This window comes from Ectopseudomonas chengduensis (genome assembly GCF_900102635.1).
GTDB lineage: Bacteria > Pseudomonadota > Gammaproteobacteria > Pseudomonadales > Pseudomonadaceae > Aquipseudomonas > Aquipseudomonas chengduensis.
Window position 1 is genome coordinate 1 of sequence record NZ_FMZQ01000007.1, and the last position, 57,671, is coordinate 57,671.

The window sequence follows — 57,671 nt, forward strand, 5'->3', positions numbered from 1 at the left end:
CCGGATTGGCAAGAAAGTGGCAAACCAGTGCTCGTGATGGCAGCAGTGCCTACTCCAGTGCAGGTCTGACCTTCGACAGCGATCCGTGGTGAAACCGATGGCGCAGTGCCTACGGCCACTGAATCGCCTGCTATGGCTGAAAACGATAGTGAGATTGTTACGAGGAGGGTAAGAAGGATTTTCATGTTGGCCTCACTTGCACATGGTCTGGACTTGAACGATCCCGCACGGATTGTTGTTGATCTGCCGCCAATTCAACCCCTGGACCCAGACGGCAAGCCTCGGGATAAAGTCGGTGCCGTTATCTTCTGCCCAGGTGTGGTAGCCACCGATGTTCGAGCCCACACCAGAGTCGCAGACCGTACTGGCTGTAACATAGATTTTTGGTGTCTCCGGAGCTGTGCACGTTGGCTTAGGGACTGCGGTTCCGGCGCGCACGAGATCAATAGTGATGTCCTTCCCTCCGGCCACGACCACCATAGGAGGCTGCACGCTAGTCATGCCGAATAGCTGGGGATTCATTCCGCTGCTGTAGCGCTGATAGTTGAGTGCACTGCCCTGATCATCACGAAGGTTGACCTGGCCGCTATAGCTTCCAGTACCGAAGGCTTCCCAGTGCCATTCCTCTGCGTATGCCATTGCAGCCTGCGAAAGAAGCGAGAGCACAGCTCCAATCAAAACCAGTTGTTTATTCATCCATCACCTCAAATCACCTCAAATCACCTCAAACGCCATTGAGCCATTTCAGAAATGGCCCTCTGGTCTTCTCGATTGCTCGGTACACCTTCACCGCGTATGTGCGCTGTCGTGCCAGCTGCTCAGGTTTCTTCGGGTTTTCTCCGGTGTGGTAGCAACCCACGGCATGCCAGAAAGAGTTACTGAACTTGTTTAGGCACCTGCGCATGATCCAGCCCGCAGCCCAAAGGTTTGCGCATGTGTCGTGCTGCAGGGCACTAGCCCCGATCCCAACCTCCTCCGTTTTCGAAAGCCAGGCCGAGTTCACTTGTGCCGGTCCATAGTCGAAGGAGCCGTTAGTGTTCTTGTTCGCCATGCCTTTTCGTCCGCCTTCGACATACAGCAAGCCACCGATAAGCTCAGGAGGTAACTGGTATGAACGAGCGACGGTCATCACGCAGGCGCGAGGAACCTCGTTGTGTTGTATTGCCGGTGGAAGATCAAACATACAATATCAGAATACCGTGTAGTCCGAACAAAATTTAGACAACTCAACTGCCTCTTGCAAGGTTCCAGTAGTACTGGCTGAACACCTGGTTTACAACGGCTGTAGGCGGGTTCTTCTCGGGGTATCCTAATGACCGCTCCACCAACTCAACATTGACTGGTGTCTTCCTGTACCAGATCACGGCCGCCCAGACTTTGTGTCCCTTGATCTCCTCCAGAGGGATGTAGAAGTCAAACGTGACGCCTTTCAGTAGGTACTGCTTGGCCCACAACTCGAACCCTTTCTTGTCAGTCATGATGACGTTTGCAGGTTTAACCAAGCGACGATACTGCTTGCCTGCCTCGTAGTAGGAGACGACAAGAACCCCATCAATGACCTGTTCAATTGTTCCAGGGAAGCGCTGAGGAGCCATCTGCGCTACAAGAGCTGCGTCCACATCTCCACGGGTCGACCACAGAATTGCGTAATAGACGTTTGTGGCTTTCGTCCGCAGTGACTGGAGTCCCGTCGCCTCACCAACTCCAGTGCCGGCCACCCACCAGAGTGTAAGTAGCAGTGCGGCGCAAGATGCCCCACCACTAATGAGCCTGATGACAAGGGACTTGACGGGGTTTTCATAGCGCCACTGGCTATAGGCCTCCACGAGCGCCATAAATCTGCCGTATTCCCGGACCCTTTCCTCTCCCCGGCCGCCAGCGCGGACGGGCTGTTGTTTGTCCAGCAGAATGCTCAAGCGCTCGCTAAGGTCACGCAGGCGATCATCATCCATCTGCGCTACTCAGTACTGTTCGAAAGGCAAAGCGATTTGTTCATCGCCGATGGCTAGCTGCACACTGTTGCTGGCTATACCAGCCAATCTTGGGAGTACGACGCTACCCGATGCATCCCTAACAGGCATGGAAGAAATATCGTCGCCAACACGCCAAAATCCGCCGCCGATGAATGCCCCCCCCTCTGCTAGCCCTCCAACCTGTGGGCGATATGTCGCAAGCAGTAGAGCTGACAGCTGAACTTTTGGCTCTTCTTTCTTCGTCTCGACTTCTTCTACAGGCATTGGCGCACTGAAGGCCGCCTCAATGAGGTCATCACTCACAACGACCTGCCCATCATCTAGGGTTTTATCATTCGATGCCTGAACAATCGGAAGTGAGTATGAGACTTGGGTGTTGGCCATCTCTGTGACAGGTGCTTGCTCACCGTACACAGCCTGATACTTCATCTTCTGATTCATGTCGCTCAGGGTCACCCAAAGACCGTAGACAAGAAGCATCCCGCCGACAAACAGAAGCCCTTTCACGAGATCAGGTGAGAGGTTTGTCTCGATCTTCATACCCCGGCTCCTACTTTCTGGTCTGTACGAACGCGAATACAGAAAGGCGATACACGGGCGACATAGGTCGTTTTGACTCCTTCCTTATCATCGCCTTTGTTGATCGCGTACTCCACGGTCCCCATTTCAATGTCGGTACGCAGAGCCATCGCTCGCATACCAGCTCGCAGACCCGACATCGAGGTTGAGCTTACCTCCAGAGACTCACGACCTGTCGCTATGCACAGTTTCTGAAGCCCTACAGGCATCCCATTGACCACAACCTCTTCAGAGCCGACCTGCTCGACCCTATCAACATCCAGGTTAAGTCCGTATTGCTCGATGTTGACGATCCTAGTGAGCGTCAACTGATCTGATACTGAGTCGAAACCGATGAACGCAGCCTGCCAGCGGTCATTCACAGGGAGAAGTGCTTGGTAGGCCTCTTTCCATTCAATCAGTCGAAGATTCGCAGAGGCCTGCCTCTTCACGATTTCGCCAAGGTTTTTCCAGGCTTCAGGAATCGCAAGCAAAAAAACAATCCCCAATGCCCCGCCGAGACCGATAACAAGCTTTTTGTTGGTGATCACTTGTCGTTACCCCCCAGCCTATAGCGCCAGTATTTGTGGTCGGCGTCACCGACTTGAATATTCTCTTCGGCATGATCCATTACACGGACCGTCATGCCTGTTTTGTTATTCAACGCCGCAAGAAGCGGCTCAGCCTGATCCCGCGCAGAGCCCACGTCGAGAACCTGTGGCACCGAGAATTCAACGTAGAAGTCATCTCTCGCCTGGATTGCTTCACTCGACATACTCATAGCCTGATTGACCGTTGAAGCGCGGGGATCAACCTCATCGTAAAAACGGATACGATGGATGATTACTCCCTCAAGCAGGGCTACCTGCCGAAGCATGAGATCGAGCTTGGCGATACGCCCCTCATGACCAGGTTTCGTTTTAAGTAGAAACTCCCTGTGCCGCAGCAGATCGAGGCTCTGAGAGCTGTTCTTGTACGCCTCCTCATAACCGGCAATCTCGCTTTGGTACTCAGCCCGCTCCGCGCCTAGGCGCGCCCACTGAAGACCTATCGAGCCACCAAGGGCCAGAGCACCGACAAGCGCTAAGCTGACCGCCGGAAACCACCCCAGAGATTCATCAACGCTCTGCGGCTTTGAGAACAATTTGCGGGGCACGAGACTCTTAAGAGGAGCAGCGCCGACTTCTTTAAAATTCAGACGCTGGCTAAGGTCGCAAATTGGCGGATCACCTAGAGGATCGCACCAGAAGATTTCGTGGTCAGCGTACTGCGCCAGGATGTCCTGCAACGCAATGTCGAGCCGCACGCCATCTGGCTGAACATTCCTTTCGTAAGTGGCTTCGAGGCTTTGGTGGGTAAAGACGAAGACTTCAAGGTTCAGGAGGCCGACCGAGGTGACCCCGCCGCCGATCACTATGCAGTTTGCACGCTGGGATAGCCCGTAGGCCAAATACTGGTCCGCAAGAAGAAAGGTTTTCCCTTTGTAGCTTGCGATAGATGCTACTGCTTCTTTGGAAACTGCAACGTACAGCTTTTTCTTGTTCTTAACTGCAAAGCCACCCCTTGTTGCTAAACGGGGCGGCTGCTGGATGTACTGCTCATTATCGTTATCGAGTAGAGATTCAAAAGCATCAATATCATTCGTGATAAAGACCAGTTCACCGCCGAGGAGAATCGGCTCTTTGCTTCCGACCGCGAGCAGCTCGTCGAGCTGATCCATGCTAGAAATCAGGTTCATATCTGGCCCTTACAGACTTTGCATGCGAAGGGACATAATTTGGCCCATCACTGTGTAAATCGTGCCCATGGGAATTGTTACTGCCATGCCACCTAGAAAAAGCATCAATCGGTTGAGCGTGACAATGTAGTTTTCCAAACGCTCTTTCCCGTCCATGATCATTGTTATTCCGTACTCGTGCATGGCTTCATCCATCTCACCAGTATCGTGGGCTTGAGAGAATGCAAGTCGCAAATATGGCGGCCACATTACTATCGATTTTCTCGGATCACCTTCAGCCCTGCCCTCTGCACGTGCCGCATCTTTCAATCCTTTAACGAGCATCTCTTTTTGAAAGGCCAAAAGACCTGGACGCAGTGGCTCTGGAATAAGCCCGACAACGAGCTTTATCCGGTCGGTCATGTCTAGCCCAGCCATGGACACAATTTCCAAATATCGAGCCATAAGGCCGAATTTGAGATTCGCATATGCGGAACCGATACCCTTGAAACGCGATAGACCTTTTACGCACCAGATTCCGACAGCATCTCTATTTTCTTGTTTGGCTAACGCAGCAGCAATGCCAATTACGAGACCTGAAAAACCAACCAAAGTTAATAGCCAATTATGATCCAGCCAGCTCCTAATCGCGTTCGCCGAATTAACAATAAACCCAGGGTCATAACTAGGAGGAGCATTCCGCGCAAGCCCTTCGTACACAAACGGGACAAGCACAATGTAGAAAACCAAACTGATTAGAAATGCAACAAATAAAATGGCAATTGGCGTTTTTAGTTGACCAATTACTTTATTGATTTCTTCCTGGGCTTTACTTGCTTGCCAAATCTGGTCAAAAACCTTGTCGATACTACCAGCCGTTTCACCCGCTTGTATTGCCGGCATGATGTTGGCTGGGAACAACCCAGAAACAGCATCCGAAAAGCTCCATCCGTTATGAGATATTTGCTTAGCACCGGCATGCAGAACAGCGCGATGTTCTTCATGGGCGTTGCCGGCCTCTTGAAGAATCTCAGCTGCTCCTAGGTGACCACTTTTAAACAGATTCCGTAGCGTAAACGCAACGTCTCGTAACTGGCGATTATTCCTGATAGATACTTCTTTCACGCGCGAACGGTTGGCTGATGGCTTGTTCATTAGAGCATCACCGTATCCAAATCAACTTTTCCGCTTTTAAAAAGTTGGAAAGCGGCATTGAATAGCGTGTGCTTGCTGTCGCTAGCATTCTGAGCACGCATCCAATCCCTTTCATCGCTGCTTAGCAACAGCGCTCTAACCTCGGGATTCATGGTAAGCAAGCCATGAATCGGGATCATCCCGTCGTAACCATCAAGGCACTTGTTGCAGCCAGTAGGCTTTGCTTTCCGGTAGACATTGGGTAATTCGTTGCGCTCCAGGACGATTCCCTTTGAACGGCAGTAGTGCAGCATGTCCTCTACGCTTTCATCGTCCATTTCCGTCTCAACCGAGCAATGCGGACACACCGTCGTAACAAGGCGCTGAGCAACGATTGCCTCCAATACGTTCACCAAGTCGAAACGACGATCAGCGTTGAGGAAGCCGGCCATACGTCGGTATCCGAGCACAGGGTCGTTTGCGTGCGTGGTGGTAAATACCAAGTGCCCGGTGTTAGCCGAGTCAACAGAGACCGTGCATGCTTCTTTATCCCGAACCTCACCTACGAAAATCAGGTCTGGGTCGTGACGCAGTATTGCGCGCAGCGCCATAGCAAACTTGTTCTGCTGCTCTTCTTTGTCGCCGCGATAAGTATGCTGACTCACATCGATGTGAAGCACACCAGGGAGAATTCGCTCGCAGGGGTCTTCAACGCTGAGGCGCTTAAGACTATCTCCATATAGCTCCTCGTGTTCACATATCATCCCAGCAATGGTTGTCGACTTACCTGAGCCTGTTGGCCCACAAACAATCACGAGCCCATACTTACGTCGTATGAAACGTTTTAGCTCGGCCTGAATTTCAGCTGGGATATTTAGGTCACCCATCTTGATTTTTTGAACGGTACGAGGAAGTACCCGTACAGAAACTGAGATGGCCTCGCCGTTTGATGACTCTAGGGGGATAAACGACAATCGTAGGAAAGCCTGGCCCATTTTCCCAATAAACAGCGAGTTGCCATCCGCTGGAGCCATTAGGCGACCTGCGCCTTTGTTCGCGCCAGACCGAGCCAACAAGAAGCGGACAACCTCGTCCTTCTCTGCGCCTGCCAAAACAATACCGCTGTTTCTCAGGCGCTGATTGCGTCGAAAGAATACACGAGAGGAGCCGTTCTTTTTATCTGGAGCGATCTCCACATCGTTAATGCGTAGCTTAATTGCCTCGTTCAGGATGGAGATGGCTTTCGCTGCGGTTGGATTACCTTCTCCATCTTGCTCAGTGATGATCTGCAAGCTTTCACTTGCGCTTGTTTTGCCTTCTGCGACATCTTCCATTTGCTGGCGATAATAAATGAGTACGCCGTTGTCAGCAGCAGCGCACTTGATTTGCAACTCATCAACACGTGGTTGCTTCAACTCGGACGCCAGCGCCATTAGTAATGGAGACTGGCGCTTTTCATTCCGACCAAGGGTGTCAAAGCGAAGCATTTTCTGCATGTCGCCGAACAGAAGCATGGTAGTGCTACCGTTGATCTGCATCGGCAGTACGTTCCAACGTGCAAGATCAGACTCAATCTTCTGGAATACATCTTTTTTTGCGAGGAGCGGGTGGACCTGGAGGCCTGCATAAATTTGCGAGATGAATGGCAACCCTAGGTGAATCGCCATCACCTCGTCATAGCGCGGCGCAATATCCTGGATATTGTGCCGTAGCCAGTCGAGTGTTTTCTCCTCATCTGGCTTGGAACTGACAAGCACGTCGACTGCTTGCTGGCTCGCAATTCCAAGCGATACAACAATCTCGCCGACTTTGCGCTTGCGAAGGTTCAATACATTGAGTGCGTGTTCAAGCAGTTGGGGACTGATTGCACCGCCATCGAAGCCCCATGAAGCTGCAAGAGCAAGAACAGCACTGTCATTCAAATCTGTAGCGGGCATATTCATGGCTCTTACTCCAGCTTCATCTCTTCTGCCAGGCGGACAAGTGCGCCTGAGCTATTCGTAATTTGGGTACGGTTCACCAGCGCGATATGGTTCGCAGTCACCTGGTTGAACGAAATAGGGATACCCCACATGTTAAAAAGGTCATCACACGTAAATGGGATATCGTTGTAGCTATACACTCCAGAACAAGCAGCCGCCGTACCGGCATAACCAACAAGTTGCGGCATAGTCCGTGCCGTGCCGACCGCAAGAGGAGTGAATGTTTGGTCTTTGGCGTAGCGTCGGCCAAACTTTGCAATTGTTCGCACCAGACGTTGTTTCTCGCCTAGCAATATCGTGCTGTGACTCTCTCTGGTTTCGACCTTCATCCAGATGCTATTCGAACGCCCGCACCAGCTAGTGGCGGTCGCAAATGATCCCGTCCCGCACGTGTTCTCGGCAGCTGAGACATAGGCAGCGTTACCCACAGCGTTGTAGGGGGACTCAAACCACACAGCCATGCGAGTAAAGCGCCAAACGCTATCGCTCACTGTTGGCGCAGACTGGGCCTGGAAGTCCTGCGGACTGTCTAGGCGCAAATACTCGTACCCTGCAGTTGTTGGGAGGTTCGCTGGAGTGATGAACCCACTTGCCGGGTTCTCTTCGTATCTGTTGATCATGGCCTCGCCGAGTCGCTCCAGACGATGCTGAAGGAGCTTGGTCCGGTAGTAGTTCAACGTCTCTTCAACTGGCTGAAAAGCCATATTTAGCGAGGCGATGATGATCACGCCGATGGCGAATACGAAGATAACCGGCATGGTGAGACCTTACGGAACTTCTTCGACGGTAACGGTGTGGAAACCGTTGGAAGCCGCTGTATAACGTAGCGGGCCGCTGCTCACAGCAGTCGATGCGACAAAGTTGTTGATCCCAGCTCGCTTGGCCAGCTCGGCTACTGTTTCGCTGGGAACGTTGGTGTATTGCAAGCAGAGTTTCCCGGTCGCGCAGGTAACAAAGCTGACGGTGTAATCCAGCACCTGGTAAACGCCAGGGGTGCTACCACTTGCACGGGTAACCACTCGGAAGTCGCCTTCCATTGGGCGCATATTGATCTGCTCGAAACGGGTACGGTACGTGGTGTTCACGGCGCTGCTGCCGACCATCAGAACGTCCATCATGGTCATGCCCGAGGCGAGTACCGGGTTGCCGATAGCGCTGAGCCCAGTGCCCATTTGGACGTGCATGTAGCCAACACCCTTGGCGAGTTGTTTTGAAGCGCCGTTGATTGCCAGTGCATTCGCACCGTCGCTGCTGCCCCGGAATGCGTTGACACCGATAACGATGAGCACACCGACCACTGCGATGACGATCATCAGTTCAATGAGGGTGAAACCACCCTGCCCGTGTCTTTTTGGTTGAAGCTTTTTCATGGTTACTCCTGCGGGTTATGGCTTTAAAGTGATCACATCTTCGGTAGCGTTAACGCCCGTACGGGCGCAGTTTCAGCACGCACAGCATCACTGGTGCGAGTTTCTTGTGACGGCATGAGAACACCGGCAATGGCGATGACGACCATCAAGTCAATGACGGTGAAAGACCACCGACGTTGATTTTTAGCGGGCAGCTTTTGCATGGATGCTCCTGGGTACTCGCTTAGAAGGTGATAACGACATCGTTTGCGAGAACGCCAGTTGGTGCTGCCCCGAGCGATACGCTCCGGTTGATCCGCAGAGCCGCGTAGTGCGGCGCAGTGTTTGCGGTACTTGTTCCGGAAGCTGTTGGCTCGTAATCCTGGCAATACTCAATAGCGCCCCCCCAAGCGGTTACGCCAAACTCGGAGGGGTCCAATCCGATCTGAGCCAGCACATTGACGTTGGCATCGCTGAGGCGATACCAGCCGTTATGGCAACCCATATTTACAACCGGATTTCGCCCTACGTAGCTCGGAGCCCCAGCATTGTTTGGGAGCGGGAAAAAGTTATTTGTGGAATTCGCAGCAGCCAGCCGCAGCCTGGTGTAGAACTCACTCGCGAGCTTGTCCGCGAGCCTGTTCAAGCGACCTGTTGTCTGTCGGAGCATTGCTTTCTGCTCTGGCAATGTACTGAATACGATACCGCCGTAGTCTTCACCGGCAGGAGCCCAGGTTGTAACGTTTGCAGCAGTCATAGTCGGTGAGTCGCCAGGGATTGCCGTATTGCAAGCCCCTGACAACGGGCATTTTGTTTGCACAAGAGCCCCAACGTCATATGTCAGCGTGACGTTTGTTCCTGTCGAGAAATAGAACGGAATGGCCTGTGTCAAACCTGACACCCGCTGATACACGCGGACATTCTGGACGGCAGAGTTGTCGTCATTGATGGCATTAACAGGAACCCCGGTATTTCGGAGTTCCATTGAAAGTGCCTGACCGGCAGCACTGGTATCGCCAGAGTTGTAGATTGTCGACTTGTAGCTTCCACCAGTGTACGGAGCCGGCAACCTCCCACCGTTGCTGGTTCGCGCGTAGTTCATGATCCCGCCCGCGATCTTCTGCATGTTGAGCGTATGCTCGTCGCGCTTAGCCAACTCCCTGTACTGGAATCCCATGCTGATAAAGGGCGTGATGGCGACAATTAGCACGCCAAAGACGGCAACAGCGATCAGCAGCTCAATCAGAGTGAATCCTCGGGAACTGTGCTTTTCCAGAGTGCCTACTCGCATGACCATTCCCTCACTTGTTCACTTTGAGGGTCAGAGCGAGGTAGTAGGTGGAAACAGAGTCTTTGTGCTGTTTCCGGCCCATCGCGCCAGACAACCAATTGCCTTCGGCGTTGTAGCCCGGCAGACCCGAGCCTGTGCTCTCGCTGGACTCGTTCACCTGGCCACCCAGGATGATCATATCCCCGTCTTTCATCAGCACTTCGCCGCTGTAGTTCGAGTCACGAATCTGTGGAATCTCGCTGGGGATAGCCTGCGTCTCTCCGTCGCCGGCAGTGATGTACTGGGTTGTCTGAAAAGTTCCAGTCTGAAGGGATTGACTGAAGGTAATCGGTGAGCGAACCATGCCCGTTGCATCGTCGTAATAAGGAACGATGCGAAGCAGCGTCCCAACTTTGAACGGTATAAGCTGGTTGCTAGTACCTACCAGCGCGCCGCCCGTTGACCCAGAAGATGCGTTCTGCTGGACCTGGTTGTAGTATTGAGTGTCGTACTGAGCAAACTCGGACGGAACACCGTTGGTTGTCGCAAGCCTGGGTTTTTGCTTGATCGTGAAAGAGCCATTCGCCTCTAAGTAGGCGAGGAAAATCTGAGCGGGATTTCCAACCAGTTTTTGCACCCCCAGGAAACTACCAGCGATGGCATCTCCACCAGGAGTGACAACGGGCGGAACGCCGGTCGACGGTGGAGAAACTGTTACGCCGCCAAGTGCGTTGTTATTCACCACCATCCCAAACTCACCATTGGCGAAGCTCGCGAACGCCTGCAGATCGAGGCCTTCCGATTTCTCGCGAGTTGTGTTCACGAGGATGAGCATGCCCTCGTAAACCATCGTGACGGCGTTATCCGCTTTGACGTTGTTCAGGTAGTCTTCAATGTCGTTCATCACCCAATGAGGAGCCTGCACTGTTACGGCCCCTGTGCTGGGGTTCACTGAGAAATTGCCTAGCGTCTGCTCGCTGCACAGAGAACCTCCCCCCGCCTGCATAGCAGGCTGCGGCACAGCCGCCTGCTGCATGACCTGCATCTGCATGGCCGGCATTCCCACCATGCCGCCTGTCATTTCGGGCGGCATGGGCGGAAGAGTTGATGCGGTTGCAACAGGGGCCACATACGAGGGCACACACTGCTTGAGGAGAGCTGCCAGCTCGGTCTTCAGGTCTTCCCAGAAGTCCATATCGATACTGACTTCACCTTTACCGGTATCAACACCAGTTTGAACGCCCCCGACGATACCGCCGGATTCGCCGCCACCTACGCCGGAGCTAGCGCCCCCCGAAGAACCTGAGCCGCCGTAGGAAGAACCCGACGTACCCACGTTCCCGCTAACGGAGCCACTGACGTACTTGGTTTTCTTCGGCCCGATCTTTATGTAGTAGGTACGCTGCTTATTGGGAACGATTGCAATGAACCGGCCTTCATCATTGATGACGTAATCGAGCCCCATTGGTGCGAACAACAGGCGAAGCGCTGTCTCGCCATCTACGTTGCTGACGCCAAAGCCGTTGTATTGATAGCCTTCCAGCGGGAGGCTGGACATTACGTTGATACCTTTGGCGCGGAGCATCTGCGCCAAAGCCTGGGCACTGATGGAACTTTGCCCCTTTGGCATAGCGAGGTTTATTCGCTGATCTTTCAACCAACGATGTTTCTCACGCGCGACACGTTCACCTGCGCTAGGCATATCCGTAATACGAATACGCCCTTGCTGCTGGTCCTCCATACGCTTTTTCCAACTTTCCAACTCTTTACTGAGTTGGGACGGCTTGTCAGTCATTTGACCGACCGGAGTAGTGCAGCCCGCTACTGCAAAAATGAAGCTGGCGGCCAGACACGTTGTAAGGAGCTGACGACGCATCAGCGAGCCTCCTTCAGGACAGTAATTTTTCGGGTTGTTGTGTTCACTTCTGCTTCAACTGGGTGCAGCATCAACAGCTTGGTGATGGCCTCGGCAAAGTTCTTCCCGGCAATTGGGTAACCGGCCTTAATGCGGTAATCCACATCATCCATTCGCCACTCTGGTGGGTTCCACCCGTTCTCCTTCGATAGCCTTATCAGGTTGTCGCTGAGATACCCGGCCTGGACGTTAAGTCTCGTTTCGGGCGGGAGCGCCGGTACAATCGGTTTAGGAGCAGCAGGCGAAGTAGCTTGTTTTGGTGGAGCCGAGGTCGCAGGACCAGTAGATGCCGTGATCGGCGCAGCATTGGGGGCCGGTAGAGTTACAGCTGAGCCGGATGCCTTTGCTGTTGAGTTGGAGATACCAGTGCTTGGCTTTGTAGCCGCTACAGGCGCGGCGACCTTTGGGGCTGGGCGCGGAGGTTCTTCGATGACCTTGATTCGTTTATTGCCCGCTACAACGGGGCGACCTTTCAGCATCTGGATGGTCCGCTGATACCAGTCCACATGAAACTGCAACCCTTCGCGTAGAGCGATGTCGCGGAGCACATCAGGCCAGCGCTTTCCACCGTTGAAAGTGATAACTGTGGGAACGTCCTTACCTGCAAGGTCTTTCGATTTATACACTTGCCAGCCGGCCGGGATGATCAGTGCCATCCCATCAGCGAAAGGCACTTCGTCACCAAACCCCTCAACTATCTCGGCGTTACCCGAACCCGTTTCGGTCAGCGGTGAATAAGCGAGATCGACCAGCAGTTCAGAATTGACATAACGCTGCTGCTTAGGTGCCATAGCGGCGTCGGGCTGCCTGAAAGGTGCAAGACCACGATCTTCATAAGGTGTATGCCGGCTCATCTGCCCCTGCTCTGTCGAAAGCATCGGGCTCCCCTCAATCGAGAAACCCGCGAAGCATGTGAGCGGAACAAAACAAGACAGCGCTATCCATAAACGCATCACGACAACTCCCCTACAAGGAAGCGGTGAACCTCACGCTTGAACTCAGCGGTGTCATCACCCTTACTTACGAGTATCGCGAGCTGGTCTTGAACAAATGCACGTCTCAGTGCATTCCTGCACCACTCTTGCATTTTGAATGTGCTTTCCGCCTCGCTGTGCTCAAGAAAGCGGATCAGACGTGCGTCCAGATCGCTATCTAAGTCAGGTCGAGCGATCCTTAGCTGCCTCCGGAAGACGACTTCTTTCCTAGGCATCAGCGCACGCCTCCAGCTTCTTGATAACGAATAAAGATTTGACGAAGGCTTGTATTGACGGTGACGTCCGCCATCGCGCCTGCTTGATAGCCGGCGTCTGCGGCCCAGTAGATGGGCGGCCTGCGCTGCTCTGTGAAGGTCACCATCAAAGGCGTCGCCGGGCGCATCCCCAGGACAATTGGCTGCACCCAGCCAACTGCATCCGTGAGTGACTTGAGGAAAACTTCGAGTTCGCCATTGAAGCCACCTTCCAGCAGCAGTGGCTTACGCATCTCTTCGGGCACGCGCGCCATATCGATGCGGTATTCCTCAGTCACTCGATTCCCTTTCCCACCCACACTTTGCGCTAGCGCGCTTTGTTCGGCGGCCCTCGCAATGCGCATGGCTGCCTCATCAAGCGCACGTGCGGCAGGGTCCGCTCCATCAATGCCGGTCGCTTTCGGGGCTGCACTTTGACAGCCAGCGACAGCTAGGAAACAGACAAATAAAGCCACCCGCTTCATCGATTGAGTACCCGATATAATGATATTGACCGAATAGTATCTGTTCCTTAATGTCGCAGTCAACGCTAGTCGCGTCGACGGAGACAGCGCGGCTGATTTCACGACCCGGAAGAAAAAGGCCCCGCATTAGCGGGGCCTTGTGTACATCACGGTCCAATCACATCCTCTGGTTGAACCCTCGATATGGCGATACTGAATCGTGCTCATCGCATTCAGCGATTACCTCCCGCTCAACGCTCTCGAACAGCGCGCCTGGTTCGCCAACTTCAAAGACCTCCATCTGGTCCTCCCTTGAAGCACGCAATCCAGCTCTGTGTTCGGCAAGCATGGCAAGGAATGGGTCCTCGGCTGGGATTGTGTCGTTGTCTTGCGCAGTAAAGTACATATCCAACTCACTCTTTTTGTCCCTGAGTTCTGCTAACTCGGCTTCGTGCGGCCAGACATCCTGGACCTCGGCTCCCATCATCACCTTAAGGTCTCGTTCAGCTTTTGCGATTACACCCTGGCAACGAGCAATGTGCTCGGCAGCGTTAAACCAACTACGCACGGACTTGCCCAGTACCGCTGCATTCTTCGAGGGCGCACACACGTTGATTGGAAGCTTTTCGCCGCCGATGAAACCACGGAGCTGGGTCTCGTACTTCTCCGCCCAACCTCGCTCGAAAGTGAGCTTTACCTCAATCCCGCCAACATGAACACCCAAGGATGCTTCCGTCTCTGACATGCGCATCATTTGCGCTTCAACCATCGGCAATCGAGAAAGAATGGCCTCGCCAATCTCAGTAGCATAGAGCCAGGACGTGTCGCCATCTTGCAGCCCACTTACGCGGCCGGTAACTGTTGCGACCTTCACGGTCGAATGCGGAAGCGCCCTACGGGCTTCATCCCACGTACCCAGCTCGATGTTGGCTCGCGCAATATCCTTCCTAATGGAGTTTTCGAAGTGCATGCGACTTGCCCTTTCTGCTAGCCAACTCTTGTACTTCCTCTCCAGCTTCTTCACCTGATCGTCTACTTCTACTTTCTCCCTGATTTTCGGATTTCCTGTGGTTACTGCGAGGACTTCTGCATAACCAAGGTCCATCACTTCGCTGACTTCGCGCCCCGCAGAAGTGGGATCGGACAATGCCTGATTGATGAAGTCACCCTTGCGCTTGTTCGTTTCCCACATGAAGAGGTCGAACGAATCTTTGGTGGTGTATCGGTAGTTGTAGACCTGATCGAAGTACAGGTTCCCTTGACGCTCGATGCGTCCACGGCGCTGCTCGATACCGGCTGGGTTCCAAGGACAGTCAACATCGTGCATACCGATCAAACGCTCCTGGACGTTTGTTCCAACCCCCATCTTTTCTGTTGACCCCATGAAAATGCGAATCTCACCGGAGCGTACTTTTGCAAACAGCGCTTCCTTTGCGTCGTCAGTTTTCGCATCGTGGGCGAAGCCGATCTCATTAGCGGGAATGCCCGCCTTCACCATCAGTTCTTTCAGTGCCTCGTACGCCACGAACGGCTTACCTTTGCCTGGTGTCCCGAGGTCCATAAATACCAACTGCGTCCCCCTGTGCTCTTGGCTTAGGTCGTAAAGGTAACGTGCGTTCTGTGCTACCGCGCCGAGCTTAAGAGACGCTTCTTCCGGAAGATCGGCCGCGACAAGGCGCAGGTCGAGCGATGCTTTTCTGCCGGCAGTAGAGATTGCCAGCATGTTGTCCTGATCCGGACGTACAAGTCCTTTACGGACCTGGATGGCACGAATCGAAAGATGGGTCATGAATGCTTTTTGCCAGTCCGATTGCTCCACCGACACCACTTCGGTGTTTACCTGTGGCACCGGAAGCTTCAAGTCCTCCTTCGTCCGCACATCGGCGAAGGTTCGGAATAACCTAAGCATTTCTGGAAGGTTTACGAACCGCGCAAATCGCTCATTGACTCTAAAGCCACCACCCTCGGGCAGCGCCTCAAGGTTCGAGACCACGCTCCCGAACCGATTGGCCCATTCATCGAAGTGGAAGATTCCGCTTTCTTCGAGCAAGTCCGGCCTCAAAATTTTGTTGTGGACGTAGAGTTCACACATAGAGTTGGCGACGGCCGTTCCCGTGAATGAGAACAGGCCAAATGACTTACCCCAGTGCTTACGGAAGTACTGAGAGATGCCATATAGGTTGAACGCCCTCGCTGAACCGCCGTTGGTCACCCCCAGCACGTCCATATTGGAGTTCAGTTCAAGGTTCTTGTAGAGATGCGCCTCATCCACGTTCAGGCAGTCAATGCCAAGCATGTCTATCGATAGGTAACGGTCGCGTCGCTCGTCATCGTCCAATTGATCCATGAGGGCATCAACCTTGCTTTCCGCTGTCTTCAATTTCGCTGTCAGCTGCCTTTCTTGACGCTTGTTATCGCAGATATCTATCTGGTCGTTAATGATCCGGACCTGATCTTCAAGTTCTGCCAGAAGTATTTCCGCTGGAGGTCTGATCTGATTCAGCATGCTATGGGTCATCACGATGATGTCCCAGTTGTTGTTCCTCGCTACGGCCAGGAAACGCTTTCGTGCCAAACCGCGCAGATCATCCTTTGTCACCATCAGCACCCTGGCAGATGGGTACATCTGCTTAGCTTCGCGTGCAATCTGCCCGAGCATGTGGTTGGGAACTGCGATGCAGGGTTTGGTAACCAGGCCAACCTGTTTAAGCTTCATCGCGATGGCTACCATCTCGAACGTTTTTCCCGCACCGACGGCATGAGCTGCCATCGCATTGCGCCCCATCAAAGCCATGGCCACCATGTCTTTTTGGTGCGCGCGAGGTTGCCATGTGGCAGCTAGGCCTGGGAACGTCAGCCTTGAACCATCAGGCCTTGGGATGACGTAGACATTGCAGTGGGTGTTATACAGATCGGTGTACTTGACGGCGCGATCTGGGTCGCTGGCAATCCACTCAAAGAACTTATTGGCAATTTCTTCTTGCTTCTCGCGTGAACGAACAGTCGCCTCTTCGTCCGTTACTGTCTTGTTCTTTCCGTCTTTGTAGGTATGCGTTGGCCTGCTGTTGTTGAGCAGCTTCTCCAGCAGCTCTTCGAAGCTCGCTTTTTCATTACCCCACAGAGATTTGCGGTTGGGCTCATGATCCTTTTTGAATGAATTGCTCACATCGACTGTCCAGAGGCCGACTTGTGGCGCGTATCGCACCACAAAGTCGCGCTCCGATAGCGGCTGGCGCAACTGGAACAGATGGCTCGTGAAAAGCCGAATATCGTCAACGGGTATCCACGACGCCCCTAGATTTATGGTGATGTCCTCGAAAGGAATCGGGGCCGGCTGGGAACGCTCTAGAGCTGCAACGTTGAGTTTGTACCTGTCGTCTGTTAGTACAGCTTCCTTTGCTTGAGCCAGCTTCAAGACAACGTTGCCACTCAGATAGACATCGGCTGATTGGTACTCGCGGGTATCAGGGTCCATGAAAATCTTGTACCCAAGAAGGTCTCCCAAAATCCTTTCTTGGTCGATACCACTTACCTCAGCCATGTATTCGAGATCAACCTGGCCACGTTGGTCGATAGAGGCGTAATAGGCATCCTCAGACGTATTGATTTGAGGTGTTGTGTCGCCGTTGATTACACGCTCAATGAAAGCGTCGGCGAGCTTCACTACTTCATCTTTGTCGTCATCCCAGACCTCAAGAGAGCACGCATCTGCACTGCCGGCATCGTCACCATAGACACGCACGTTCGCAGGGTGATTCACCGGGCCGAATTCGTTGACGAAGGCGTCATAGGCCTGCTTTGCTTTTGCTTGTGCTGAGGCCAATTCTGAATCGCTGCCCCTTAGTTGCGCATCAAGCAGTTCCCGAGCCGTGTCTCTGACCTGGATGTAAGACCTTGCCTTGACCTCTTGTTTAGGAGGCAGGGTCAACGGGCGAGCGACAAACTTCTCTCCAATTCGAATGCCATCGTCATCGAATTCATTGACGACATCTATGATTTCGACCAAAACACCATCGTGGATGGCCATGTCGCCGATGAAGCCTTTGAACCCCTTGATAAGCATCCCGCCACCAAAGTCATTCTGCGTCTCCAACTGCGAGCGTGGCATTTCTTCCACAGTCACATCTGCCTTTGGCCACTCTTTCCTTTGAGCGATGCCGGCTGGCAGCGCTGCATCCATCTTCTGGCTAAGTTCGACAGCAATAGAGAATACCTGCTGGCGGCCGCTACCAGGTCGCGTAGAGGCAACGCTTAGCTTCGGACCAAAGGCGCTACCGACAACTTCGAAGTCGCCCAGGACATTCTCTGGATGGTCGATAAAATAGCGGTTTACCGGGAACGAGTGGCTTTGCCCTTCTACCTGAAGTTCGAGGTCGGCGGTTTCTGTGAAGTCGAAATCAGGGGTAGTCCCGTCCGGCCTGCGTTGCAGGAATAGAACATCCGTGATTACGGAGGCTCCCTGTTCGTCAAACACCTCCTGGGGCAGCCTGAACGCTGCTACGAGGTTAGCTCTGTCCATGATCTGTTGCCGAATGCCTGGATGCTTCTTGTCCAGGGTTCCGCTTGAGGTGATCACGGCCATCACTCCGCCAACGCGAAGCTGGTCTAGGCCCCGAACAATGAAGTAGTCATGGATGTGGCTCGCCTCTGGATAACGACGGTCGCTGACCTTGGTTTCGCCAAAAGGAACGTTGCCGATCACTGCGTCGAAGGTGTTATCCAGAACCGCTCGCTCAAATCGCCGATTGAGAATCGTCACGTCTGGGGCTATTACCTTAGCAAGCCTGACCGCAACCTCATCACACTCGACACCCACCAGCCGGGCCTGCGCCTGAACTTCTTTTGGGGCCCCCGCGAAGAAGAAGCCAGCACCGCATCCTGGTTCTAAGAATTTCCCGGACGGACTCACCCCGAGACGCATGAGCGACTTCCAAATCGCGACGCTCAAGGGGGCAGGCGTGTAGTAGCTCTCCAGCCGGTTCTCAATGACGTGCCTGTTGAATGTACCGGATTCGATTCCAAGGAACTTGGCCGTTTCTTGCCCCTTTCGGTTGTCGTACTCCTTCTTCTGATCAGTACGGAACGCCTGCGCCACTCCACCCCAGCCCATGAACTGAGCCAGTGAAAGCCGGTCATATTCTGTAAGGCTTTCGCCCGCTTCAGCCTTGGCCAGGCTCTTGAAGGCGTTGCCGGCTTGCGTCGGTGTGTATCCGTTACCATTGCTATACGCATCGAGAAGCTCTTCAGCAGTAATGCCCCGCCAGTCTCTTTCGATCCCATCTGACTCATCTTCGCCATAAGCATGAATTTCAGATGGGCGCAGTGGCTCGTTTAGCTCGATACCCACTTCCGATAGGGCAGCCTCGTACTTGCGTATGCGCTCAAGCAAACGAGAATCAACCACCTGCCCCTGCGCGGAGAGTTCTCTGCGCATGCCCTCAAGTTCAGACCGCATCCGGGCAATCTGCTTCGCTTCATCCGAGCCGGGATCGACTACTAATTCATCAGGTGCAGGTTCGCTTGAGGACTGGCCGTTAGCTAATGCAGTTTCATCGGAACCAGCAGCTACGTCTTGACCTGGCACCTGGGCAACAGCGTCGTAACCGGTGTACCAAGCGTTTCGCTGTTCTTCACTCAAGTAGTCCGGCGCAACCCTGCCTTGATCATGCAAGAATGCTCTTTGTCCGGCGATATCAGGACGAAGCTGAGCCTTAGCTTTTTCCAGAAGTTCTTCTGGCGCGCCCTGTTGAAAGAGACCAGTGAGCGCGCTGCTTTCTGCTACCGTGAGGCTGTGCTGCTCAATCAACTCTTTATGGCGCTGTTGTGCCGCTGCCATTCCCTCGCGGACGAATACCTCTACCAGTTGAGATGCTAGTTGCTCTAGAGGAGTACGCTGCTTTGCTGTCTCAGCCACAGCAGCTTGCTGGACTGAACCCATGGACTCTTCCAGGGCCATTTCTAGGGCCCCTAGTTTCGATACCGGAAGATCAATGCCATCGTCGACCGAGAGGAGAATCACATCGGCATCACCGGGCACCTTTTGCACCAGTGACAAACCAAGTTTCCCCGAATGCATTTCGAGCACAAACTGGGTGCCATTTATAACTCTATCAAGTCGACCTCCTTCTCGCTTCCAGCCCTCCCCCTCAAAATGGGTAAGTAACTTCTCACGCCGGGCGTGAGTAAGCTTTTCAACGAGGCCAGAGGAGCCAGCAGCTGAAGCCAGCTTTTCGAAGCCGCCGGCTAAAGCGATTTGCTCAACCTCATCATCCCTTGCGCCAAGCTCGAAGAGCGCGGCCCGTTGATTAGCTGTTAGCCGTAGCGCAGCTTCTGGGCCGCCGACCATACCGGCCATGTACTCAACAAAGTCGTCCATGGCAACAGATGCATCCGAAGCGGAAGGGTCTTGCTGATAGTGCGCTAGCGCCGATTCGAATTGACCGGTTCGGAAGAGCGCTTTTGTTATCCCGAAGTATGTCGAGGCTGAGATTTCATTGCGGAGTTGTAGTGACAGGCTGGTAATGAATGCCAACCTATTAGTGTGAAGTTGACGCCCCATAGAATGGGGAGTGAACGGGTCGCGGTTTACCTGGATGACTCCACCGCTGGACACAGATATTGCAACTTCGGCCACACCGAGCCGTAGGCTGCTGAATTTCCATTGCCCCACCGTGGATTTGTCGCTTTCTCGCCACGTATCTAACTCGCCACCCCATTCGTTCGCAATATGCTCAACTAGGGCAACTGCATGATCGATTGTTCTTGATTCTGCCTCTCCACTTAGAACAGAGGCTATTACGCTTCTTTCATCATCAGATAACTCTTCGCGATCTCGTCTCGCAGGGTCTCGCTGGCTGACTGTTTCGCTTGGTTGTACCAGCTCGCTCGGAGTTGCTGATTGGCGTCCACTGGAAGCGGATTCCTCAGCCTCCACTCCTTCTCCAGCTTTCGCGCTTCTTCCGACAACAGCTCCTGCTGCTTTACCAGAAACTGCTTCAACGTGTTCTCTTCCGCCATTTTCTTCAGGCGCTGAGGGTCGATTTCCAGAAGAGTCTCGTGGATCACCCTGGCCCAGTGCCCCATCGGTTCCAACTCGGTCATCATGAGCGCGTCGAGAGGAATTTCCATGTGTGGATGGTTTTGCAGTTCGGCTTGTGCTTTCACGATTGTTTACCTCAATTTTGCGAATCGCCGGCATGATCATTTCAACCGGCAGTTCCACCATTTCTGCAGCCGGGAATGCCTGCAGCAATTTTGCATGATTCATACCCTTCATCGGGCGAATCCAGTAATTTCGCTCTGTAAAGCGAACGTCCCTTCTGAAGCCTAGCGCTTCAAGACGGTCTTTTTCCTGTTGTAAGCCAGCACCGGCCATCACAAGAAGATGGCTATCTGCGCTAGCTCCACGAGCCATCACAAGGCGAAGGCCATAAGCCTTCAGATCGATCCATAACTTTTTCATTTAAATGCCCTTAAAGAGAGAGCGGGTTCCCCCGCTCTCTCTACAGCTAACCGATTCGTTGAGAGTTACATCCGGGGAACTGATGTGTTCCGCCTCTCTCGTGCTGCTTCGGCTTGCTGTAGCAGGTCATCGATATCATCCTCGAAGCGCTCTCCACCGTCGTTTGCCATCTGCTCCATCATGTAGATGTCTTCGGGGTTGTAGTCTTCGAACTGCTCGGCATGGTTTGCAGGTTGGTTCTCATACGATTCATCAGCTGGGTGAGTACGTTCTTGAACGCCCGCCTGCTGCGGTCGTGCGACCTGCTGTTCTGATACCGCACGTGCCGGCGCTTCGGTTCGTGAGGCTGCATTCTGGTCGGTGCTTTGTTTAGCAACGGGCGCGGCTTGCTGAACCTGCGACGGATTGCGCAGTTCTTGCTCCATCGGAGTCAAGCGCGGGTGTAGCGTAAGGCCCCACTTGACGCTTGGTGCCGCATCAACCGCAATCTTCCGACCGGATGTAGTTTCCTTGATATGGAGAATTCCCCCGCGCCAACCGCGCACTTGGGGATGGTTCCCGTCGACAGCCGGCACTTCTTTCTTGATCCAAGTCCACGATTTGGGAGCCCCGAGATAATTTTCAGCAGTACCATTCAGAGCGTCACGCCCCACATTCACACGCATACCGGGAATAGCAACGTATCCGATTTCCTTAAAACCTGGTTGTTCTGTAAGCCCCTTAAGCATTGCGTAGGATGGGCTTTTGCGTAGATGAGCGAGAATCTCATCGTCGGTTGGAAGGCGTGGGGATGGTAACGGCTGGCCATTAGCACGATCCACAGCCCCCAGCCCAAAGAAAATTCCCTTGTCCACCATATTGTCTGCGCCTAGCAGACGTAGGTGAACTGTCGGTTGGATTCCCAGAACACCATTCTTCGCCCACACCCGATTGCCGATAGCGTCTTCGGCCAGCGGTCCACTTTTGAAGTTCCAGGGTTTCAGCAAAGACAGAAGAACGCGGTCAAATTCTTCTGCTGAGGTGATGCGCTGAGTGGCTGCGTCGAGGTCGAGTACATCGACACTCGCGAACGACTGACCGTCCCGCTCATACGGTTTATTCGCCCGCATCAGTGCGTGAATGCAGAGTGAGCCTTCCCCATAGGTGTGAAAATATTCAGCCGTGTAGGCCGCTACTTCAGGGTCTTTCGAGCCGACCCGACTCGTTTTGTCCGCCCTCATAACAGCCTGCTGCTGGGGCAGATGTTGTCCTGAAGACGATTTTTTTGAAGTCACAGTCACCGGCTTTCCGTTATCAAGCCTAATCCCGTGCACCTGGAAGTTATTTGGGTCTTTACGGCCCACCAGGACCTTGGTGACATGTACCAGAAAATAGTTCGCGCGGTCCTGGGTTGCCGCTTCTTTGATCTGCTGCTGGAAATTTGCAAGCAAGTCGTTTGGATTGCTCATACTCACCTCGGTGAAACGTGGACTAGTTTTTAAATGCGCATAGAGAGAGCTTTTCGGGCATCCTGCCCTTGATGTTCGGCTTCGCCGTCATCAACAAACACATCCAATTCTTTAGGTTCGCCTGCAAAAAGAGGCGTCTCATGATCCGTGTCAGCGGTAACGGCGGCTTCGTGCATCTGGCTCGATTGAGCACCATTAAGGCGATCAACCCATCCAAAGAACTCTTCGTTAAAGAGCTTCTGCACTGCATCACGGGCTTGTGTATCTGCCTTCTTCGTCGACAGACCGATAGATATCTTTGGAATCTCGAACGGACCAAGGGGTATGTCGTTGGCGCTCAGGAACGCTTTGGCTTTGTCCAGCGAGAACCCAGCTGGAGCAAAAAGCCCTGGGTCCTCGGCATTACCGCCGAGTCGTTTTATTTCTTCCACAAGCGCAGGAATTGAGTAGGCTCGTTTTTCGTCGAGCAGCTCTTCTGGTGTTGCACCCCTCTCGATGGCTTCTGCAATTACAGCCTCCTTGTCGAGGTCTACCTTCTCGGTAGCCTTGACCATTGTGAGTGGAAGCTTCACCTGCTTGAGATCGAATCCAGCCAGAGTTTCCTTAAGACCTTGAGCAGCCGCATCGCTGATCGACTCCAACTGAGAACTAGCGGCCTTGGCCATCAGGTACTGCTGTTGGTACTGGGCTACCTGCTGCGCGATGTCGTGATCGAGCAGAACGTTTTTTTCTGCGTTTCCCAGCTGCGGAACAACCCCGCGCAGGACCAGGCTGTTCCAACACTCTGCACCACAGTCGAGGATATCTACATGCATCTGCTTGCGAGGCTCAACCATGATGGCCATGACTCGCAGGCCAGGGACATTTGCTCTGGCGATGGTTTGTGCCATCAGGTCCAAGTCTTCATGCGAAATACCTTGCTTTGCCATCTTCTCGGTCAACGACGCTGCGAGTTCTGGCTCAAGGTCCAGCTTCACGAGAAGCAGCCCGCCATCACATTTGATCCCACGGAAACGCGCACCAAGGTCGTAGTGATGGAGTTGCGCTTCGTAGTCAAACGGTACTTCCTCGTCGTACGAGGAAGGAACCTTGTAGTCCGGTAGCCAGCGCTTCCCATTCAACGTCACGATGTCATCGGGATTACCAAGAAGCCAGCCGTACCCCTCTCGGCCATGTGGGCGAGCCATGGCAGCGATAGCTGCCTTGTCTTGCTCAGCGCGGTACTTGTACATGAATGCAAGTCGAGCCAACGGCTCAAGCTCAGTACCTCGCCGCATATGGGAGGTCTGATACTCCGGCAGCCGCTGTAGCAGCTTCTGTTCCACTACTCGCTGGATGTTCGTGAAGCCGGATTCAGTGCGATCAAGAAAGTGCCTGACCACGGGTCCGATCTCAGACCCGCCAAGGCCGTAGAGTCGACGCACGTGCCACTCCGCGCGAGCGCGGTGCCAACGCATCACGCCTTCGATCCAGCGCTGCCTGTCCTCCGGCTTGACAACCGAGGACTGGGGAAGCGAGTCGACCAACCCGTGTAAATGCACCATATAGTGATATTAAACCGTGTAGTCTCTACCCAAAAAAAAAGGCAGGCGAAGGCCTGCCCTATTACCTTATAGCACTACGTCAATGTCTTGCAACCGCCAACCGCCATCAATCATGCTGATGGCGTCCAAGTCGAAAACTGTCGCGCACTGAAAAGACCCAGCCTCAGCCGTTTCCACCTGGTACGCGATGACAGCGAGATGCTTGAATTCAGGCAGCTCGATTACATGATCGAGAATCCACGGATTGCGCGTTGAGTTCTTAGGCCAATCCGGGTCAGCCTCGGGAAGTACGTGGCGGACCCATTCCTTGCTGATCAGGGCGCTTAAATCACGTTTGGCGCGCTTCACGCTCAAGAACCGCGTCTGTGAAATACCGAATTCGGCGTCATCGGTTAGGTCTACCTTCTGCCTCATCCAGTTCCCAATTTCGACATGCACCTCTACGACCACCGCCTCTTTACCTTGCTCACCAGCGAGTTGGAGCAGGTAAGGAACGGCGTTGTTACGATGACCGTAAAGAAACGTCGGGCCTTTCACAGGGAAGCGAATGCTCTTGAAGTAGCTTTCGATGCCCTTCAATTCAAGCTGACTTTCGACCGGGCGATGATCTTCATCTCCCCGGTAGAAGATGACGCTCGACAGATTGACTTTAGACATCACGCTTGCGCCTGTACGTTCGATGATATTTTATGATATATAGCATGAAGGTCTTTGTACACCTTCCACTGGCTGATTATGACGAACAAATCACTTGTTTTGAAACACCTTACGGCGGCAAATGATTACCTTGCCGATCCAGTCCCACTACGCGGGAGCGACATCGACCGCTTTACGAAGCAACACGGGCTTCACCTCTCTGAAACAGGGTTTATCCTCGGTATTAATACTGCCGGGCTCTATACCAAGAAGAACAGCGAAAAGCGGCTTCCAAGCTCGCTTTCCATTCTTCTCCGGATTTTTTCGGCGTTTCCGGCCTACATGCCAAAACTCGCCCCACCCACGGCTGAAGAGTTGGTAGACAAAATCATTTCCATTGACCCGACGTTCAAAAAGAGTCATCTCGGCCCGCTGATGGGATTGGAAACGAACAGCACCTTCAGGCTCTTCAACGATGGTCCGGATAAGGCAAGCCTGACTGTTCGTCACTTGATGTTCATCATCGACGCTATCGTGACGGACTACCCCCACGAGTGGCCTGTCATTCGGGAAATCATTGAAACCGAGGCCGCCAGCAGGCTGGTGACTCCCCCAAGCACCGTTTGGGCACGCGGAGGTTGGACAAAATATATCCGCGCCGAGAGGACTGTTAGTGCGGCCAGCTCTCAGTCCACAGCCAAACCCCTCAAGAGACGAAGTGTGGAGCCCAAGACTGAATGAACTCCCTAGCAGTCGATGTCGGTTCACAGGTATCCACCGCAATCGAAATGCTGACGGATGCATTGTCGAACGCGCGCCGCGTGATCCTTAAACCAGGCGCTGTAGCTCAGGGTGTCTTGTATTCTCCAGAGCTTGGCACCGCGCTTGATGGGTATCCTGCCGAGCACTTGCTTGCCGCGATCTCGGATATCGATTGCCAAGAGTCCGCCGCCAATGGTGAAGTCTGGCGATATCCTGGCGTGTTTGAAGTGTCTCAGGATGTTCTCCAGGCCTTCACAGCCTTGAACAAAGCTAAGGCCACGTTCGAGGCGACCGTAAAAGCCCTTGAGGCTTCCGGGGCTACACCTCACATACTCCGAGGTGCTTATAGAGCTTCTGGCATGCCACGCTTGCACCCTCTGCAAGCTTGGCGACGTATAGTGTTGCTGGATGGTCAGCCCGCCAGCATTGGGTTCACTCTCGCTAAGCGCTCCGAAGGTACTGAACGGCTTACCAGGGACGAAGCGGTTGAGAAACTGCTCGATAAAAAAGCTTTCGATATCGCTGATCAACTGCGCACCCTTGATGCTTCCACGGTGATCAGTTGGCATACGCCAGTAAGCCCGCATATCAGGGCGAACGTCGTATGGGGAGAAGGCGCTGGCGCGCTGAGAAAGATGTGCCATGCTTCCTTGCCTTTCTTGGTCGCCCCAGGTATGTGGCCTACAAAAAGGGTTCGGTTCAACCTTCCTCGTGACCACGAGAGGCGTTCCGATTCCAAGGGTGATCTGTTGTTCTACCTCCCCTTCAGGGAAGGCGCTTACCTTAAGGTGGCGTAAAAAAGGAGGCTTAAAGCCTCCTTTTAGCCTAGCTTAGGACCTGGCGATTTCTTACCAGCCCCCAATTCGTCACCTACTGCACGCAATGAAGATTTCTCGATGCGATGCAGTGTGGCCATCAATCGATCACGAGAAGAGCTAACCAGGTCGGCCAGGTTGTCATTCCTGTTGTCGCGCTTGATCTTGCTAGCGATAGCTTCAGGCCAATGAATCTCTTGGGCGACAACCTCGATTGAGCTACCCAGGCGAACAACAGCAGCCAACTTAGGGCCACGCCGTTCGAACTCAGTGCATGCATCAACCAGGGCTTTCGCTTCAGCTTTTTCTGTCACGCTTTCACCATCAGCAACTTATCAGGGAGATCGGCCTCTACCGCCTGTAGACGGCAAACCACACACGTCCAGTCGGCAGAATCAATAACAGGTATAGACCTGCCCTGGCTCAATAGTTCAACAACATCTGCCGGCAAGTCCGGCAGACTGATCCATTCAACCGGGGCCCCGTCCTGCACAAATTCCAGAATAAGGTCTTTCCGGTGCATCTTCCTCGCCAGATCGGCCCGCCCCGGCTTACAGTCGGTCGGTAGAACCGAATTGACGATGAGACAGAGAGGCTCGCCCTCACGGCCACCCTTGCTCTGCCTTCCTACCAAGTATTCAGTTACTAGCATGCTTGTTACGCCCTAGCTTGACCCAAAAGCTCCATGGCGATCTCTTCGATCACCTCAGACTCCGACACACCATCTCTGCCTGCGGCTTCCAGCCGTTCGTACCTGCGTTTGATTTCTTTGTTCAAATCAGGTACTTGGCTAGCCAGCACTCTCCTTGCCCAGGTAGTGGATGGACCGCGACTGTACAAAATACCTCGCAGAGCCCGCTCAGTGCCTTCCGTGGCGTATGCCCACCGTTTGATCGGCCCCAGGTTGAAGTTCAGCTTGACCTTCTGGATTCTGGTGTCGACCTTGTGGATACAGAATACCTCAGCGCCCTTGTCGGCGTTTGGTTTCGTGATGTCCTGCACACTCTTACACTCGTCCGGTGTCAAGTCAAAGAGTTTCGCTATAAGGCGCGCCTTTTCCGCCGACTGGCTGGCGCCAAAAATAAATGCGCTTGAATATTCCAGCAGCAGAGCCTTGGGAAGGTGTTCGGGGTTCTGGGTTCCCAGCATCAGACCTACACGATATTTCCGGCCCTCCAGGCCCATCGACTCAAGCGTCGAGAACGCGCCTGCTACCGTTCCTATCCGATGAAGCTCGTCACCCCAGAAGACCTTCATGATGAGGTCCTGCTGCTCCAGGTACTTGTCATGCCAGCGCAGCATCCAGTCCTTCAGCCCCAGCTCATCGTACCGATGTGATATCTCATCACCAGTTTCTCGCTTGGAAATGAACAGGTCTTCAGTGAGCAGCCTGAAGGCCGTCATGAAGAACACGGAACGCCTCCAAGACGCGCCTGGGCCATCGCCCCGCTGAAAGACGGTGCTCATGTCGAACACGCAAACGCGCGACTCGCTGATATCGCGGTTTGTGCGTCCTGAGAAACAAGGGAAGAGGTCCGTAGCATTCTTCAGGCTATTGCACAAAGCATCTACAAGGGGAATACCGTCGACTTTGGGTGCACTTTTGTATTGATCTGCCAGATTGGAACATGCAACGGTGACATCGAACAGCAGCGGGACTGCATGCCGCTGCGCCACCTTCGCAGCGAAGATTGCCTGGTCATCTTTTTCTCTGACACCAAATTCGAACAGAGCTTCAACAATGTCCCACCAGTAAGCGTGATCGGCAACCTCAATTCCAGCCCTTTCAATCACCTCCAGCACGACCCTTTCCGACACCGCACGCTGAAAGACGTTTGGCTCAGAACCAGCCACGCGGGGGTCCTTACGCTGGTATGCCTTCCTGAGAGCATTTCTGAAGATCGACTGAATAGTCGAGACACCATCCATGGAGCTAACGACATCATCAGCCAGAGTCATCAGCCAATTTAGGAGGAATGTCTCGTGATCTGCCAGCGGGTACATGCAACCCAGTGGGGTATCCAGCATGTTTTTAACGAGGCTGCCATCATTCACGAAAAACTCGAAAATGGCTTCGTGCTTACGGTTTGCGGGAAGAGAATGTCGAACGATATCAATCACACCGCTTGACGATGCGCCGAAATCCATACCCCGGATATAAGGCATGGTGTCGGCAGTGGGATGATTCGCAAAAAAATTAATGTGCTCCGACAGGCAGTTAGACTTACCGAAACCCATCCCCCCGAGGAAGAAAGTGATCATCGTGTTCTGCCGGCTGCTCATAGGCTGATGGGGCATCAACGATCCGTCACCGGTGCGAAACCAGATACCAGTTTCAGCTGGCCAAAGTTTGGCTGGCCGCATGATGGGCAATTGCGTCACAACATCAGAGTCTATTTGTGGAGCCAATGGGCATGCGGGCGGGATCATGTAGCCTGGTGTTGCGCTCATTAGTGCCTCAACAGCGCATCCGTGGGTTGTGGTCAACTGCTGACCACCCCACTGCTGGAGAAGCGTCTCTAGATCGCGGGAGCGCTCATCAATTTGGCTAACTCGATAGCTTGGCGCGCCTACCTCGTTATAGACGACATCTGTTCGAGCCCAAGTAGCAACCGAAATGCCATACGCGAATAGTGCTCCCCCCGACTCCTTGTACTTTTGCATCGCCTTATTTGCAGTGGTGATTTGGCGATTACTGGCTGACATCCAGTTAAAAGTACCGGCGAAGACACGATTCCAGTAATTTGCTTGATCAGAGTTGGCACCTAGGCAATAAACCATCCTCACTGGTATGCGGTGCCTGTATACCCCACGAAGAAGGAACTCGATTGGTTCAGGATCAACCGCTAATTCACTTGCAAATATCGGAGCGTAAGTGCGATCCCCAACAACAACATATTTACCAAGATCAACAACATCTTCCGGCATCAACTGCTTAGACAGTTTGGGAGGCAGCATGAAAGTGAGATCACTTTTCGGCCCTCCTGTATCGGTCCTCATGACACTTACAGGCACTTCCTCCGTTGTCCGGAATGCGCAGTCGCGTAGCGTCAACCTTGCTTTCCAGCCTTTGCTTGTCGTCGACGGCATTAAACTATGGCGAACTTCCCATAGCGCCTCGTAAACGCTAAGCCTCCGATAGGAGTAACCATAACCAGCCGTGCTGAGAAAATTGGTTATCTTAGAAACATGTTGCTCGTGAACAACCCCCAAAGCTGGTATGCCTACGTTCGCGAGCATAGCCCCACGCCCTTTCATAGAGCCACGAATCCTATTCATGGTCTCAGTGCGGGCCGCCTTATGCTCGGCCGAGGGCAATGAATCGATATGGCTCACTACCAACAGATACTGTTTCTCCGATGCACAGCGTTGACCGTATACTTGTGCTTCTTCATCTACGATATCGTCAACATCCATGCCGCGTCGGCGAGCGGCTTTACGCATTGGCTCACGAGCCTTATGCATGCTTTCTTCCATGCCTTCCGGGTCGTACTCGTATGACCAGAAGAGGTCGAACCCCTTGTTCGTCCGGTCATTTGCATTAGTTTGCATGAACCGCATCCACTGCTCGCGCAATTCTACGAACTGGTCAGGGATGTACTGACCCATATAGCCTTCAATTTCGATGATGCTGAGCAGCGATCCATTAAAGAGAGCTAACGAGTGATTGCTGTGTGCGCATGCGAGCGTCAAGTATTGACTGTGGTCAGATTTAGACCACCCCCGGATACCACGAACAAGATCGTCAATTCCGTCCAGAACCCTATCTGGGAACGTGTAGCGCATTAGGACAACCTCATAGAACGGTGATTTTGTGCATGGAGGAGGCGTTGGAAGTCTTCGTGTAAACTTTCAAGACTTTCAGCTTCAAAGCATCCATCAGGAAGGGTTGTTTCCGAGAAAGTACGTGTCACAAGCCCTCCTACTTCTTGAGCGAATAAGGACGGCTCGCATTCAAGTGGTTTGGCCATACCAGGGAACTGGTATGAATCAGCGTGATGTAGGATTACCTCATGCCTCGCACGGGTCAGCCCAACGTAGGCAAGTCGACGCTCTTCTTCTAGGTGATGGTAACCAGCGTCCTCGTCCATCAGCTCTTCACGTGAATCTAAAGGCAATAAGCCGTTGCTGAATCCCGCGATGTGCACAACGTCCCACTCAAGTCCCTTTGCCCGATGGATCGTGCTCAGCGTTACCAGACCGCCCTCTACCTGCTCCTGACGGCGATCTCTGAGAGCCACCTCACCGAGTACGTCGCGCCAGGTTAGCTTGGGCTCGGATTTAATTCTCTCGGCCAACTCTGCATCGATATCGTCCCCCAGCGCCTTTAAATGGCCGGCACGCTTCTCGCGCAGTTGGTCGTCTTTCTCTCGCTCCAGGATCGCCATTGGCCCGTTAATCGCCCATTGAACAAACTCGTGAGCACTGGAGGCGAATGCTGCCTCAACCTTGAGGTCTTCATAGAAATCTTTCAGTGACAGCAGCGCTCTAGCCTGGATACCTTCGATGCTCTCTGGCAATGCAGCCAGACTTGAAGAAGGGCTATCCTCAATCCACTGACACACCTCATAACTACTTGAGTTACCAAAGGCATCAACAAATGGCGTGATCGCTTTAAGTGCAAAAGTGTCTCGTGGATTGGAGGCCAGCCTAATCGCGGCTGTAACAGCTACGACCTCCGTTCGCTCGAACAGGCTCATGCCCCCGACTACCTGGTAGGGCACACCGTAACGCCTGAGCCCCTGCTCAACCAGCATGGCCATGCGATTGGTTCGGTACAGTACTGCGAATGACTCCGGTGCTTTTCCTGCGTCTATTCCTGCACGAATCTGATGAGCGATAGCGTCAGCCATAGCGCGCCCATCCTGAGCCCACTCCATGGTGGGGGTTTTCCCTACCATGCTCTTGGAAAACGGCCTCTTATCCAGCCGATTGGTATTGTGCGAAATTAAATCAGCCGCTCCATTTACAATCGCTTGGGTAGAGCGATAGTTCTGCTCTAGGCGAATCTGGTCAGCGCTAAAATTATGCACGAATCTATGAAGATTGCTGACATCCGCACCTCGCCACGCATAGATTGATTGATCATCGTCACCCACATAAGTTACGCCACAGTGACCCAGGGCGAGCCTTTTAATCAGTTCGTATTGGATGCGATTCGTATCTTGAGCTTCATCAACGACAATGTGACCAATTCCTGATCTAATCGTTGTCCTGTAGCTCTCGTCGCGCGCTACACGAAGTAGTGGCAAATAGAGTAGGTCGTCAAAATCCAATGCAGACGCAGCTGCCTTTTCGTCCTCATACCCGCGTAGCGTGCCCCACGCGATTGCAATTTCGTCGGAGCTGAGGTTGTGAGCCTTGGCTATACGGCTGCATAATTCAGACCTATTCTCTGGATTGTTTACGTTGAACCCAGCTTGTTTTGCTAGGCTCCAGGTGTTGAGCCAAGCACTTGGGGACAGGCGCTTTCTATCCTCGCTGGAGATATCTTTTGGTAGGCCGGCATCTCGTGCCTTCTGTCGAATGCTCCTTTTAACATCAGCTTCATTCAGAAGGGTAAAGCCTTCACTCAGTCCATAACCGGCATAATCATCTTTAAGCAGGCGCAATCCATAGCTATGGTAGGTATCCACCTGAATATTCATGCTTTCGGAGCCAAGCCGCTTAATTCTCGCTTTCATTTCCTGAGCAGCTTTATTTGAGAATGTAAGCATCAGGACAGATTGCCCCTGAAGTTTTGGTGCCAGTTTGGCTGCCCGCAATGCTATGACGGTGGTCTTACCAGACCCAGCCCCAGCCATAACAAGGCAGGAGCGCTCATGAGGATGATCGATTGCAGCTTGTTGCTGCGGGTTAAGCTCCACGGCGTGCACCTTCCAGTTCGCGCAAAGCTAGTTGATTCATACGCCGGAGATTGTTGTGATCTCCGCCGCAAAGAAGCGACTGCATTACCATGAAGGCATGCGCGCTATTTGGCGTATAAGGTTCCAGTCCTTGAAGAGAAGATGGATACATCAGCCCCATCTCTCTCGCAATTTGGGGAACTATCTGGATTACAGATTTAGGGCAAACGACGGTTATCCGGCCATAGCCATAATTGATAATTTCCATTCCGGTACTGTGAAGTTTTTCTGCAATGCGGAGGCAATGCATGCGATCTAGCGCTTGTAGCCATGCAGTAGTGAGGTTTTTGGATGTCTTGCCATCTGGGCTGGGCTTCCTCGTGAGGCCGACCCAAAGGTTTTCAGCTACTAGGCTGTAACTGTAGGAAACTGCGCATGGTTTACTTTTGAAAACATCTAGGCCAGACCTAGCCCAGCCACCTGCAATTGCAACTTGAAGTATTTCAATATCGCCTGCTTGAGAGAGAACATCTAGTTCCGGCAGTGAGCACCACTCCCTCATATTACGCGCGTCGTAAATTGCACCATCAGCAGTCGAACTGGTGACATTTTGCGCACCTGCGCCGTAGTTCATAAGCTTGCCTACTACTTCCTCAAGCCCATGAATTCGTATACGTGCAAACAGAGGTAATTTGCTCTCGGTTGCCCACTTCACAACCGCCGCAACATCCCGCCCCATGTTGGGTAGCGCATGAGGAGAAACACCTTTCAAACTTTCACTGGTCGGAAGAGGCTCAAGCAGTAGCTTTGAAGACCAGTCGTACCTTGGCAGCCAGAATGAGAATATTTTTGCTTGTTCGTACCGGCGCTCACGTTCGCAACTTGTGTAGTTTTGACAAGCTCGTTCTGCGATCTGATAGATGGTAGACCCTTCAGCAGGCTCCTGAACTCCATACAGTTGCCCTACTGCCTGGGCTATCCCATTACTAGGATATTGTGTCAGCCCAAGTTGCAACCTCGCCATTTCAGCAGCACACCCCAACATTTCAGCGAGCATAGATGCCTGCTGATCTAGTGACCATTCACCTATCCCAAGTTCTTGGATCATCTGCGAGATGCGTGTTCTGAAGTAACCTTCGTGAGCAATCTTAGGGTTTTTGTGTAAGCCGGCACGCATCAGGTCACCGAGATCTGCATTGGTGATCCAGAGTGTCTGTGATGGAAGATCGCTAGCCGATACAAATTGGAACGGCTCTTTTCTGAACTCACAGGCCCAGTTACCTTCCTTGTCAAAAGGATGCCCCTTGATATACAAGGCAACACCAATTTTTGGCGCGAGCGAACTCATAGAAGTCCCTCCAAGATGGACTCGAAGCGCTTATGCAATGCTTGGGTCGAAGCTTGATACCAATAGAGGCCCTGTTGCTCCCAATAGTCTAAATTCGGCCACCAGCGAAGTGCACCGATGAGTTCACTCCGATCTCGATAGTATTCGCTCGGGAGTAGAGCTAAGCTCCGGGCGAAGTCACTGTCTTTGCCACGGTAGATCGGTGTGTTGCTGCCCACTTCCTCATTCAGAGCGGAAATAGCTGCATCTAAGCTTCGCACTACGGCTTCGATAGCTGATGAGCGACCCACTCTACAATTGGCCTTTACAGCCACAGAATATGAAGCGAGTACGTTTAAGTCCCGCTGAATGATCCATGGGCAATAAATGAGCATTCCAGGTGCTTGAAGTTCCTGTCCCTTTTTCTTTTTTGAAATCACAGACCAGTTCAGAGCCAATGGAGCAACGCACATTGGACACAAGCATTTCGCGTCAGGGCTTGGAACCAATCCTGGATGTCGAAGCCCGGCAGGGATCATCCAGCCATGAGGAATTTGTTTTGATGGTCTACTAGCAAAGCCGCAGTTAGAGCAGGTGAAGTTATGGCGCTTGAGAACCTGTAGGCCGATAGGCCGTAAAGTATCATTCTTCAACCATTGGCCAAGAATTACCCTCTCCGCAATTTGCGGTTGACCAACTGTGCCTACAAGATCAAGCGCCATATCAGATCGGCCTTAGTAGTTAATACCCAGATCGTTGAAGACACCCTCTGCATCGCCCTGACCGTCAGAAAGGGAGCCAGCAAAAGCGAGAACAAGCAGAGGCACAATAGTTGCTGCAGCGCCGCCAAGAACTGCACCAAACTGCCATTTAGCTGGCTCGTTGCGCTTATTCGCCATGATCCAGCTAATAATTGCCACACCAGCGGTAACAATGCCAATACCTGCAATGATGATAAGGCCTAACTTTACGCCGGCAGATACCTCAAGGGTAATGCCTCCAGTTAGATCGCTAGCTTTGAGAGCCCAGGCAGGCTGAGAAACAAAGGCAATAGCCATGAATATGAAGGTGCGCTTGACACGTTGGAGCAAACGGTCGGTTGCCTTATAAAGAATTTCGATCAGGTCTTTCATAGTTTCACCCATAGGTTGTGGTTTTGGACCTATTAGCTTGGAAGCCACATTAGCCCGGTTGAGTTATCAATCGCTTTTGCAATGTGCAAGCAGGCAATCATGGCCGTGCCAGCAGCGATGCGTGAAATAATGCTACCGATTAAATCGGATCGTGCGTCAGGTGTAAGGTAACCGAGCTTTGTGATCATGAAGTAACCACGCCCAAGTACCACGTACCCTGCAAGTACAATAAATCCAATCACAGCCATTAGAGCTGTTTGACCTAAGTCGTCAGAACCGCTGGATGCTGAGTAACTTTCGATTCCCAGCGGGTCAGCGTATGACCAGAGTGAGTCACCCATAACGCTGGCCCAAAAAGCCATGTCTATAAGTAAAGACCCACCAATCATCTTCGCAAAAATGGCTTTTGCACCACCTTGGCTTGCTTGATTCCTGTCTCCAATTTTAATCAAGTCAAACACTGCACTAGCTGAGATCAGAATGCCGGCAGCCGCGAAACAAACGAAGATGAACGTTAGAAGCGCGGGGTACTCGGCGGATAGGTTGACAAATACATCGCTCATTCCAACGCCGATGTTACCTAGCACATCTCCCATACCGCCGCTATTTGACCCATTGGCCGCCATAAATCGTTACCTTCTGATGAGGCCCTGAGTTGTACAAACAGTTCTGTTAAATCTGTCGAAGCTTTTTACCGCGCCATATCCAGGAACTTCAACGCCCTGTTTAACCAAGAGCCCTTCACCATCCTGAACACGAACAACATATGCCGAGGAGTTATTGATCCCTTTGACGCGCCAGTTGCTCGATACAAGTCGGCCATCACATTGCTGGAGACTATGCGCTTGAGAGCCTTCAGATATTGGCGCAACGACAGATGCAACCTGCTGCGGGGCTGGAAGCACGACAGGTTTTGCGACTTCAACGGGTGCAACTGGCCTTGCCTGTGGTGCATGCGCTACAGGCTGAGCTGCAACAGGGTTTGCATTTGGTGAAGTCACGACGGCCTGACTTTTTGCCGCAACTGGCTTTGCCGCTACAGGTGTCCGATCTGCTGCTCGTTCGTTGATTTCCTTCTTCAACGCCGCAACATCCAATTCTTGTTTTTTGGAGATGCCCTCAACAGTCTTAACCAAATTTTCAACGAGCTTTCGTTGCTCGCTTTGCTGAGCAATACTTCCGTCGATGGCCTTGCCTAGCTTGGATACTTCGCCACGCAGATCGGCCATAACAGTTTTCAGATCAGCAACCTCCTTGCGTGAAGTCTCAACAGTTGCCGCCAGTGAATCTACTCGACTGTTTTGGACGGTCTGGCTGATAACATTCGGATCAATCTTGATAGCACCTGGTGGCAAATCCATTGCACCTGCATGCTCCAATGCTTTGTCATAGAGAGCGTCTTCCTCAGTAGGTGCAATAGGGGAGGATGTAGGTGCTGACGCAGACATAGAAACAACTCCGCCGTCGCTGCGCAGCACACGAAGCCCGCTTTCTTCTCGCGCCGAGATCGAATCACTATGAGAACCAAAGGAATCCCCTTGCGTCTCCAAGAATTCTTCCCGTTGCAGTTCTCCATCGTTCCCGCCCTTGGAGATTTCTTCTACTGCCAAGGGCTGCGGAGCGACAGTGTTCGTCATAGGCTGAGATTGGCCGCCGCCTAGAGCTGCAACAAGATCAGCGCTTTCTTTATTCAGGTCCTGGCTTGGGCGTATCTGTTGTCCTGGATTATGACTTTGTACCGGAGCAGGGGCTTGGATGGTCTCGTCTGGGAATTTGTGTTGCGCCGGACTTGAGGGCGCGACGATGGTAGCCCAAGCCCAATAGCCAAGGGCACTGAGGAGGCCGACCATCACTGTTCCAACCACAGCGATCAGAATGTTTGAACTACCTCCCTTGGCAACGTCGACTGCCTTGCCTTCATTAGCCCCCTGTTGCTCCAGCTGGCTATCGAAGTCATGTGGCAAGTCCAGTCTTTCTGGCATAGGCATTTCTGACACATGCTGGCTCATTACCTGTTCTGACTCAGCTTCGATACGGGATAAGTCGAAGTCATCTCTCAACTCATCGTTATTCAGATCGAAGTCAAACCGCTGACCACTCTCTTCGGGGCTATGCTCATTCTGTTGCTCTGCGTGGCTGCTGCTCATAAATCCTCCAGATAGCGCGTCTTAACGACACACATCGTCCAAAAAGAAGACGCCGACTTCATCGCCAACCTTTAGGGACACCGTTATGGGCCTATCTAGGCGATCCTGAAAAGCAGACCCAAGATCATTTCCAAGTGAACCGAGGGCCATTTTTATTTCACGCGAAGAATCCTGTTGCGTGGATTGGATTGCGTTACCGTCGCTTATAACAACCTGCTGATTTGCATTTTTTTCCGCTGCGCTACCCACAGCCTTTAAGACAGTGCCAAAGCCCCACCAACCATAGCGGTACATAATGTGGCGATCCACGTCACCCTCAACCGCATTAAGCGAAGTTCCCACATCCAATCCAATTGCACTTACGTTGGTGTAAGTCTTCCAGGGAGTGACCAACTTGTTTAATTCAAGGCGAATCCATTCTTCCTTTCGTTCGAAAGAACCTATAAGCCGAAAATTTCGTGCTGAACCATTTCGAATAGTAAGCGAGGCGCTACCGCCGACATCGCTATTCAGGGCAAGATCGGCCGTAGCCATATACATGTCCCCTGCCCTAGCTAGGAAAGTGCATTGTGTTTGCTGCGAAACATTTTGCTGAGCAGCGGATTGCATTGCATTAGGTTGCTGTGCGTCACGACTTGTTGTTCCCCGTGAACTTCCAGCATAGCTCCAGGAAACCGCTAGAGCTTTCGGAACACGGCCTTCGTCCTCGATCAAGCCCTTGATTAGATCATCCAGTTGCTTGTTGGCCTCACGATCAGCATTTCTAGCTTGAGCGTTTTGCTGTGCTGTAGTTCTTGCCGGCTCTTCAACTTGGCCAGCCTCCGAAACTTTCTTCGGTGTTTTCAGTTGCACTTCCGGTTCGAACGGATTCTCCTCGCCCATAGTCACAATAGGATGTGCGTTTGGGTCTGTTTTCTGAATTTCAGGGAGTGTCTCCGTATTGAACCTTTCAGCCTCTCGCCGTTGAAACTCGGTCGTTTCGTTGCTAGCCCTGGTTGACACTTTCGAGCCCTGCCCAACCGTACCAACTGATGCGGGCTTCACATCGCTCTGGGAAACCGAGAGGAATCCCCATGCGATGCCACCGATTAGTAAAAATGCTGATCCACCAATAGCAACCAGCCGCCACTTATTCTCTTTGTTGAAGATTCCTTTAATCGCTTTTCCACCCCGAACGGGGGCAATAGTTGCGTATTCCGCTCCAACGCGCTCGGATTGATCTTCACGGCTAGCGGAAAGACCAAAAGCCTCATCGGCAATCTTATCTTCGTCTGGCGTAGCCATGGCGTCACTTAATCCCTTGTTCAAGAATGGCGGTTGCAGGACTGCGGAGAATCTTCATCACAACCGTCCTTCCTTCGTTATTTGTTCCCAAAACTTCAGTAGCTGCTTCCAGCCTGTAGGCTCGATAACGCCCATTACCTGGCGAAGAACGCAAGATTTTTGGAGAGAACACGGCAATAGGGGTCCGAAGGTAAAGCACACCATCCTTCAACCACGCTTTACCCTCAGCCCCCTCTACGACCATTTCTTCGCTGCCGGCAGGGGTGACGCCATATAGCGCGTGATTCAGATCAACATCGGTATCTGTGCCAATCACCACGCCTACATCTCGAAACAAGTCACTTTGGCTGGTCTGCGGACCAACATCCTGCACCCGCACAGTGGCGTTTCGGTGGTACATTGAAGGCTTTCCTACCAACTGAACGGAGATAGGCGTTTGCTGGCCAACAAGGAACACTGTGATGTTGCCGACCACGCCATGCTTCAATGCAGTTACTGTGAAGCTTCCTGCCTGGGGGTCATTTATATCAATGCCATTTCCCTCCGCCCCTTCGCCAGGTTGCCCCTTAGAGTCAGTTGCAGCCTTCTCGATATAAACAAGCCCATCTAGGAACGAAGATATTTTTCGTATCGGCCACGGTTTTCCGTATGCGTCGATAAAGCTAACGGCACTACTCTGGTATCTGGCGATGAATATTTTCGGCTCTCTGTTATCCGGCCCAAGAGTCACATCGAAAATTTCATCAATGTTGAGAATTTCTTGAGGAATCTCGGGCTCAAAGTCCCCCTGAATAGGGGCTTGTTTGGCCGCTGAAATATTTTGGATTCTTTCACGAAGATTCAGAATGCTTTTCGGATCAGCTTTAAGAAGTTGATCACCCCGAACCTCAAGCTCACTCTTCGCCTGTTCTGCCAGAGCAATACCTGGCAGAATCAGGGTCGCCAGCAAAGGGAGACAAATCAGTTTCACGGCCTACTCCCCTTGGGCGTCACTTTATAGTTTGCAACCCAAAGCCCACTTTCTCGCCAGGTAAGGCTCACGCGGCGTATCTGCATCATCATTACCAGCTCAATGGAGCCCCGCTGCTTGCCTTCAATCGTCAGTCGATACGGGACCTCTACTACCCATTGCCAGTAGCCCTGTGGTGCAATCCAACCTTTTCGAAGAACAGCCCCCTGCGGCGTCGCATAGGCGATACCCTGCTTTTCGCGCGTCAGGTAATCAAGAACACCCACTTGTCGCAGTGAACCAACGAACCCAGATCGCGCGCTATCGCTCAGACACCCCGTTTCGTTCTGGACGTGCTTTTCCCAGTCGTTGTAGGAGAGGTCATAGATTGTTGTGATGCATTTTTCTGCCCACGCGAGAATCTCCGCATCGCTATACATCGGCGCATTGAGAAGCGGGAGTTCTCTGATTCGTCCGTCAGTGGTTTCACCGAGCAGTTTCGGTTCAGGAACCTTGTTGTAGAGGACGACATTGAAAGCCAGCGATAAAGCCAGGCAGGCCATTAGGCCAACCATGTAGCGATTCTTTCGGCGCAGCTCTTCGCCTGCAACGACGCCTAGATTTAGCAGTGCAACAATGCCCTGGGTGTCGAGGACACGATCCAAGAGAGAGGCGTCGCTTGATGCCTTCGCGGAGTTTTTATCTGCGCCCGCGTTATTGGGTGCTTTAGTCATACGGTCTCCATCTCCATCGTCCAGCATTCCGGCCTTAGATCAAGCCGCGTCACCCGGTGATCAGTTAGCCTCTCAGTGACCTCAATGGCCTTTAGCTCTGACGGATGCCGCCTTACCTCAGCCCTTTTCTTGTCAGCACTCCATTCATCGGGCGCAGGATCGTTCTCCCACTTCCGAACAAGCGCCACGGACACCCCATGCGCCGCCGCAAGGCGCAGTCTGAAAGCACCCCTTTCGCCTTTCGGCAGTGAACGTATGTAGTCGCGTAGCAGCATTGATCTCTCCTAACTGCTACACATCGTAGCACTGAAAAACTATTCGGTGTAGTATCACTAAACCAAAATTTTATGGTGAACCATATGACCGACAGCATCAGTAAACCCAAGGGCATACTTTTCGCCGCGTACCTAAGCTCTGCCCTCGCAATCCTCGCTCTCGGGAGCATCGTGCTCTACTTTTGGGTAAAGGGTGATGGCGGGTCTTCGCAGGCCTGCGAGAAAGCTGCAGGCATTGATCAGGCGCATGCACTTCTTTCTGTGCACTTCCCAAAGCTGGCTATCAACACGGCCGAATTGCTCGACCTGGGTGCAGGTGCAAAAGCTGCAGGCTGCCTTCTCGAAGTAGACATGCACGCGGTAAAAGGCGACGACAGCTCACGTGGATTTGTCTACCTGCTCCCTGATGGACAGCGTTTCCTGAACGGGCCTCTTCATGACCGAAGAAGCAAAATTCAGGTTCGCACTGGCGGCGCTAGTGCTGACGGAGAACTGGAGACTGTATTAGCTACCAACAATGCAGCGATCAACATGATCAATGAGCGGCTCGCTCTACTCGGCGCAGCCCCGGCCGGCTCCCCAGCACCATCCACTCCTGCAACGCAGGAGCCCTCTGCATCGCCAGAGGCGGATCAAAAGTCTGTCACTGCTGCACGAGAGGATTTGCTTGCGAAATTGGTAGCTCTTCCCAGCATTCGGTCCCCGGAAGGGTCACCAGACAAAGCTGTTTATGTTCTGGTCGATCCGGTGTGCGTGAATTGCGCGAAGCTCTCCGCGCAGAGCGAAGAGCTGACCAAGCGATTTGGTATCCAATGGAACTGGCTTCCAATGTACACCTCGGAGCGGGGGTGGGTGCTCTCTGCCCTGGCGTTGAGGGAGTATGGACTTGACCCCAAGAGAGGGAACGATGTTCTTCACGAAACAATGAAGCCTACGTGGGATGTTTCGAAGCATGCTGAAAGCATCGAAGCATTATCTGAAGCAGACTATGTACGCGCTAAAGAAAACTTCATGACTTATCACAGCCTTGCTGATAAGAACCCTAGCCTTGGAACCCCTGTGGTTGTTTTTAGGCGGAAAGATGGAACCGTAGAAGTAATCAGCGGACTGCCAAACGCCGACGACTGGCAAGCTATTAACTGAAATCGATACCGGAAAAAACCCCGCCGAAGCGGGGTTTTTTTATCCTAATCGGAAAGGTCTAGGCCTTGTCACTTGGTTGTCTTGCATTGGCTCCAGATTCCAGATGATGTTATCCGCATCCCAGCAATCAGCTTCCGATATTTCAGTCTCGTGGTGGAGGTCGAACTCATGTCTGCGCTGTGCTAACTCACCACTTCGAAATCGGTTGAAGAGCGATTCGACTACCGCCTCACCGAAAACGTCCTTAACTTCGATGACACCTTCGACGAAATCGTTCGCTCGGTTGAACTCGATCAAACCACTATCAGCACTTAGATTTAGTTTCCCAGCCGCCCAAAATTGGTAAGCATAAGCCTGCATCTCTTTAGTGTCGCTGAGCATGTGTTCCACGGCATCAGCATAACCCTCCACCCTCATAATGTGAGCAAGCCTCTTCGCCAGAGGGCTTTCAGGGACAAATATTGACGCCATTGCTCCTTTTTCCTCTTCGGTAAGCAGTACAGCGTGCGCTGCATGCCAGGCCTCATGATTGAAGGTATCCTCATCGGCACAGGAAGCATTTAGCTGAATGAGGTGTCGAGCAAGAGCGTAGAAGCCAGGCTTCTCACGTGGATCGTCAATTACCCAAAGATGCGGGGCAGCCGACTTGAATAGCGTCTCCAGTTTTTCTTGTGCTAGCGATATAAGATCGTTGGCAACAAGCGGGGCGCGGCTGTACATTTCTGTATTCAACACCGGCATCTCGATCTCCCCCAGATACGGGTGATTTACTTTCTGAGTTTCGTTGCGTATCGAGTCGATCCAGGGACTGAAGTAATGGTTTATCCGCTGCATGTGCGAATCAGATGGATAGAGCCCCATAGCCGATTCACGATAGTTTTGCTTTACCAGGTAGTCATTTCTCTGCTTTGCCGATTCAAGCATATTGCTGAACCAAGCCTCTCCCGCCCGAGCAAACATTTCCGCAGGCTGAGACCAGTAGACACGCTTCTTTTCTCCATCCACTGCGATAGCCGAACGTAGGAAAGCACTTTGTTCCGTGTAACTGCTGAGGTCAGCCCACGTCGCTCCATCCTTTGGTGCACGCATAATGCTCGCCATTAGCGCATAGAAAGAGGATGCAACTTCCTGCCTAAGCTTGCCTTTAGTCTCTGGGGCCGAAATTCTTATGTTCTCATCCGATTTGAGCGGATACGCAATTGCGTCAGCAAGATCGACAGACACGCCTCGGTACAAGCGCCCAAAATGGTTTGCCGCCGCATGGAAAAACTCATGCGCCAAAGTTCCATCACCTCGCATACGTGTGAGGTTGATTGCCATGTTGACCGGCTCAAAATGTGCGTCTGCTGCGTTTCTACCGCCCTTACCTCTGCTACCTATACAGAGCCCAAGTTTCCCCCCTAAACTTAAGGCCATGGGTTCCCAACCCAGCACTCTGGCAAAGTCCATCATGCTGTCGTAGGCAAAATTCAGATGCTTTTCCCGTTCCTCTTGAGTGGTCCAGTTTCCGTACTCCACCCCAGAGAACCCAAAGGTACGGATGAAGTCTTCGCCCGTGACTGACTTTCCATTGCGATAGTCCGGACCAATGCGCTGAAGTTCACCACGCTTTACTCGGCTGCCGGCGGGAACTGACTTTGGTTTAGCTTTTACGCGAATTAATTGGGACCAATCGGTATGAGCAGCGACGTCTCTAAGCTTCGACGACTGTGTAAAATCGACCCGGCTTTTTAGTGTCGTATGCGTACCACGTATTTTAAGGTCTTTACGCATACAGTAAACGTCACTCACATGGCGGAATTCGTCACCCCCAAAGAGCTTAGAGGAAATAGCGTTCAATGAATCTTGATATGTTGCAAGATCACCGGTAAGGCTTCTATCTAGTGTTTTATATGCCTGCACCAATTCAATAAATGCAGTCACATGGCTCTTCATTAATGACTTTGGCTTTGCATCAACTGTTTTCCAAATAAGGTCATGCATTGCTGCCACTCGGGGAAGCGCACCTAGCTCACGCATTTCCTCAAAGCTTTTACGCGGCCATAAAAGCTCTTTCGTTATGTAGTTTGACTTTTGACTGTCGCTCATTAACTCAGCGCTGGCTATTAGCTGCGCCTTATCAAAGCCCCTAATGTCTTTAGCCGCAAGACCTGCAACGACACCCGTATCTACGTATTTATCAGCTGACTCGCCAGCATTTGATAGAGATGCAGAACTCTTAATAACCGCAGGTTTGTCATCCCCATTAAGAAGCTCTACCAGTTCTGGATCAATCCAACTAAGAGTATCCAGACCTATGACAATTGATCGTCCTCCCCGGTCCTTTATATCCGAGACAGCTTTGCCAATAACAGCAGCGCGAGTTTCTGACATTTGAGCCGTATCTACATTGACCGGTCTTGTGAAAATGCTGCGGGCCTTCAACTCTAATGTTACGCCCCATACCCCTTCACGCCTTGCAGCGACAGCCACTTGTCCCAAAATACGGTCGAGATTCTGCTCCGGGATTTTCATAACGCGAGTGCCGCCTAAACGATAGAGGTCGGCTCTTATTAATTCCTTAATGCTCTCATCAGAAATAGCTCGAAGCCTTCCAGGTATCTCTCGTACACGCCTTGCCAGCGTATAACGCTTAACTAGCTCTGCATGTTTTTCAAGACGAGATGCCTCCACCCTCCCTAGAGCAGGTGAATATCGAATGATTGCTTCAGCATAATGATTTAAAGCAGGGTCTAGCGTTTGGTATAATCTAGCGCTATCCCAATCCAGCCAAGGCCTTCCACCCTTAACAACATTGGTGTACATCAGTCCTTCAGCACGGGGGACTTTCTCATCAAGTGCACTCGAATCACATCTTACTACGTAACTGTCTAGCTCTCTTTTTGCTAAAGATTTGAGCCAGCCGATTCCCAGTTCGTTTTGCCCGCTAAGAAGATTAACCAGATCAGATAGCTGGATTAGTGATGACTTCAGGTTAACGACATCGAATTCCAACAAGCGCTGCGCACGCTCATATACTGTGTAACTTAAGCTGCTATCTACAGAGCGGCGGTCAATATAGTCACGAATTTCTGCAGTTCGTAGTTGGGTACTGAGGAGACGGTACATATAGTCTTGATCGATAGCTTCAGGGTTCCTTTCCGCGATGGTCTCCATAGCCGTGCAGCAGGAAAGCAACGCCCTAAGTGGCAGCGTCGGTCCCCCTTCAGTCGCAGCACCAAGAGCAGATGCAGATCGCCGAAGAATTGTTTCATCAGCTGAACGCTGCCTCTCTACCTCCTGGAGTGCGCCCCTGAAGTCGGGGACTATGGGTTGCCCGCTTCGCCAGAGTGGAACACTGTGGCTTCGGCCCTCGCGATAAACGTTTCCATTAATCGAGGCCGCCACGACCACACTCAGCGTCAGCGGATCACCAGCGTCTGCAGATGCTGAAAGGGCAAACTGAATCGGATCATCACCGTAGACCTTCTTACTTTCTTGCTGAAGAAGAGAAAAAACTTGGTTAAGCCACTCGATGCCTTGATCGGAATCATCACCTGGAAAATCAAAGCCAAGCTGAGTCCGGGCAAGGGTTAACCATTCACCATTGTTGCCGGTCAGGTAGCCGTTGCGCTGGATCAATTTGGCTATGGAAGCGATGACCTCTTGTCTGACCTCTACTGAGGAAGGGTCAATCCTGTCCGGAGAAGGCGAGGCTGTGAGCGGTTGGCTAACATTTGCGGTTTCCTGAATATGCTCAGGCAACCAATCGGGTGTAGGCTCATCATAGAAAATGGAAGAGCGCGCAACCCTGATTGGAGCGACCGACACGTACCCTCCTACCCATGACGGCCCGTCCGAGTAAACGAGAATTCCCGTATCACCAATACGCAAAGGCCTTGCTAGCCGCCCACTTCTTGCTATGCCATCCGTATCGGTCCACTTAATTGCCGAGCTTTGAGCAAGTATGATCTTACGGGGGATAGGAGCCTGATATGGCTCCCCTGTGTCCCCTCTCCATGCTTTTAAACGTGCTTCCATAGCCTGCACATCAGCAGGTAGTGCTCCCTTTGAGCGCAGTGATTCGATGGCGAGACCAAGTACAGTTTCTGATTCAGGGGTAATGGCTGACTCAAGGGCCTGCTCGACGAAAGTCCAGACCTGCCCGCGAGAGAAGGTTACACCGTGCTCTAGGTATAGCGATGCCTGGAGGGATGAATACTTCCTCTGCCAGAACCCGAGTACCTCGTCCCTAACCTCGAAAGGTGTCGTCTCACTGGCTGATAAAGCAGCTGGGATATCGATTGCGAAATCCGGCCGGAAGCCAACGAGTTCGATCTCGGAGGAGAGATACTGGTACTCAGCTTGTACTAGATGCCCGAGGCGAGCCCAACCATTCCTGGTCCTTCGAAAACCAATAGCCTCCAACCGTGGCTCCCACCCTTCAGGTGCCTGAGCAAGCGTAGTAACCAGGGTTCCGTTTACAAAAACCGGATCAATTCGGGCAACATCGTGCTTACCCCAAATGCTAGGTAGCATGGCCTTTCTCACCTCGGGATATCTAGTTCAGCTATCGCTTAGCCCATCCTGGGCGCGGCTGTTGCAGCCACCCCCGGCTCTTGCTCCATCTTCTGACCTGTTACCCATTCGACCATCTGAAGTACTGCATTCTTGATCATGGTGAATAGGTCATTGGTGATTCGGTCAAACCGTTCCAACATCGAGGAATCACCTTGCTTCATCAATGCAAGCGCTTCCTTGTTCTGGTCGGTAAACCTGGCGATTTTTGCTGCCGTTTTTTCGAGCACTTCATCGCTGTCCATGCCGTTCTTGAGCGCAGTCAACGCCATTTGCCTGGCGGATTGCTCCAGCGATGCGGCAGCCTTTGCCATTCGTTCTGTGAGGGCGAGTGCCGTCTCCGAATGCATGAAAGCAGCAAGCTTTTCTTCGTCGCCGAGATGATCCGTACTTGCGGCTTTCCACTCGGAAGCAACCGCCTCAACAGCGCTCATATTCTGCTGAAACGTACGTTCACTTCTGTTGTTCATAAACGTCTGACAGCCTTTCACCATGGTTGCCGCTGGGCGACCTGCAACGGCCCCAACCATGCCACGCACAGCCCCGACGAGACCTGATGCCAAGGCCCCGACGACCTGAGCAGTGGCAGAATACTGTGGAGCTTGCGCCTGGCCAGCATCACCGGGAGGAAGCATAGACCCGGCTGGAGCTGCCCCCCTCGCGAATGAGCGCATGCTCATTCCCTCTGGGTGATGCTCACCACCAAATTGCTCCTCTTGATACTCTTGACCGGCCGCATTACTGAGCAGCGAAGAGAACTTTCCAGCGCCCTGCTGCAAAAGAAACTCTCGGGCTGATTCTGCGCCGAGAAATTCATCGGAGTTTTCGCCTGGAAGATCGTTATCATTGATCGACGCTTCATTACCAACAATCAATTCATCACTAGCCGTGCTTTCGCCATTGATTGCCGCGATCTCTTGAGCATCCAGCTCCAGAAACGACTCTTCAGCAAACGGGTCCTCAGTTACAGGTTCTTCTGTGTCTGCAGAGGTAGGACTTTCCTGAGCTACCACCTGATTTTCATCACCAGATGGGGCAATCTCATCGTCCCTGTCCCCAATACGGTCGCCGGCAAACAGCACCATTTCGTGCTGCTCAGTATCTCCAGGCGAAGCAGCCACACCTTCAGCCACAACGCTTTCTTGATGAGTTCCTTCGGAGTGACTAGCCAGAATGGCTGTGCTTTCATTACTCTGATCGGATAGAAGGTCTTGTTCGTTCATGTGCGCACGCCTCTGATTAACGGCTCATCAGCCCGGATTGACTTACATCGCGAGTGGAGGCTTCTGCGGTCAGCCTCACCAACTTGCGAACCTCTTTGTTCAGCTGCCAAAGCTGGTTAAGCGTTTCGGCCTGCATCATCAGTGCATCCTTCTTAGCGGCGGCTTCACTGGGGTTGGCCACCACAGCGGTGAACCACTTTTCTGAACGAACCCGATACGTAGCCATCAGCTCGTCGAGTTCATAGGCACTCAGCTTGCTATCCAACTCATTTTGTTGGTCGCTACTCATGCTTGAACGCACATCCTTGAGCATGTACTCAAGGTCCTTCGGATCAATTTTTTTGAGGTTTTTGTCGAAATGTTCTGCGAAAACCTGTTGGCCGATCTGCATACGCTCTTTCATGACAACCGCTTCTGCCAACGAAGCTTTTTCTGCCGGCGTACCATGCGCCTTGATTCGCTCAACCTCTTCTGCTGTTGGGGTTGATACCGGGTATGGGTTCAGCAGCATTAGCAGGGCTTCCAGAAGCTCTGCAAGCCTATCCTTGTCTTCTGTTTCAATACCTTCTTCCTGAACAAGCAGCTCAGCTCCTTTGAACTCTGGCTTGTCCATTTTTTCTAAGATTTCTTTTACGTCGTAGGCTAGCCGGGGCTCCCCAGGTGCCAAGTTTTTGGAACGCTCATTTCGCGCTTCAATACGGGAACGAAGTCCAGCCTGGACAACCTTGGAAGAGTTCTCCAGGGCTTTTCTCATGCCGGCCGCAGCATATTGCCCGCATGCAGCCCTTGGTTTTGCCCCGAGGTCTGGGTCCATCTGATAGCTATTGGAAAGCTTGTGCTCTGCCTTAGCCCTCTCGTTAACCACGGCTTGTTCCATGCGCATCACATAGTCCATGGCGTTGACCAAGACCTCAGTCTGCGAACGTATAGCGTCGATTATTGAGTTCGCCGAGTTATAGGCTGCGTCTTTCGACGCCTGCTCACAGCCCGCGCATTCAACTGGGATTCCACCCAAAGCGAGGACTCGTCCAGATGCCAAAATGAGGAAACTCAACAGGACGATTTTATAGGCCACGAATCGCATCACTCACCCCATTGCTGACTTCGGACTCGACGCGAGGTGTGCGGTTCGACGGACCTACAGGCAAGTCCCTAATTGCACCGTTCACATCCCCCTTGATGACGTTCCCTCCCTGGTTAATGACCTGCGTACCGGCTCGCTCTAGCACCTTGCCGAAGTCGTAGGTCTCTACTGCCATTCCACCTTCACCAGTTGTGGTGCCTGCGCTAACGGTCACGACGCCGAGCGGGTCACTTACAGAAGTCTTTGCGCGGTTTGCGATTTGTTGCAGATAGTTGTTAGCCATCTTGCAGGCTTGATCTTTGATCTTGGTCCAAATTCCGTCCATTCCACCAATGGAAGGGATTCGCATCCGAATCAGCTTGTCCAAGTCATCCATGATCGGTAGGCAAGATGCATCTTTAACGTGCGGCGCGTTGTCCATCGCGGCTTCTGGCAGCTTGTATATGTCAGCCACTCGCTGGTCCATTTGTACGCGCTGGTTTCTCATTACCTCGTCAAGCGCACATTCGTCGTCCGCGCCCCAGGCTTGAGCTGACATTAGGAGGATGACCGCCATCCCTAAAAGCGAACGCCTCATTACATAATCTCCTTAACCATTTGTACGTCTTGGGCGATGCGCTCACCACGAGAAACGGAGAAAACCTGGCCTAGTAGCTCGGCCCTATGCACGTTTAGTAGCCGCTCATAGAAAAGGCTGGCAAACAATTCACCTTCCCCTCCAAGCCTTGCCAAGGCGAGAACCAGTCTATTGACGACGCCGGGCTGTCTCTTGTCGAACATCTCCAGAACCCGCATGAAGCGACTTGTCCTCAGAAGGGCTAGCACTTCAGCCATGCGAGCAGCGTTCTCGCCACGTTCGATGCTTGAGGCAAAGGTTTCGTTTTCCATCAGTTCTACAAGCCTCGACAGCAGATCGAGGAATGCAGGGTCGCCATCAATCGCCCAGGTGTCGCGGTGATCCATCTCATCCAGCAACCTCGAAAGCGACTGGCTTATCTGCCGCCAATAAGCGGAGACCTCGGAGTCATCCAAGTGACTTCTGCTCTGCGAACGTACCTCCACAATCCCCTCCGCCGTTCTCACACTATGCGATACAATGGTACTATACCATACATAGTCATTTTTGAAGGGCTCACCTCATGCCAGACGCAAACGCCCAGCCCAGCAGCCCTGATGAGGCGGCTCCGCAGGAAAAGACGCGCCTTCTCCACAAGACACGCAAAACCGTTCGCTTCATCGCGGCAGTAGACACCTGGAAGCGGCGGGCCGACGACGTAAAATATCGCGCCAGCTTTCCATTGCTACGAGCTGCGTTCAGAAAGCAAAAGAGGGACGCTACCCTGCGCCTCTCTTACGATGATTACAGTGACGAACAGCTGTCATACGCGGCCTCCCTGCATGCCCGGACGATCTTACTTTTAAGCCCCCTACTCCTTTGGGTTCTCATAACCTTGTCAAAAGGGCTTGGTGCCCTTTTCAGATTTGGCGAGGTGACAACGTGGCTGCTCTACAGCGTGCCTTTGGTTATCTTCATTGCCTGCAAGTTGTTTGTCAGCGTCCAGTCACGCCGAAACATAAACAACGAACTCCTACAAAGGAATAACGGAGCGGCCAAGCCATGAAACAAACATTTGGCTTTCTTTTAATATTTTTGACTGGCGCGGCCATCGCTGCTGAACCTTCGATTACACCCGCCATGAATGGACAGATCGCGGATGTTTTCTCATCATCTACAGGTACAGATTTTGGTCAGCGCATCATCGAGTATATCGTTGGTGGCGGAAATTCGAACTATGGCGAAGTCTCTCTTCTTTCGACCGTTTCCCGATTTATAAACCTTGGCGCACTATCACTCATGGCGTGGCTAGCAGTGGTAGGGGCGACGACATTCGTTATTCAAACTGGCAATAAGGGCGTGCCAGGCGGCCAGGTTATTTCTTCATTCTGGATGCCCATTCGAATTACAGCCGCAGTGATACTGCTTATCCCGCTGACCAGCGGGTATTCGACGCTACAGTATGGTGTTATTACTGTTGCCGAGAAGAGCAATTCTTTCGCAAATTATGTGATGGGTAAAGGCCTCGATTATCTTTACCACAATGGCGCGTATCGCTCTCCAGCTTTAGCCGATGGTTCTGCTGTAGTGATGAGCTGGGTCGCATCCGAGGTTTGCCGCCAATATATCAACGGTGTAACTAACTTCGAAACTATCAAAGGTCAAACGACCCAACGACCTTCCCCGCAAGGCGGAGGTTCGGTAACGGAATATTCCTACGACCATACCGAACCAGGCGAGTCCTCACAGAAGTCTGATCCGCGCATTGGCTATTGTGGAAAGATTACATTCACTATTCTTTCTCCTAAAAGCTCTGAGCACGCAGGTACTCTTACTTCTCTTTTTTCTGGCCCTTCAGACCCATACTCATCTGCACACAGCGCCCCAGCAGCCATTGCTGCCAAACACCAAGAGGTGATTGCTTCGACACTTCCAAAGGTACAAGCGGTTGCAAAAATCATCCTGCACGATGAATCGGCTTTACTTGCTCTACAAAGCGGAGGTGAGTCACAGCAGTCGACTTATGAGAAAGCACGGGCTGAGGCAGAAAATAAGACTCCCGAAGCTTTGCGCTTGTACTACGAGGCAGTAGCTACATACAACACTAAAACACAGGGAATAATCGCGACAGCAGTAAACGATATCATCACTAAGAAAAACGATGGCGCGAGTTGGGTAGAACAAACAAAGGAGGCTGGATGGCCTGCGCTCGGTACTATTTTCTGGCAGCAAATGATGTCTCAATCGCAGATCAATCAACTTGCTAAGGCCTTCTCTGCCGAGCACACCCCACCACAACTCGATGATGCTTTCAGAAACGATGAGCGCCTGCGTGTGCTGTCTGCACGAATTTCAGGACTCCAAAAAGCTAAACGTCTGACTGGCGGAAATTCTAATAATGGAACAGCAAATATTGACATCGATAGCTATAGCCTATCTGCAATAGAAGATGCTGGTAGTGAAGGCAAGGGCATAATGGATGGCATCAAGAACATTATGTATGAAGCATTTGCTGCATCGTTCCGTGCGATGGCCTTCCGAAATGGCGATGACCCGATTATCAACCTTCAATACTTTGGCAATGCCACAGGCGCTATTGCCGAAACTATCTTCTGGGCCAAAACCATTGGTTCATCGGTAGCTGTTGGAATCTTAACCGGCACTGCAGAGACTGCTAAAGGCGCAAAGAACTCCGCTGACAACTTCGCGTTTGGTTTTGGTTCTTTGCTAGGCGCGCCTGGCTCTGTCGCAGTCGGCGCAGTAGAAGGTATCAAAGCAGGAGTACAGAGCTTTATTGATCAGGTTGGCCCCTTCTTCAATATGATCATTCTCTACTTACTTATTATCGGTCTGACCCTTGGCGTTATTTTACCTACAATCCCAGTTGTACAGTGGTTCATGGGTTTCCTGTCTTGGCTTTTATTCTTTGTCGAGTGCCTTCTTGTAAGCCCTGCTTGGCTGGCAGCACATGGCACTGCCGAGAAAGAGGGATGGGGCACAGAGCACACCAGGCAGGGCTACATGCTCATGATCGGCCTCCTTCTTGGCCCAGTTTGGCGTGTCGTCGGTTTCTTTGCGATTCTGCTCCTAATGCGCCCTATTGGTGTTCTCATGAGTTGGCTCATTGACTACATCAATGGCGTCCTGGTCTCTGGATTTATCAATCCCTTCGTCATAGCTGGTGCGATGGCTGTCGTTACAATTTTTGCCTACACCGCCATGGTTCGCATGTTCTCGCTTCCTTCTGAGCTGTTTGAGCGCGGTCTACGCTGGGTCAATGGCGGCCAGGAAGTCACGGGCGACAGTGGCGCAGAGCGTGAAACTCGCACAAATGTCGCGGCATTCGGCCACAAGTCTGAAGCAGCCGGGCATCGAATGCAGAACCCTGGATCGCCAGCGCAAGCCGCACCAGGATTTAGCCCAGCAGGAATTAAGCCGAAGCACGTTTAGCAGGCAAAAAAAAACGCCCCTCAATAGGGGCGTTTTTCATTACAGCCTTTCAATAGGCGAGGAACATAAGCCCTACGCCAACCAGCATCGCCGCTCCGCACAGGATGACGTAACCGCCAGACGCCCCGCCGTTTGCATAAGCGAACCCTTCCACCCCGCTCGCGCTGAGGATGTGAGACGGCACTTTAGATGCAGCTACCATATTTGCTGCCGAATGACGGGACAGGTACACGAAGAATGCCCGATCAAACACCCAAGCTGCGCCACGCACCACGGCAAGCCCTAAGCCGGTGTAAAAGAGGTTTCCGATTGCCGCGCTCACCGGGCTATGCGACATCCAGTGAAGGCGCTGCGCCTCGACACTCAGCACATCAGCAATGCCACGACGGCCAGTGATGTCAGGGATTACCCCTGCAATATCAAGAGTGTAACGCACACCACCCTCCCAGATACGCATACCGCTACCCAGCATTGCACTCACACCCACCAGAGTGGCAAACACCGCAATCCAGAGCGCTCCAACATACCCCTTCTTACCAATCACGTTGTAGATTGGTGCAGCCCACATGGCGTAGGTAGCTTTACCAGCAAACAGGAAGAAAGCCGCCAGACCGGCCAGGAATCCAATGATATTTGCCGTGCCGTTGGTCTTGCCTGCCACATAGCCGAAGTAAATCAGGTAGATCAGCGCCGCAGCGACAAACACAGATCGCCATGCCCCCCAGATCGCGAAAAGCGGCATGCCTGCGTGCTCACGCCCATAGTAGAGCTTGATGTCGCCAGATGTATTCCTCGCTACGCCCAGAGCATTACCAGCATGAACAATCATCGCGTCAACTTTGCCGACAGCATTCCAAGCCAACCCCTTGGCCCACGGGATGTTGACCGGCGTATTGGCCGACGCAGCGCGCACATCAGCGATGGCAGAGTCGAAAATTCCATTATCAGCTTTGTAGGTCATCACATTCTCCTTCGGGCACTACACCCTATGACTCTATATTAAGCCTTCCTCTTTAATTTATCAAGAGGACTTGATAAACTATTTTCACAATCACTGAACTCTGGAGCTTACCGTGACCGAACTGATACCTAGACCCGGACGCCCTTCGCTCCCTGGCCATGACATTGCGCTTAAACTTACAGCGCAGTCAGTAAATCACCTTAAAGAAGGCGCATCACTCCTGTCACAGCTGAACGGCAAGGCCGTTAGCAAGGCCGCGTGGTTTCGCCTCCTCCTATCGAATCTTGGCGAAACACCTCCGTCTCGGCTGATCACGGCAGAAGCTCTCAGAGAAGCCTGGCCGGCCGCTAAGGAAATGACGGATGGGAGTTGGGTGACCGTGAGGATCGAGGAAGCGCAGCGAGTTTGGCTGAGGCAATGGGAATGCTTTGTCCAGTCACTAGACTGGACAAGGGAGTTGTACAGGAACGAAACCGCCTCACTTCTTGTAGAGATTCAGGGCCCAGCACTGAACAGCATGCTAAAACTTCAGATAGAAGCTCAAAAGAAAAGGGCCGACTAGCGGCCCTAACTCATGACTTGCCATCCCCTTTTCACATCCGGCGGTATGACAGCCTGCACGACCTGCATCTCCGCCTCACTCTGAACAGCTCTTGGCTGCTCGGTTGCAGGCCGGGTTGCCGCTGCAATCACATTCAGGCTCTGCCCCTCTCCCCCTCGGTCAGCATGACCGACCGCTGAGGACTCACCAGGCTCGGGTGTGGTTGAGTTCAAAGACAGCCTTAAATCTTGCGGATTAAACGGGAACTGACCATTCAAACCTAGGGACTCGACGAAGGCTTCACGCTTATAGCGCTCTAACATCGCCCCAACGATCCATTCAGTATCCACCCCAAGGGATGCCTTTTCATTCAGCATCCTCACAAACCCCTGCAGTAGTTTGCTGTCAACATCATTGCCTTCCTTGGCAACGATGTTGATTACACGCCTACGGACGTAGGTTGAGTGTGGCGGTTTCTTCTTAGGCGCGCCCAATTACTGATCCTCGAAGCTGCCCCAGGCGGCCATGTATTTCAAAGCACCTCGGGCATTAGCGAATTCATCCATGAATTCTGCACCCGGCAACATTTGCTCAAGCCATTGCTTGAAGACAATGGCACCTCCACCGATAACAATGATCACCTGGTAGTTGCCAAGGTTGCCGAGTTTGCTACGGATGTAGCTAGTGATGCGTTCAGCAACTTCACCACAAGCTTCGTCACGGATGTCAGCGAGTTTCCAGTCCTTACTCAGGTACTTAGCCTCCCCCTTTTGCATGATCAAATTTACGAACCATGCCGGCAGACTTTTGTCATGGCCGCTAACCGCCACCCCTTCCTTGACCATGTGCTCACGCACCTTTGCGTCCAAAGCGTTCTTGGCGTCCAGGACGCCTGCCTTCTCAGTACCAGATGAGGCGTTGTTAATGATCAGACGGTTATCACTGAGCTGGACAGCGAGGATATCCGTCGTGCTACCACCGATGTCGACGATAGCAATCTCACCTTGTAGGTTCATTGCCTCATCGCGAATGTTGCAGGCTTCATCCATAGCCCAGTCGAAGTAGCCACATAGCGCTTCGCAGTATGCGCTGACTGAGAGAATTTCAGGCTGGGCCTCACTACCAATAACCGTGACTGTCTTACCCTCTCCCTGGGTGAAGTTGTTGATAGTGGCAGCCTTCAGCGTCTCGTTCACGCTGCCGTCCTGGTTGTAGTAGTCGCGCAAGGGAAGTGTTACGGCAATGCGCGCCGGCATCCCCAGAAGGCCAGCCCGAGTCAGAGCATGATTTACCAACACTCTGTTAGCGAGGCTCGTAGGGTACTCACTGTTGCGAATGTTCATCGGATTCCTAACGGTAGGATCGCAGGTGTAGCGAACCCCGCCGACCTCGTACGCCCCCACTGCATTACCTTGTGCATCCGATAGGCTGTTGGTAGAGCCTACCTCAATGAGGGACGGGACCTTGAGGGTCAAGATTTTGCGGTCGCTATCAAACCAGGCGATCTTGTGGTCGGCGTAGCCGTTGTCATCAGCCACGAGGCGGGGAACGATTGTCTTCTTTTGAGCTTTCATTATTGGTTGTCCTTTACGAGTTCAGTTTGATTCTGCGGATGAGAGTGCGGCGTGTTGTCCTGTGCCGATAGCGACCAGCAATCCTTGAACGAAGTCGTTTCAAGGCGAGCCTAAGAGACCAACCTCGGCGTTCCAGGAGAATTAACACCAGGACGCAAGTGAGCGAGATTTTCAGGGTGGTTAGAAACGGCAGTACCGGCAGTACCATCAAGGGTACGAGCACACTGGTATGAGCCTCAAAGAGCTTGAGGCTGACCTTCGACTGCTTGCTTGCGTGCGCCGTAATGATCCGATGCCCGTCAGGAGTTGTGATCGGCATATTTCAACTCCGCTTTGAGGGCCAGCATTTCGTCCTCATGAAGGTTACCGAGTTCGTACTGCTCTTCTGCGTCTACGAGCAGGTCGCGGCCATGCTCCTTTACCAGCCTCTGAATTTCATTGGGCAACTGGTCATAAGGTATACGGAGCAGGTGTGAGCGAATGTCCTGGGTAAACACTAGCCAGGACCTGACCGGGACTCTTCCCCGACCGTCCCTGCGACGCAACAGCCTCTGATGCATGATCATTCGTGACTGGTCGATCAATCCGTTGCTTATCCGTACTCGGTCACCAGCATCGAAGGCGTCAGCCATACGCGGAATCGCCATGTGGACGTTGTTGGTGTGCGTCGTGGTGTAGGTCGCGTGTCCCGTCATTGCTGACAGCACAGCTCCTTCAATTGTTTCTCGGTCTCGGGCCTCACCGTAGGCAATCACCATCGGGTGGCGACGCAGCGAGTTCCGCGTAGCCTTAGCAAATGTCTTAAGGTGCGCACCGTAGCCTTTGCCGATCTCTGTCTGAGCAATGATTCCTGTCTGGTTCGGAATCGAGTACAGGTCATTCTCAATCGGTGCGTAGTAGGTGAGGATGTGCTTGCCCATAGGGTCAGTCGCATGCGCTCTCATGAAGGCGTCAAGTGCTGTTGTTTTTCCCGACCCAGTTGGTCCACACAGGATTACAAGCCCACTCTTCGGCAATGCCGCCTCCTGGATTGCTTGCGGCATTCCAAGCTCATCCATTGTTTTCGGCACTCCTGTGATCGGTCGAAACACAATCCCAAGGCCCGCACCACCATTCAAGCCCATGCATCCAGTTGCGTTGACGCGAAAGCGCAGTGTTTTTCCTCGGCCTAGCTGGATAACGTGAGAGAAGTCGATATCTTCCTGCTGTTGTAGCTCCATAGCAGCGTTCGGGTTGTCTGTGATACGGACCAAGAGGTCTCGCAGCTCGTCGGTCATCAGCGGGCGCGCCCCAAGGCGGACTACACGTTCAGACCAGATCATGCCAAACGGATAGCCTGTAACCAGGATGAGGTCGTCACCCTTGTTCTCGATCACATACATCAATGCTTTGTTGAGAGTGTCGACATTGAACACTGGGGGTTCAGTGAACTCGATTGCAGGAAGGCCTAGCGCGTCCATACTGGCCTCCAGTCGCCTGACTGCTTGTAGTTGGCGATGTCTTTGATGCTGTAGATCACCTCGCCAACGTTCATGGTTCGGCCATTGAAAGTCACACGATTGGCCACCACCTTAAGCGCAGCAGGCGAAATCATTTCCTTGGACTCAAGCGTCTTATAGAGGTGACGCCCTTCTACAGCTTTGGTCAGCGAGGCGAGGCGATCCTGATAGATCGAGTCGGCCTGCCGGACGCCGGCTCTCCAGCCTTCATCCAAGCCTGCCTTCCAAGCAATCACTTCAGTTTCGCTCCGAGGAAGCATCGAACTATGAGGCGGCTCCGGATAGCCATACTGCTGCCAGAGGTAGTCGCGCCAGGTCGGCACGACCGAGATGATCTTCGCCTCTTCCTCGATTGTGTAGGCATCACGCACTACTCGCGCCTCTGCCTTCTCCTGATCGAGGATGAACTGGTTCGGAGTCTGTACGATTGCGGGAACCAGTAGGCGACCTTCTTTGACGAATCCCGCAAAGCTGAAGGTGACGTTGAGCTTTGGCTCATTGGTGTTTAGATACTCCATGATCAGGCCATAGCGATACGCTAGTCCCGTCTGCGCACCAACACGTAGCGCCTCCTCCCTCACTGCGCGAAAGCGCAGCCCCTGCTCAGCTTCTTTGCCCTCTGCCACTACCCCGCCTTTCATCTCCTTCAACTCTCGAAGAACAGGTGGGTTTTGCAGGCCATCTGGCACAGCTACGTCTGCGACCTGAAAGTCCATCTTTACCTCTTACGGTGATATTGAGCAGTGGATTTTTAAGGCATACCGATGCCTTAGCACCTCCACGGTGCTCGAAATTGTATCACTAAACCATATAAAGCCAATAGCTGGCGATAAAGGCCATATCCCATTCTTCGGGCAAAAATGGCAGGAAAAGCCATATCAGCCTAAAAAACCACAATAGAAACCGTGCGCGACCCGATACAAACACACCTATCTTAAGCGGCGACTGGCACAAATGGCTTTTTATGGCAGATAAAGCCATAGTTGGGTGATTGTGCCGATACTGGCCCCTTTGCTACTTAATCGCCAGAAAGCGTTTGGAGAAGCCATTTCCATTAAGATATCTCCTAGTCCTCCACCCCACCCTTGCTCTTAGAGCCCGGTTGCCGGGATCACAAAGAGTCCATTCCCA

The 57,671-nt window shown here is 52.6% G+C and carries 45 protein-coding genes; 5 read left to right on the plus strand and 40 right to left on the minus strand.

Annotation, left to right across the window (positions count from 1 at the left end):
- Positions 1–192 precede the first annotated feature (192 nt).
- From BLS08_RS12160 to BLS08_RS12250, 19 genes are all read right to left on the minus strand, one after another.
- Positions 193–696, minus strand: a complete 504-nt coding sequence (locus tag BLS08_RS12160) for a hypothetical protein (RefSeq protein WP_017362155.1) — start codon at positions 694–696, stop codon at positions 193–195.
- Between the two features lie 28 nt (positions 697–724).
- Positions 725–1,183: a lytic transglycosylase domain-containing protein gene (locus BLS08_RS12165; RefSeq protein ID WP_026042058.1), complete on the minus strand. Its 459-nt coding sequence runs from the start codon at positions 1,181–1,183 to the stop codon at positions 725–727.
- Positions 1,184–1,226: 43 nt separating this feature from the next.
- Positions 1,227–1,952 (minus strand): hypothetical protein, encoded by a 726-nt coding sequence (locus tag BLS08_RS12170; protein ID WP_017362157.1) that lies wholly within the window; start codon positions 1,950–1,952, stop codon positions 1,227–1,229.
- A 9-nt stretch (positions 1,953–1,961) separates the two neighbouring features.
- On the minus strand, positions 1,962–2,513 hold the full coding sequence (locus BLS08_RS12175; protein WP_017362158.1) for a hypothetical protein: 552 nt from the start codon (positions 2,511–2,513) through the stop codon (positions 1,962–1,964).
- Positions 2,510–3,082 carry a hypothetical protein gene (locus tag BLS08_RS12180; RefSeq protein WP_017362159.1) on the minus strand — a complete coding sequence of 191 codons (573 nt, stop codon included), beginning with the start codon at positions 3,080–3,082 and terminating at the stop codon, positions 2,510–2,512. The genes BLS08_RS12175 and BLS08_RS12180 overlap by 4 nt, the downstream gene beginning before the upstream one ends.
- Complete coding sequence (locus BLS08_RS12185) at positions 3,079–4,269, minus strand: hypothetical protein (protein ID WP_139204211.1); 1,191 nt, start codon at positions 4,267–4,269, stop codon at positions 3,079–3,081. Before BLS08_RS12185 ends, BLS08_RS12180 begins: the two co-directional genes overlap by 4 nt.
- Before the next feature lie 9 nt (positions 4,270–4,278).
- On the minus strand, positions 4,279–5,403 hold the full coding sequence (locus tag BLS08_RS12190) for a type II secretion system F family protein (RefSeq protein ID WP_081101737.1): 1,125 nt from the start codon (positions 5,401–5,403) through the stop codon (positions 4,279–4,281).
- Entirely contained in the window at positions 5,403–7,325 is a 1,923-nt protein-coding gene (locus BLS08_RS12195) for a GspE/PulE family protein (protein WP_017362162.1), read from the minus strand. Before BLS08_RS12195 ends, BLS08_RS12190 begins: the two co-directional genes overlap by 1 nt.
- A 5-nt stretch (positions 7,326–7,330) precedes the next feature.
- Complete coding sequence (locus BLS08_RS12200) at positions 7,331–8,122, minus strand: hypothetical protein (protein ID WP_017362163.1); 792 nt, start codon at positions 8,120–8,122, stop codon at positions 7,331–7,333.
- 9 nt (positions 8,123–8,131) lie between these two features.
- A complete protein-coding gene (locus BLS08_RS12205) occupies positions 8,132–8,734 on the minus strand; it encodes a prepilin-type N-terminal cleavage/methylation domain-containing protein (protein WP_017362164.1) in 603 nt (200 codons plus the stop codon).
- 32 nt (positions 8,735–8,766) lie between these two features.
- Positions 8,767–8,937, minus strand: coding sequence for a hypothetical protein (locus BLS08_RS26325; RefSeq protein WP_017362165.1), 171 nt, complete (start codon positions 8,935–8,937; stop codon positions 8,767–8,769).
- A 20-nt stretch (positions 8,938–8,957) separates the two neighbouring features.
- On the minus strand, positions 8,958–10,004 hold the full coding sequence (locus BLS08_RS12210; RefSeq protein ID WP_026042059.1) for a type II secretion system protein: 1,047 nt from the start codon (positions 10,002–10,004) through the stop codon (positions 8,958–8,960).
- Positions 10,005–10,014: 10 nt separating this feature from the next.
- Complete coding sequence (locus BLS08_RS12215; protein WP_017362167.1) at positions 10,015–11,859, minus strand: secretin N-terminal domain-containing protein; 1,845 nt, start codon at positions 11,857–11,859, stop codon at positions 10,015–10,017.
- The gene (locus tag BLS08_RS12220) at positions 11,859–12,851 is read right to left on the minus strand and encodes a hypothetical protein (RefSeq protein ID WP_139204212.1); all 993 of its coding nucleotides are present in this window, start codon (positions 12,849–12,851) and stop codon (positions 11,859–11,861) included. The genes BLS08_RS12215 and BLS08_RS12220 overlap by 1 nt, the downstream gene beginning before the upstream one ends.
- Positions 12,852–13,107: 256 nt before the next feature.
- Entirely contained in the window at positions 13,108–13,674 is a 567-nt protein-coding gene (locus BLS08_RS12230; protein WP_155718742.1) for a DotD/TraH family lipoprotein, read from the minus strand.
- 94 nt (positions 13,675–13,768) lie between these two features.
- Complete coding sequence (locus BLS08_RS12235; RefSeq protein ID WP_090336778.1) at positions 13,769–21,052, minus strand: N-6 DNA methylase; 7,284 nt, start codon at positions 21,050–21,052, stop codon at positions 13,769–13,771.
- 65 nt (positions 21,053–21,117) lie between these two features.
- Complete coding sequence (locus BLS08_RS12240; protein WP_017362173.1) at positions 21,118–22,500, minus strand: hypothetical protein; 1,383 nt, start codon at positions 22,498–22,500, stop codon at positions 21,118–21,120.
- 29 nt (positions 22,501–22,529) lie between these two features.
- Complete coding sequence (locus tag BLS08_RS12245) at positions 22,530–23,924, minus strand: YqaJ viral recombinase family protein (protein ID WP_167375880.1); 1,395 nt, start codon at positions 23,922–23,924, stop codon at positions 22,530–22,532.
- A gap of 186 nt (positions 23,925–24,110) precedes the next feature.
- Complete coding sequence (locus tag BLS08_RS12250) at positions 24,111–24,701, minus strand: hypothetical protein (protein WP_017362175.1); 591 nt, start codon at positions 24,699–24,701, stop codon at positions 24,111–24,113.
- A gap of 54 nt (positions 24,702–24,755) precedes the next feature.
- Between BLS08_RS12250 and BLS08_RS12255 the strand changes: the two genes are divergently transcribed.
- Both BLS08_RS12255 and BLS08_RS12260 read left to right on the plus strand, forming a co-directional pair.
- Positions 24,756–25,421, plus strand: coding sequence for a hypothetical protein (locus BLS08_RS12255; RefSeq protein WP_017362176.1), 666 nt, complete (start codon positions 24,756–24,758; stop codon positions 25,419–25,421).
- Positions 25,418–26,239 (plus strand): DNA replication terminus site-binding protein, encoded by an 822-nt coding sequence (locus BLS08_RS12260; protein WP_017362177.1) that lies wholly within the window; start codon positions 25,418–25,420, stop codon positions 26,237–26,239. Before BLS08_RS12255 ends, BLS08_RS12260 begins: the two co-directional genes overlap by 4 nt.
- Before the next feature lie 23 nt (positions 26,240–26,262).
- Here BLS08_RS12260 and BLS08_RS26045 read toward each other — a convergent pair whose 3' ends face one another.
- The 11 genes from BLS08_RS26045 to BLS08_RS26330 form a co-directional block, all read right to left on the minus strand.
- Entirely contained in the window at positions 26,263–26,571 is a 309-nt protein-coding gene (locus BLS08_RS26045) for a hypothetical protein (RefSeq protein WP_069901440.1), read from the minus strand.
- Between the two features lie 343 nt (positions 26,572–26,914).
- Positions 26,915–30,043: a hypothetical protein gene (locus tag BLS08_RS12270; RefSeq protein ID WP_017362179.1), complete on the minus strand. Its 3,129-nt coding sequence runs from the start codon at positions 30,041–30,043 to the stop codon at positions 26,915–26,917.
- Positions 30,043–32,124 carry an ATP-dependent helicase gene (locus tag BLS08_RS12275; RefSeq protein ID WP_167375881.1) on the minus strand — a complete coding sequence of 694 codons (2,082 nt, stop codon included), beginning with the start codon at positions 32,122–32,124 and terminating at the stop codon, positions 30,043–30,045. Before BLS08_RS12275 ends, BLS08_RS12270 begins: the two co-directional genes overlap by 1 nt.
- A complete protein-coding gene (locus BLS08_RS26050) occupies positions 32,114–33,451 on the minus strand; it encodes a hypothetical protein (protein WP_139204214.1) in 1,338 nt (445 codons plus the stop codon). The genes BLS08_RS12275 and BLS08_RS26050 overlap by 11 nt, the downstream gene beginning before the upstream one ends.
- A 713-nt stretch (positions 33,452–34,164) precedes the next feature.
- Complete coding sequence (locus BLS08_RS12280) at positions 34,165–34,563, minus strand: hypothetical protein (protein WP_139134737.1); 399 nt, start codon at positions 34,561–34,563, stop codon at positions 34,165–34,167.
- 32 nt (positions 34,564–34,595) lie between these two features.
- Positions 34,596–35,189, minus strand: a complete 594-nt coding sequence (locus BLS08_RS12285; protein ID WP_017362182.1) for a hypothetical protein — start codon at positions 35,187–35,189, stop codon at positions 34,596–34,598.
- Positions 35,190–35,195: 6 nt separating this feature from the next.
- Positions 35,196–36,710, minus strand: a complete 1,515-nt coding sequence (locus BLS08_RS12290; RefSeq protein WP_090336781.1) for a hypothetical protein — start codon at positions 36,708–36,710, stop codon at positions 35,196–35,198.
- A 21-nt stretch (positions 36,711–36,731) separates the two neighbouring features.
- Positions 36,732–37,994: a DotG/IcmE/VirB10 family type IV secretion system protein gene (locus BLS08_RS12295; protein ID WP_017362184.1), complete on the minus strand. Its 1,263-nt coding sequence runs from the start codon at positions 37,992–37,994 to the stop codon at positions 36,732–36,734.
- Between the two features lie 4 nt (positions 37,995–37,998).
- The gene (locus tag BLS08_RS12300; RefSeq protein ID WP_017362185.1) at positions 37,999–38,964 is read right to left on the minus strand and encodes a DotH/IcmK family type IV secretion protein; all 966 of its coding nucleotides are present in this window, start codon (positions 38,962–38,964) and stop codon (positions 37,999–38,001) included.
- A complete protein-coding gene (locus tag BLS08_RS12305) occupies positions 38,961–39,677 on the minus strand; it encodes a DotI/IcmL family type IV secretion protein (RefSeq protein WP_017362186.1) in 717 nt (238 codons plus the stop codon). The genes BLS08_RS12300 and BLS08_RS12305 overlap by 4 nt, the downstream gene beginning before the upstream one ends.
- A complete protein-coding gene (locus BLS08_RS26330) occupies positions 39,674–39,952 on the minus strand; it encodes a hypothetical protein (RefSeq protein ID WP_017362187.1) in 279 nt (92 codons plus the stop codon). The genes BLS08_RS12305 and BLS08_RS26330 overlap by 4 nt, the downstream gene beginning before the upstream one ends.
- 84 nt (positions 39,953–40,036) lie before the next feature.
- Between BLS08_RS26330 and BLS08_RS12315 the strand changes: the two genes are divergently transcribed.
- Positions 40,037–41,095, plus strand: coding sequence for a hypothetical protein (locus BLS08_RS12315; RefSeq protein WP_017362188.1), 1,059 nt, complete (start codon positions 40,037–40,039; stop codon positions 41,093–41,095).
- A gap of 39 nt (positions 41,096–41,134) precedes the next feature.
- Here the strand turns inward: BLS08_RS12315 and BLS08_RS12320 are convergent, their stop codons facing one another.
- From BLS08_RS12320 to BLS08_RS12340, 5 genes are all read right to left on the minus strand, one after another.
- Positions 41,135–44,905 carry an LPD1 domain-containing protein gene (locus BLS08_RS12320; RefSeq protein WP_139204215.1) on the minus strand — a complete coding sequence of 1,257 codons (3,771 nt, stop codon included), beginning with the start codon at positions 44,903–44,905 and terminating at the stop codon, positions 41,135–41,137.
- A 746-nt stretch (positions 44,906–45,651) separates the two neighbouring features.
- The gene (locus BLS08_RS12325; RefSeq protein ID WP_139204217.1) at positions 45,652–46,875 is read right to left on the minus strand and encodes a hypothetical protein; all 1,224 of its coding nucleotides are present in this window, start codon (positions 46,873–46,875) and stop codon (positions 45,652–45,654) included.
- Between the two features lie 16 nt (positions 46,876–46,891).
- A complete protein-coding gene (locus BLS08_RS12330) occupies positions 46,892–47,959 on the minus strand; it encodes a hypothetical protein (protein ID WP_017362192.1) in 1,068 nt (355 codons plus the stop codon).
- Positions 47,940–48,536: a hypothetical protein gene (locus BLS08_RS12335; protein ID WP_017362193.1), complete on the minus strand. Its 597-nt coding sequence runs from the start codon at positions 48,534–48,536 to the stop codon at positions 47,940–47,942. Before BLS08_RS12335 ends, BLS08_RS12330 begins: the two co-directional genes overlap by 20 nt.
- The gene (locus BLS08_RS12340; protein ID WP_050413094.1) at positions 48,536–48,991 is read right to left on the minus strand and encodes a type IVB secretion system protein IcmW; all 456 of its coding nucleotides are present in this window, start codon (positions 48,989–48,991) and stop codon (positions 48,536–48,538) included. Before BLS08_RS12340 ends, BLS08_RS12335 begins: the two co-directional genes overlap by 1 nt.
- A 107-nt stretch (positions 48,992–49,098) precedes the next feature.
- Between BLS08_RS12340 and BLS08_RS12345 the strand changes: the two genes are divergently transcribed.
- Positions 49,099–49,581: a hypothetical protein gene (locus tag BLS08_RS12345; protein ID WP_017362195.1), complete on the plus strand. Its 483-nt coding sequence runs from the start codon at positions 49,099–49,101 to the stop codon at positions 49,579–49,581.
- Positions 49,578–51,965: a DotA/TraY family protein gene (locus BLS08_RS12350; RefSeq protein ID WP_081101733.1), complete on the plus strand. Its 2,388-nt coding sequence runs from the start codon at positions 49,578–49,580 to the stop codon at positions 51,963–51,965. The genes BLS08_RS12345 and BLS08_RS12350 overlap by 4 nt, the downstream gene beginning before the upstream one ends.
- A gap of 49 nt (positions 51,966–52,014) precedes the next feature.
- Here the strand turns inward: BLS08_RS12350 and BLS08_RS12355 are convergent, their stop codons facing one another.
- From BLS08_RS12355 to BLS08_RS12380, 5 genes are all read right to left on the minus strand, one after another.
- Positions 52,015–52,926, minus strand: coding sequence for a hypothetical protein (locus tag BLS08_RS12355; protein WP_017362197.1), 912 nt, complete (start codon positions 52,924–52,926; stop codon positions 52,015–52,017).
- A 567-nt stretch (positions 52,927–53,493) separates the two neighbouring features.
- The gene (locus BLS08_RS12365) at positions 53,494–53,961 is read right to left on the minus strand and encodes a hypothetical protein (protein ID WP_017362199.1); all 468 of its coding nucleotides are present in this window, start codon (positions 53,959–53,961) and stop codon (positions 53,494–53,496) included.
- The gene (gene parM, locus BLS08_RS12370) at positions 53,962–55,041 is read right to left on the minus strand and encodes a ParM/StbA family protein (protein ID WP_017362200.1); all 1,080 of its coding nucleotides are present in this window, start codon (positions 55,039–55,041) and stop codon (positions 53,962–53,964) included. It abuts the gene before it with no gap.
- A gap of 299 nt (positions 55,042–55,340) precedes the next feature.
- Positions 55,341–56,501, minus strand: a complete 1,161-nt coding sequence (locus tag BLS08_RS12375) for an ATPase, T2SS/T4P/T4SS family (protein WP_017362201.1) — start codon at positions 56,499–56,501, stop codon at positions 55,341–55,343.
- Positions 56,489–57,256, minus strand: a complete 768-nt coding sequence (locus BLS08_RS12380; RefSeq protein ID WP_017362202.1) for a type IV secretory system conjugative DNA transfer family protein — start codon at positions 57,254–57,256, stop codon at positions 56,489–56,491. Before BLS08_RS12380 ends, BLS08_RS12375 begins: the two co-directional genes overlap by 13 nt.
- Positions 57,257–57,671: the final 415 nt, after the last annotated feature.

Coding starts and splice junctions, on each gene's coding strand:
- BLS08_RS12295 (WP_017362184.1), bottom strand. CDS start 37,994: ATGGCTACGCCAGACGAAGATAAGATTGCCGATGAGGCTTTTGGTCTT.
- BLS08_RS12330 (WP_017362192.1), bottom strand. CDS start 47,959: ATGCGATTCGTGGCCTATAAAATCGTCCTGTTGAGTTTCCTCATTTTG.
- BLS08_RS12220 (WP_139204212.1), bottom strand. CDS start 12,851: ATGCGTTTATGGATAGCGCTGTCTTGTTTTGTTCCGCTCACATGCTTC.
- BLS08_RS12375 (WP_017362201.1), bottom strand. CDS start 56,501: ATGGACGCGCTAGGCCTTCCTGCAATCGAGTTCACTGAACCCCCAGTG.
- BLS08_RS12205 (WP_017362164.1), bottom strand. CDS start 8,734: ATGAAAAAGCTTCAACCAAAAAGACACGGGCAGGGTGGTTTCACCCTC.
- BLS08_RS12285 (WP_017362182.1), bottom strand. CDS start 35,189: ATGGCGGCCAATGGGTCAAATAGCGGCGGTATGGGAGATGTGCTAGGT.
- BLS08_RS12165 (WP_026042058.1), bottom strand. CDS start 1,183: ATGTTTGATCTTCCACCGGCAATACAACACAACGAGGTTCCTCGCGCC.
- BLS08_RS26325 (WP_017362165.1), bottom strand. CDS start 8,937: ATGCAAAAGCTGCCCGCTAAAAATCAACGTCGGTGGTCTTTCACCGTC.
- BLS08_RS12235 (WP_090336778.1), bottom strand. CDS start 21,052: ATGAAAAAGTTATGGATCGATCTGAAGGCTTATGGCCTTCGCCTTGTG.
- BLS08_RS12315 (WP_017362188.1), top strand. CDS start 40,037: ATGACCGACAGCATCAGTAAACCCAAGGGCATACTTTTCGCCGCGTAC.
- BLS08_RS12260 (WP_017362177.1), top strand. CDS start 25,418: ATGAACTCCCTAGCAGTCGATGTCGGTTCACAGGTATCCACCGCAATC.
- BLS08_RS12270 (WP_017362179.1), bottom strand. CDS start 30,043: ATGCGCTACACGTTCCCAGATAGGGTTCTGGACGGAATTGACGATCTT.
- BLS08_RS12305 (WP_017362186.1), bottom strand. CDS start 39,677: ATGACTAAAGCACCCAATAACGCGGGCGCAGATAAAAACTCCGCGAAG.
- BLS08_RS12290 (WP_090336781.1), bottom strand. CDS start 36,710: ATGAGCAGCAGCCACGCAGAGCAACAGAATGAGCATAGCCCCGAAGAG.
- BLS08_RS12240 (WP_017362173.1), bottom strand. CDS start 22,500: ATGAGCAATCCAAACGACTTGCTTGCAAATTTCCAGCAGCAGATCAAA.
- parM (WP_017362200.1), bottom strand. CDS start 55,041: ATGAAAGCTCAAAAGAAGACAATCGTTCCCCGCCTCGTGGCTGATGAC.
- BLS08_RS26330 (WP_017362187.1), bottom strand. CDS start 39,952: ATGCTGCTACGCGACTACATACGTTCACTGCCGAAAGGCGAAAGGGGT.
- BLS08_RS12350 (WP_081101733.1), top strand. CDS start 49,578: ATGAAACAAACATTTGGCTTTCTTTTAATATTTTTGACTGGCGCGGCC.
- BLS08_RS12335 (WP_017362193.1), bottom strand. CDS start 48,536: ATGAGGCGTTCGCTTTTAGGGATGGCGGTCATCCTCCTAATGTCAGCT.
- BLS08_RS12200 (WP_017362163.1), bottom strand. CDS start 8,122: ATGCCGGTTATCTTCGTATTCGCCATCGGCGTGATCATCATCGCCTCG.
- BLS08_RS12210 (WP_026042059.1), bottom strand. CDS start 10,004: ATGCGAGTAGGCACTCTGGAAAAGCACAGTTCCCGAGGATTCACTCTG.
- BLS08_RS12195 (WP_017362162.1), bottom strand. CDS start 7,325: ATGAATATGCCCGCTACAGATTTGAATGACAGTGCTGTTCTTGCTCTT.
- BLS08_RS12175 (WP_017362158.1), bottom strand. CDS start 2,513: ATGAAGATCGAGACAAACCTCTCACCTGATCTCGTGAAAGGGCTTCTG.
- BLS08_RS12355 (WP_017362197.1), bottom strand. CDS start 52,926: ATGACCTACAAAGCTGATAATGGAATTTTCGACTCTGCCATCGCTGAT.
- BLS08_RS12190 (WP_081101737.1), bottom strand. CDS start 5,403: ATGAACAAGCCATCAGCCAACCGTTCGCGCGTGAAAGAAGTATCTATC.
- BLS08_RS26050 (WP_139204214.1), bottom strand. CDS start 33,451: ATGAGTTCGCTCGCGCCAAAAATTGGTGTTGCCTTGTATATCAAGGGG.
- BLS08_RS12185 (WP_139204211.1), bottom strand. CDS start 4,269: ATGAACCTGATTTCTAGCATGGATCAGCTCGACGAGCTGCTCGCGGTC.
- BLS08_RS12345 (WP_017362195.1), top strand. CDS start 49,099: ATGCCAGACGCAAACGCCCAGCCCAGCAGCCCTGATGAGGCGGCTCCG.
- BLS08_RS12380 (WP_017362202.1), bottom strand. CDS start 57,256: ATGGACTTTCAGGTCGCAGACGTAGCTGTGCCAGATGGCCTGCAAAAC.
- BLS08_RS12160 (WP_017362155.1), bottom strand. CDS start 696: ATGAATAAACAACTGGTTTTGATTGGAGCTGTGCTCTCGCTTCTTTCG.
- BLS08_RS12215 (WP_017362167.1), bottom strand. CDS start 11,859: ATGCGTCGTCAGCTCCTTACAACGTGTCTGGCCGCCAGCTTCATTTTT.
- BLS08_RS12325 (WP_139204217.1), bottom strand. CDS start 46,875: ATGAACGAACAAGACCTTCTATCCGATCAGAGTAATGAAAGCACAGCC.
- BLS08_RS12170 (WP_017362157.1), bottom strand. CDS start 1,952: ATGGATGATGATCGCCTGCGTGACCTTAGCGAGCGCTTGAGCATTCTG.
- BLS08_RS12250 (WP_017362175.1), bottom strand. CDS start 24,701: ATGTCTAAAGTCAATCTGTCGAGCGTCATCTTCTACCGGGGAGATGAA.
- BLS08_RS12280 (WP_139134737.1), bottom strand. CDS start 34,563: ATGAAAGACCTGATCGAAATTCTTTATAAGGCAACCGACCGTTTGCTC.